This window comes from Nonomuraea cavernae, from assembly GCF_040655715.1.
Classification (GTDB): Bacteria; Actinomycetota; Actinomycetes; order Streptosporangiales; family Streptosporangiaceae; genus Nonomuraea; species Nonomuraea cavernae_A.
Window position 1 is genome coordinate 112577 of the sequence record NZ_JBFAKL010000015.1, and the last position, 57303, is coordinate 169879.

51 protein-coding genes (2 of these 51 only partly in view) are annotated in these 57303 nt (G+C 70.0%); 12 read left to right on the plus strand and 39 right to left on the minus strand.

Annotation, left to right across the window (positions count from 1 at the left end; all coding sequences use genetic code 11):
• Positions 1-463, plus strand: the 3' portion of a protein-coding gene (locus AB0I38_RS22525; protein ID WP_358471130.1) for a hypothetical protein. The gene continues 86 nt to the left of window position 1, outside the view; only the last 463 of its 549 coding nucleotides appear in the window; the start codon falls outside the window, past its left edge; its stop codon occupies positions 461-463.
• On the opposite strand, the gene AB0I38_RS22530 is transcribed toward AB0I38_RS22525, so the two are convergent.
• From AB0I38_RS22530 to AB0I38_RS22545, 4 genes are read right to left on the minus strand one after another with little or no spacing between them, the layout of a single operon-like run.
• Positions 450-1859 (minus strand): NAD-dependent malic enzyme, encoded by a 1410-nt coding sequence (locus AB0I38_RS22530; protein ID WP_358471132.1) that lies wholly within the window; start codon positions 1857-1859, stop codon positions 450-452. The genes AB0I38_RS22525 and AB0I38_RS22530 overlap by 14 nt on opposite strands.
• 57 nt (positions 1860-1916) lie before the next feature.
• Positions 1917-2546, minus strand: coding sequence for an AAA family ATPase (locus AB0I38_RS22535; RefSeq protein WP_358471134.1), 630 nt, complete (start codon positions 2544-2546; stop codon positions 1917-1919).
• A 9-nt stretch (positions 2547-2555) separates the two neighbouring features.
• The gene (locus AB0I38_RS22540) at positions 2556-3494 is read right to left on the minus strand and encodes a tetratricopeptide repeat protein (RefSeq protein ID WP_358471136.1); all 939 of its coding nucleotides are present in this window, start codon (positions 3492-3494) and stop codon (positions 2556-2558) included.
• A complete protein-coding gene (locus tag AB0I38_RS22545) occupies positions 3478-4020 on the minus strand; it encodes a MarR family winged helix-turn-helix transcriptional regulator (protein ID WP_358471137.1) in 543 nt (180 codons plus the stop codon). The genes AB0I38_RS22540 and AB0I38_RS22545 overlap by 17 nt, the downstream gene beginning before the upstream one ends.
• A 242-nt stretch (positions 4021-4262) precedes the next feature.
• Between AB0I38_RS22545 and AB0I38_RS22550 the strand changes: the two genes are divergently transcribed.
• Both AB0I38_RS22550 and AB0I38_RS22555 read left to right on the plus strand, forming a co-directional pair.
• Positions 4263-5603, plus strand: a complete 1341-nt coding sequence (locus AB0I38_RS22550) for a hypothetical protein (protein WP_358471139.1) — start codon at positions 4263-4265, stop codon at positions 5601-5603.
• A 28-nt stretch (positions 5604-5631) separates the two neighbouring features.
• On the plus strand, positions 5632-6303 hold the full coding sequence (locus tag AB0I38_RS22555) for a DUF4230 domain-containing protein (protein ID WP_358471141.1): 672 nt from the start codon (positions 5632-5634) through the stop codon (positions 6301-6303).
• 127 nt (positions 6304-6430) lie between these two features.
• Here the strand turns inward: AB0I38_RS22555 and AB0I38_RS22560 are convergent, their stop codons facing one another.
• Positions 6431-7618, minus strand: a complete 1188-nt coding sequence (locus AB0I38_RS22560; protein WP_358471143.1) for an acetyl-CoA C-acetyltransferase — start codon at positions 7616-7618, stop codon at positions 6431-6433.
• A gap of 81 nt (positions 7619-7699) precedes the next feature.
• Between AB0I38_RS22560 and mce the strand changes: the two genes are divergently transcribed.
• From mce to AB0I38_RS22575, 3 genes are all read left to right on the plus strand, one after another.
• A complete protein-coding gene (mce, locus tag AB0I38_RS22565; protein WP_189126131.1) occupies positions 7700-8131 on the plus strand; it encodes a methylmalonyl-CoA epimerase in 432 nt (143 codons plus the stop codon).
• Positions 8132-8314: 183 nt separating this feature from the next.
• The gene (locus tag AB0I38_RS22570; RefSeq protein WP_358471145.1) at positions 8315-9601 is read left to right on the plus strand and encodes a DivIVA domain-containing protein; all 1287 of its coding nucleotides are present in this window, start codon (positions 8315-8317) and stop codon (positions 9599-9601) included.
• 207 nt (positions 9602-9808) lie between these two features.
• Positions 9809-11011, plus strand: coding sequence for an AI-2E family transporter (locus AB0I38_RS22575; RefSeq protein ID WP_358471147.1), 1203 nt, complete (start codon positions 9809-9811; stop codon positions 11009-11011).
• Here AB0I38_RS22575 and AB0I38_RS22580 read toward each other — a convergent pair.
• The 7 genes from AB0I38_RS22580 to AB0I38_RS22610 form a co-directional block, all read right to left on the minus strand.
• On the minus strand, positions 10971-11765 hold the full coding sequence (locus AB0I38_RS22580) for an alpha/beta fold hydrolase (RefSeq protein WP_358471149.1): 795 nt from the start codon (positions 11763-11765) through the stop codon (positions 10971-10973). The genes AB0I38_RS22575 and AB0I38_RS22580 overlap by 41 nt on opposite strands.
• Before the next feature lie 103 nt (positions 11766-11868).
• Positions 11869-12633, minus strand: coding sequence for an SDR family NAD(P)-dependent oxidoreductase (locus tag AB0I38_RS22585; RefSeq protein ID WP_358471151.1), 765 nt, complete (start codon positions 12631-12633; stop codon positions 11869-11871).
• Between the two features lie 242 nt (positions 12634-12875).
• Positions 12876-19124 carry an RHS repeat domain-containing protein gene (locus AB0I38_RS22590; RefSeq protein WP_358471153.1) on the minus strand — a complete coding sequence of 2083 codons (6249 nt, stop codon included), beginning with the start codon at positions 19122-19124 and terminating at the stop codon, positions 12876-12878.
• 34 nt (positions 19125-19158) lie between these two features.
• Positions 19159-22449 carry a LamG-like jellyroll fold domain-containing protein gene (locus AB0I38_RS22595; protein WP_358471155.1) on the minus strand — a complete coding sequence of 1097 codons (3291 nt, stop codon included), beginning with the start codon at positions 22447-22449 and terminating at the stop codon, positions 19159-19161.
• Between the two features lie 208 nt (positions 22450-22657).
• Positions 22658-23362 carry an alpha/beta hydrolase gene (locus AB0I38_RS22600; RefSeq protein ID WP_358471157.1) on the minus strand — a complete coding sequence of 235 codons (705 nt, stop codon included), beginning with the start codon at positions 23360-23362 and terminating at the stop codon, positions 22658-22660.
• 17 nt (positions 23363-23379) lie between these two features.
• On the minus strand, positions 23380-23670 hold the full coding sequence (locus AB0I38_RS22605) for an ATP/GTP-binding protein (RefSeq protein ID WP_358471159.1): 291 nt from the start codon (positions 23668-23670) through the stop codon (positions 23380-23382).
• Positions 23667-25103, minus strand: a complete 1437-nt coding sequence (locus tag AB0I38_RS22610) for a 3-hydroxyacyl-CoA dehydrogenase (RefSeq protein WP_358471161.1) — start codon at positions 25101-25103, stop codon at positions 23667-23669. The genes AB0I38_RS22605 and AB0I38_RS22610 overlap by 4 nt, the downstream gene beginning before the upstream one ends.
• 48 nt (positions 25104-25151) lie before the next feature.
• On the opposite strand from AB0I38_RS22610, the gene nucS reads away from it, so the two are divergent.
• The 4 genes from nucS to AB0I38_RS22630 all read left to right on the plus strand — a co-directional run bounded on the left by nucS (position 25152) and on the right by AB0I38_RS22630 (position 29414).
• Positions 25152-25814 carry an endonuclease NucS gene (gene nucS, locus AB0I38_RS22615; protein WP_358471163.1) on the plus strand — a complete coding sequence of 221 codons (663 nt, stop codon included), beginning with the start codon at positions 25152-25154 and terminating at the stop codon, positions 25812-25814.
• 97 nt (positions 25815-25911) lie between these two features.
• On the plus strand, positions 25912-27222 hold the full coding sequence (locus AB0I38_RS22620) for a carotenoid oxygenase family protein (protein ID WP_358471165.1): 1311 nt from the start codon (positions 25912-25914) through the stop codon (positions 27220-27222).
• 32 nt (positions 27223-27254) lie between these two features.
• Entirely contained in the window at positions 27255-28727 is a 1473-nt protein-coding gene (locus tag AB0I38_RS22625; protein WP_358471167.1) for an aldehyde dehydrogenase family protein, read from the plus strand.
• Positions 28728-28871: 144 nt separating this feature from the next.
• Positions 28872-29414 carry a TetR/AcrR family transcriptional regulator gene (locus tag AB0I38_RS22630; RefSeq protein ID WP_358471169.1) on the plus strand — a complete coding sequence of 181 codons (543 nt, stop codon included), beginning with the start codon at positions 28872-28874 and terminating at the stop codon, positions 29412-29414.
• A gap of 240 nt (positions 29415-29654) precedes the next feature.
• On the opposite strand, the gene AB0I38_RS22635 is transcribed toward AB0I38_RS22630, so the two are convergent.
• From AB0I38_RS22635 to AB0I38_RS22650, 4 genes are all read right to left on the minus strand, one after another.
• Positions 29655-29972 carry an STAS domain-containing protein gene (locus AB0I38_RS22635; protein WP_358471171.1) on the minus strand — a complete coding sequence of 106 codons (318 nt, stop codon included), beginning with the start codon at positions 29970-29972 and terminating at the stop codon, positions 29655-29657.
• Positions 29973-30065: 93 nt separating this feature from the next.
• Positions 30066-31232 carry a sensor histidine kinase gene (locus AB0I38_RS22640; RefSeq protein WP_358471172.1) on the minus strand — a complete coding sequence of 389 codons (1167 nt, stop codon included), beginning with the start codon at positions 31230-31232 and terminating at the stop codon, positions 30066-30068.
• 15 nt (positions 31233-31247) lie between these two features.
• On the minus strand, positions 31248-32357 hold the full coding sequence (locus tag AB0I38_RS22645; RefSeq protein WP_358471174.1) for an ABC transporter permease: 1110 nt from the start codon (positions 32355-32357) through the stop codon (positions 31248-31250).
• The gene (locus AB0I38_RS22650; RefSeq protein WP_358471176.1) at positions 32354-33250 is read right to left on the minus strand and encodes an ABC transporter ATP-binding protein; all 897 of its coding nucleotides are present in this window, start codon (positions 33248-33250) and stop codon (positions 32354-32356) included. The genes AB0I38_RS22645 and AB0I38_RS22650 overlap by 4 nt, the downstream gene beginning before the upstream one ends.
• Positions 33251-33377: 127 nt before the next feature.
• On the opposite strand from AB0I38_RS22650, the gene AB0I38_RS22655 reads away from it, so the two are divergent.
• Positions 33378-33968 (plus strand): cob(I)yrinic acid a,c-diamide adenosyltransferase, encoded by a 591-nt coding sequence (locus tag AB0I38_RS22655; protein ID WP_358471178.1) that lies wholly within the window; start codon positions 33378-33380, stop codon positions 33966-33968.
• A 148-nt stretch (positions 33969-34116) separates the two neighbouring features.
• Here the strand turns inward: AB0I38_RS22655 and AB0I38_RS22660 are convergent, their stop codons facing one another.
• The 22 genes from AB0I38_RS22660 to thrC all read right to left on the minus strand — a co-directional run bounded on the left by AB0I38_RS22660 (position 34117) and on the right by thrC (position 55332).
• Positions 34117-34473 (minus strand): DUF2550 domain-containing protein, encoded by a 357-nt coding sequence (locus AB0I38_RS22660; RefSeq protein ID WP_358471180.1) that lies wholly within the window; start codon positions 34471-34473, stop codon positions 34117-34119.
• A gap of 49 nt (positions 34474-34522) precedes the next feature.
• Positions 34523-34924, minus strand: coding sequence for a F0F1 ATP synthase subunit epsilon (locus AB0I38_RS22665; protein WP_189126113.1), 402 nt, complete (start codon positions 34922-34924; stop codon positions 34523-34525).
• 92 nt (positions 34925-35016) lie between these two features.
• Entirely contained in the window at positions 35017-36465 is a 1449-nt protein-coding gene (gene atpD, locus AB0I38_RS22670) for a F0F1 ATP synthase subunit beta (RefSeq protein ID WP_358471182.1), read from the minus strand.
• Between the two features lies 1 nt (position 36466).
• Positions 36467-37369: a F0F1 ATP synthase subunit gamma gene (locus tag AB0I38_RS22675; protein ID WP_358471184.1), complete on the minus strand. Its 903-nt coding sequence runs from the start codon at positions 37367-37369 to the stop codon at positions 36467-36469.
• A gap of 3 nt (positions 37370-37372) precedes the next feature.
• Positions 37373-39022 (minus strand): F0F1 ATP synthase subunit alpha, encoded by a 1650-nt coding sequence (gene atpA / locus AB0I38_RS22680; RefSeq protein ID WP_358471186.1) that lies wholly within the window; start codon positions 39020-39022, stop codon positions 37373-37375.
• 23 nt (positions 39023-39045) lie between these two features.
• Positions 39046-39855: a F0F1 ATP synthase subunit delta gene (locus AB0I38_RS22685; RefSeq protein ID WP_358471188.1), complete on the minus strand. Its 810-nt coding sequence runs from the start codon at positions 39853-39855 to the stop codon at positions 39046-39048.
• Complete coding sequence (locus AB0I38_RS22690) at positions 39855-40406, minus strand: F0F1 ATP synthase subunit B (RefSeq protein WP_358471190.1); 552 nt, start codon at positions 40404-40406, stop codon at positions 39855-39857. The genes AB0I38_RS22685 and AB0I38_RS22690 overlap by 1 nt, the downstream gene beginning before the upstream one ends.
• Positions 40407-40441: 35 nt before the next feature.
• On the minus strand, positions 40442-40672 hold the full coding sequence (atpE, locus tag AB0I38_RS22695) for an ATP synthase F0 subunit C (RefSeq protein WP_132595523.1): 231 nt from the start codon (positions 40670-40672) through the stop codon (positions 40442-40444).
• Positions 40673-40744: 72 nt separating this feature from the next.
• Positions 40745-41536, minus strand: coding sequence for a F0F1 ATP synthase subunit A (gene atpB, locus AB0I38_RS22700; protein ID WP_358471191.1), 792 nt, complete (start codon positions 41534-41536; stop codon positions 40745-40747).
• Between the two features lie 67 nt (positions 41537-41603).
• A complete protein-coding gene (locus AB0I38_RS22705; RefSeq protein WP_189126105.1) occupies positions 41604-41819 on the minus strand; it encodes an AtpZ/AtpI family protein in 216 nt (71 codons plus the stop codon).
• 68 nt (positions 41820-41887) lie between these two features.
• Positions 41888-42307 (minus strand): hypothetical protein, encoded by a 420-nt coding sequence (locus tag AB0I38_RS22710; RefSeq protein ID WP_358471193.1) that lies wholly within the window; start codon positions 42305-42307, stop codon positions 41888-41890.
• Positions 42308-42436: 129 nt separating this feature from the next.
• Positions 42437-43717, minus strand: coding sequence for a glycosyltransferase family 4 protein (locus AB0I38_RS22715; protein WP_358471195.1), 1281 nt, complete (start codon positions 43715-43717; stop codon positions 42437-42439).
• 57 nt (positions 43718-43774) lie between these two features.
• Positions 43775-45040 (minus strand): serine hydroxymethyltransferase, encoded by a 1266-nt coding sequence (glyA, locus tag AB0I38_RS22720; protein ID WP_358471197.1) that lies wholly within the window; start codon positions 45038-45040, stop codon positions 43775-43777.
• 107 nt (positions 45041-45147) lie between these two features.
• On the minus strand, positions 45148-45525 hold the full coding sequence (locus AB0I38_RS22725; protein ID WP_358471199.1) for a hypothetical protein: 378 nt from the start codon (positions 45523-45525) through the stop codon (positions 45148-45150).
• Complete coding sequence (locus tag AB0I38_RS22730; protein WP_358471201.1) at positions 45525-47375, minus strand: hypothetical protein; 1851 nt, start codon at positions 47373-47375, stop codon at positions 45525-45527. Before AB0I38_RS22730 ends, AB0I38_RS22725 begins: the two co-directional genes overlap by 1 nt.
• A gap of 266 nt (positions 47376-47641) precedes the next feature.
• Positions 47642-48289 carry an L-threonylcarbamoyladenylate synthase gene (locus tag AB0I38_RS22735; RefSeq protein WP_358471203.1) on the minus strand — a complete coding sequence of 216 codons (648 nt, stop codon included), beginning with the start codon at positions 48287-48289 and terminating at the stop codon, positions 47642-47644.
• 10 nt (positions 48290-48299) lie between these two features.
• Positions 48300-49154, minus strand: coding sequence for a peptide chain release factor N(5)-glutamine methyltransferase (gene prmC, locus AB0I38_RS22740; RefSeq protein WP_358471204.1), 855 nt, complete (start codon positions 49152-49154; stop codon positions 48300-48302).
• Positions 49151-50203 (minus strand): peptide chain release factor 1, encoded by a 1053-nt coding sequence (gene prfA, locus AB0I38_RS22745; RefSeq protein ID WP_358471206.1) that lies wholly within the window; start codon positions 50201-50203, stop codon positions 49151-49153. The genes prmC and prfA overlap by 4 nt, the downstream gene beginning before the upstream one ends.
• A gap of 91 nt (positions 50204-50294) precedes the next feature.
• The gene (rpmE, locus tag AB0I38_RS22750) at positions 50295-50513 is read right to left on the minus strand and encodes a 50S ribosomal protein L31 (protein WP_358471208.1); all 219 of its coding nucleotides are present in this window, start codon (positions 50511-50513) and stop codon (positions 50295-50297) included.
• Between the two features lie 195 nt (positions 50514-50708).
• A complete protein-coding gene (gene rho / locus AB0I38_RS22755) occupies positions 50709-52796 on the minus strand; it encodes a transcription termination factor Rho (RefSeq protein ID WP_358471210.1) in 2088 nt (695 codons plus the stop codon).
• Between the two features lie 453 nt (positions 52797-53249).
• Entirely contained in the window at positions 53250-54158 is a 909-nt protein-coding gene (gene thrB / locus AB0I38_RS22760; RefSeq protein WP_358471212.1) for a homoserine kinase, read from the minus strand.
• Between the two features lie 115 nt (positions 54159-54273).
• Complete coding sequence (gene thrC, locus AB0I38_RS22765; RefSeq protein ID WP_358471214.1) at positions 54274-55332, minus strand: threonine synthase; 1059 nt, start codon at positions 55330-55332, stop codon at positions 54274-54276.
• A gap of 168 nt (positions 55333-55500) precedes the next feature.
• Here thrC and AB0I38_RS22770 point away from each other — a divergent pair, with 168 nt between their 5' ends.
• Positions 55501-56988 carry a glycosyltransferase gene (locus AB0I38_RS22770; RefSeq protein ID WP_358471216.1) on the plus strand — a complete coding sequence of 496 codons (1488 nt, stop codon included), beginning with the start codon at positions 55501-55503 and terminating at the stop codon, positions 56986-56988.
• A gap of 4 nt (positions 56989-56992) precedes the next feature.
• On the opposite strand, the gene AB0I38_RS22775 is transcribed toward AB0I38_RS22770, so the two are convergent.
• Positions 56993-57303, minus strand: the final stretch of a protein-coding gene (locus AB0I38_RS22775) for a glycosyltransferase (protein ID WP_358471218.1). Its footprint extends 1318 nt past the window's final position; the window shows 311 of its 1629 coding nt (coding positions 1319-1629); the start codon falls outside the window, past its right edge — the gene reads right to left on this strand; its stop codon occupies positions 56993-56995.

Sequence of the window (57303 nt, forward strand, 5' to 3'; positions counted from 1 at the left end):
AGGAGCGTGGCCGGACCTGGACGACCCGATCACGATGTCGGTCGACCGGATCAGCTGCCGCAGCGGGCAGGTCTCGGTCTCGCTGCGCAACCGCACCCGGCACCCGACCAGGTTCGACCTGCGGGCCGGCTCGTCCACGGTGATCAGCGGGACCGTCGACGGCCACGACACCGTCCGGCAGGACATCACCGTCGAGCAAGGCGACAGTGTGCGGATCAGGGCGTACTCGGTGGGCGGCTCACGCACCCTGATCGACTCGGCCCGCGCGGAGAACGACTGCCCGCAGGGATGGCGCCAGCGGTCACTGCCCCTCACCGGCCCGCCGCTCGCGCTCATCGCCAAGCTCGCGACCGCGGTCGCCCTGCTGCTCACCGGCGGGATCCTGTGGTGGTACGGCTCCGTCTGGCCCGGCTCCAGCCCGCCGGGCCCGGCGGATCATCCGGCTGGGGTCACGCCTCGGTGAAGCCCCGGGCGCGGCCACCGGCCGACTCGCGGACGGCCGCGGCGACCGCGGTGGCCACGTCGGGGTGGAAGACGCTCGGGATGATGTAGTTGGGGCCGAGCTCCTCGGCCGTCACGACGGCGGCCAGGGCTCCGGCGGCGGCCAGCAGCATCTCCGAGGTGACCTCCGTGGCCTGCGCGTCGAGGAGGCCGCGGAAGACGCCGGGGAACGCCAGCACGTTGTTGATCTGGTTGGGGTAGTCGGAGCGCCCCGTGGCCACCACGGCGGCGTGCTCGCGGGCGTCGTCGGGAGACACCTCGGGCTCCGGATTGGCCAGCGCGAACACCACCGCGTCGGGGGCCATCATGGCGATGTCGTCGCCCGTCAGGATGCCCGGCGCCGAGACGCCCACGAACACGTCGGCGTCCTTGACCGCGCCCCGCAGATCACCTGCGTAGCCCTCGGAGTTGGTGTGCTCGGCGATCCACCGCAGCGAGTCGTCGAGGTCGTCGCGGCCCTTGTGGACGGCGCCGAGATAGTCGCAGACGATCACGTCGCGCGCGCCGGCCGCGAGCAGCAGCCGCAACACCGCCGTGCCCGCCGCGCCCGCTCCCGCCATGGTGATGCGGACGTCGGCCAGCGGCTTGTCGACCACCCGCAGCGCGTTGGTGAGCGCGGCGACCACGCAGATGGCGGTGCCGTGCTGGTCGTCGTGGAAGACCGGGATGTCGAGCAGCTCGCGCAGCCGCCGTTCCACCTCGAAGCAGCGGGGCGCGGAGATGTCCTCCAGGTTGATGCCGCCGAAGCCGGGCGCGATGAGCTGGACCGTGCGGACGATCTCGTCGACGTCCTGCGAGTCGAGGCAGATGGGCCAGGCGTCGATGCCCGCGAAGCGTTTGAACAGCGCCGCCTTGCCCTCCATGACCGGCAGCGCCGCCTCGGGCCCGATGTTGCCGAGGCCAAGCACCGCCGAGCCGTCGGTGACGACGGCGACCGTGTTGCGCTTGATGGTCAGCCGCCGGGCGTCCTCCTTGTTGCGGGCGATCGCCATCGACACCCGCGCCACGCCGGGCGTGTAGGCCATCGAGAGCTCGTCGCGGTTGCGCAGCGGCACCTTCGACACCATCTCGATCTTGCCGCCGAGGTGCATGAGGAAGGTGCGGTCGGAGACCTTGTGGATGACGACGCCGTCGACGCCCTCCAGCTGGTCGACGATCGCCTGGGCGTGGTCGGTGTCCCGGGCCGCGCAGGTGACGTCGATGCGCAGCCGCTCGTGGCCCGCGTTGGTGACGTCGAGGGCGGTGACCACGCCGCCTGCCGACTCTACGGCGTGGGTGAGCTGGCTGACGGCCTTGCCGCCCGCCGACACCTCCAGCCGCACGGTGATGGAGTACGACACACTCGGGACGGTCGCCACGTCAATCGCTCCTTCGGGCCTGACCAAGAAGTCCTCCTATCGTAGGGGGAAATCCGGTCAGCTCAGCGCCGCCGCCGCCGTCGTGATGAGCTCGACGCACGTGGGGACGGGAATGCTGGTGCTGTCGATGACCAGGTGATAGAGACACGGATCGGCCGGATCGGCCCGGTAGAAGTGGCGCACATAGGCCGCGCGGGCGCGGTCGTTGTCCTCGATGAGGCGGCGGGCCTCACGCTCGCCGAGATCTCCCAAGGTCGCCGTCTGCAGCACCCGGCGTCTCAGCGGCGCGTCGAGTCGCACGTGCAGCGCGCCGGGATGGCCGGCCAGCACCATGGCCCCGGCCCGGCCCAGGAAGACCCCGCCCCGCACGCGGGCGGTCTCCCGGAGGATGCGCTCGGTGCGGTGGACGAAGTCCTCGGGCGCGTGCGGCAACGCGCCCGGGACGTACATGTCGATGCCGCCGAAGGTGACCGTCGGCAGCCGCACCGCACCCGACAACAGCCTGCCGAGGCCGTGCTCGGCCCGGTCGTCGTGGGCCAGCGCCTCCTCAAGCGAGCAGCCGAGCTCCTCGGCCACGGCGCTCGGGATGGCACGGTCGACGAAGGGCACACCGAGCCGCTCGGCGACCGCGGGGCCGATGAGGCTGCCCGCCGTGCCGTAGGTCGCGGAGATCGTGACGACCCGCATGCTCCCAGGTTAGAACAACGCGCTCGACAAAGCTCTACGTGCTCTGGCCAGAGACGGGTCTTCGGCGGGAAGCGCGTCGAACAGGCCGAGCAGGTGCCGCCTGGCCTTGTCACGCTCGTCACCCGAGGTGCGCTTGACCACGGCGACGATCCGGTCGAACGCCTCGTCGACGGCTCCGGACAGCATCTCGAGGTCGGCCGCGAGCAGCTGCGCGTCGATGTCGGCCGGGTCGGCGAGGCGCCTCTGCACGTCGTCGGGGTCGGCATCGGCGGTGCGCTTGATCAGGCCGACGCCCGCGAGACCCATCTTGGCGTCCTCGTCGCCCGGCGCCCGGGCCAGCAGCCGCTCGTAGGCGGCCTGGGCGGCGTCGAGGTCGCCCTGGTCGATCGCCTGCTCGGCGGCCACCAGGTCGGGGTCGGCCGGAGGCGCCTCGGGAGCCTCCTCCTCTCCGGCCTGGGGAGCCGGCCTGGCGTCGGGGTTGGCCTGGTAGAACTGCTCGACCGCGGCCATCAGCTCGTCGAGCCAGCGGCGCACCTCCTGCTCGGGCAGCACCTGCTGGAAGCCGGTGACGGCCTGCCCCTGGAAGATCGCCAGCACGGTCGGCACCGCCTGCACGCGCAGGGCCTGCGCGATCTGCGGGCTGGCGTCGACGTTGACCTTCGCGAGGACGGCCCTGCCGCCGGTCTCACCGAGCACCTTCTCGAGCACGGGGCTGAGCTGGGCGCTGCCCGGCGCCCGCGGCGACCACAGGTCGAGCACGACGGGCACGGTCATCGACCGGTCGATGACATCGGTCGTGAAGGTCTCCTCGGTCACGTCGACGATCGAGGCCGAGGAGGCCGCCTGCGGCCCTCCGCTCTCGCGCCGGGCCTGCGCCTCCAGTGCCTGCTTACGGGCGCCCAGATCGATCGCTCCGTAGAGCGATCCGGGCCTAGAGAAGTCCGCCATGCTCCTCATCTTGCCGCATCGCGAAGTCGCCCGCCGCCACCCGTAGGGTGCGCAACTGGTCGAACATCCGCCGCAGCTCGTCCTCGTCGTACATGGTGAGCCCGAAATCGGCGGCCATCAGATCGGCAGTCGCCTGCCGCACGGCGTCGCGACCGGCGTCGGTGATCTCGGCGAGCACGCCGCGTCCGTCGCGCGGATTGGGCAACCGGCGCACCAGACCCGAGCGTTCGAGCCGGTCGACCGTGTTGGTGACGCTCGTCGGATGCACCATGAGCCGCTCCCCGATCTTCGACAGTGGGAGCGCCCCGGTTCTGCTGAAGGTCAACAACACGAGAGCCTCGTACCTGGCGAAGGTCAAGTCGTACGGCTTCAGGAGCGAGTCAAGTTGCGACAGCAGGATCTGATGCGCTCTCATGATCGAGGTGACGGCGGCCATCGCGGAAGCGGGTCCGAAGCGGGCACGCCAGGTCTGAGCAGCGCGGTCGATGGGATCGAACGGCAGGTTGAGAGGCTTCGGCGTCGACACAGCGCTACCGTAGCGCGCTGCTCGTCCGGTTTGGACTGGTTACTCTGCGCGATCAGATTCGCCGCTTGACCAAGAATGCGGACGTGAAACATCACGCTCAGTTATGGTTCTCGCATCGAAAGGTGACGCGGAAGCCAAGTTCACCGGCGGTGGGGACCTGCCCGGACTGACCGTTTCCGCTTTACCAACGGGGCACGGGGGGTGCTTGATGAACGTCAACGGGGTAACGCGTGCCTGAACACGTGAGTGTTTCTCGCGAGGAGCTGAAACAGAGCGCGGCCGTCACGGTCGCCGTGCTCCTGGCTCTCGGCCTGCTCGCAGCGTGGAGTGTCCTGATACCGGGCGTCGACGCCTGGGAGAACATCGTGGCCGCGGTGATCGGATCGCTCCGGCTGACCGGGCCCGTGGCGGCGGCCTTCGCCGCGTGGGTGGCCCTGCGCAAGCGCAGGGCGTTGGGCGACCGCTGCCTGACGGCGTGGCGCGCGCTCAAGGCGCCGCTGGCCATCGTGCTGGTGGTGCTCGGCTCGTTCGCCGCGACGGTGCTGGTGCTGGCCGTCAAGACCGTGCTCACCGACCAGTCGGGCCGGCTCAGCCTGTCGGGGCTGGGCGTCGGCATGGCGGGGCTGGCGCTCTACTCGGTGATCGGGTGGGTCGCCGGCTGGCTGGCGCCCCGGGCCGTCACGCCGCCGCTCGCGGGGCTCGGCTGCTACGCACTGTTCACCTGGTTCGCCGACGGCCGTGGCTGGGCCGACCGGCTGGCTCCGGGCACGGGCGAGCCGTACGACCTGTTCCAGGGGCTGAGCGGCGCCGCGTTCCTCAACCAGACGATCTGGCTGCTCGGCGTCACGGCGGCGCTGCTGCTCGGCTGGACGGCGCTGGTGACCAAGCAGCCGCTGGTGCTGGCGTGCGCGCTACTGGCCGTGCTGGCGGCGGGCACCGGGGTGGCGCGGCTGCTGGGCGAGCCCAAGCCGGCGGCCGCGCAGGAGATCGCCTACAGCTGCCAGGACTGGCCGATCACGGTCTGCCTGCACCCTGGGATGCGCAGCGGCCTCACCGAGCTGGGCGCCACCTTCACCAAGATCGCCTCCCGGCTGGCGGGCACCCCCGCCGCGTTCACCCGGGTGGAGCAGCGGCCCCTGGAGGAGAGCCTCAAGCCGTCCACCGGCCTGGCGCCGATCCACGTGCGCGATCTGTCGGCCGGCTTCGCCGACCAGGCGTCCTATGAGTACGTCGAGTCGCTGGCCACCCGCTGCCCCGGCGCCCCGGCCGACGGCTACCGCGAGATCGTGATGGCCTGGCTGCGCGGCGAGCCGCTGCCAGGCGGTCCGCTGGCCGAGCACCAGTACGCCGCCGCCTGGTTCTCCGGGCTGAGCGAGCACCAGAGGCGCGAGTGGCTGCGCATGTTCTACAGCGACTTCCAGTCGTGCAAGCTGTCGAGCACCCACTTCGGCGGCGGCCCCGCCCAGATGGCCACGCCCCCGTCGGCGGTCGGCTCCTCACCGGTCTACCCGGTCTATCCGGCTCCCAGCGGCGATCCCTCGCCGACCTGGGGCCCACAGATGTCACCAAATGGCTGGCAATGATGATCGATACTCGGGTAGTCAACACCGCATGAAGACATCCCAGACGGAGCCGGCGGCGGAGACTCCCCGGCGGCGCCGCGCGTGGCGATATCTGGCCGGGTTCCTCGTCGTGGCGATCCTGCTGGTGGTCGGCGGACGACTGGCCTGGAGCTGGCTCGACCCCTTCGGCGAGGAGTCGGTCGACCGGAGCCAGCCGGTCCTCCTGCAGTCGATCAAGGACCTGAGCCGGTTCGAGGCGGCCACCGGCAACTTCCAGGTCGTGGTGGACCTGGAGAAGGACGCCACCTTCCTGCCCGACGCGGTCAAGGGCACCCGCACCCTCTTCGTGGGGGCGGGCGGCGTGGACGCCTATGTCGACTTCTCGACGCTGGCGGCCGGCGCCGTGACGGTCAACGCCGAGCGCACCGAGGCCACCATCCGGCTTCCCCGCGCGCAGCTCGAGAAGCCCAACCTGGACAACCGGCGCTCCTACGTCTTCGCGCAGCAGCGCGGGCTGCTGGACCGGGTGGAGGGCTTCCTGTCGTCCTCACCCGGTGACCAGCGGGAGCTGTACGTGCTGGCGGAGAAGAAGATCGCCGAGGCGGCCACCGCCAGCGACCTGCGGGCGAGGGCCGACGCCAACACCAAGGCCATGCTCGAAGGGCTGCTCAAGTCGCTCGGGTTCGACAAGGTGACGGTGAAGTTCACCGACGAGCCCTGACGCCCCGAGGTTCCCGCGAGGTCCCCGAGGTCTCTGAGGTCTCTGAGGTCCACGAGACCCTTGTGATCCCGCCAGGGACCCGGGGTTCCGAGGTCCCGAGAGGTCCCGAGAGGTCCCGGGTGTCCGCTCAGGCAGCCGGGACGGAGATGATCAGGGCGTCTCCCTGGCCGCCGCCGCCGCACAGGGCGGCCGCGCCCAGGCCGCCGCCACGGCGCCTGAGCTCGTGGGCCAGCGTGAGGACGATGCGCGCGCCCGAGGCGCCGATCGGGTGGCCGAGCGCGATGCCGCCGCCGTTGACGTTCACCTTGTCGAGCGGCAGGCCGAGCTCCTTGGCCGACTGGACCACCACGCTGGCGAAAGCCTCGTTGATCTCGACCAGGTCGAGGTCAACGGCCGCCAGTCCCTGCTTGCCCAGGGCGTGCTTGATGGCGTTGGCCGGCTGCGACTGCAGCGAGGCGTCGGGGCCGGCGACGTTGCCGTGCCTGCCGATCTCCGCCAGCCAGGGCAGGCCCAGCTCCTCGGCCTTGGCCTTGGACATGACGACGACCGCGCAGGCGCCGTCGGAGATCTGCGAGGCGGACCCGGCCGTGATCGTGCCGTCGGCCGCGAACGCGGGCCGCAGCCTGGCGAGGGTCTCCACGGTGGTGTCGCCCCGCACGCCCTCGTCCTCCTTGACGACCAGCGGCTCGCCGCGCCGCTGCGGGATCTCCACCGGCACGATCTCGTCCTCGAAGGCGCCGTTCTTGATGGCCGCCGCGGCCAGTTGGTGGGAGCGGGCCGACACGGCGTCCTGTTCCTCGCGGCCGATGCCCAGGCGGGCGTTGTAGCGCTCGGTCGACTCGCCCATGGCGCACTGGTCGAAGGCGCAGAACAGGCCGTCGTGGGCCATCGAGTCGACCACCTCGCTGCCGCCGTACTTGACGCCCTTGCGCAGACCGGGCAGCAGGTGCGGCGCGTTGGTCATCGACTCCATGCCGCCGGCCACCACGATGTCGAACTCGCCCGCGCGGATGAGCTGGTCGGCCAGGGCGATGGCGTCGAGGCCGGACAGGCACACCTTGTTGACGGTGATCGAGGGGACCGTCATCGGGATGCCGGCCTTGACCGCCGCCTGGCGCGAGGGGATCTGGCCCGCGCCCGCCTGCAGCACCTGGCCCATGATCACGTACTCCACGGCCTCGGGCGCGACCCCGGCACGGTCCAAGGCCGCCTTGATGGCGATGCCACCCAGGTCGACGGCCTGCAGCCCGGACAGCGCGCCGAGCAGTTTGCCGATCGGGGTGCGTGCCCCTGCGACGATGACGGAACCAGACATGGCGGCCTCCTGTGCCCACGAGGGATTCTTTGACACCATACCTACGTGGAAAAGGACGTTAGCAGTGGAGGTAGGCCACATATGTTCATGCGTATCGACCACATCGGAATCGCTTGCCACGATCTTGAGGAGAAGATCGAGCTGTTCTCTGGAACGTTCGATCTGACCGTGGTGGCCCGCGAGGTGAACGAGGAGCAGGGCGTCAAGGAGGCCATGCTGCACATCGCCGACGGCGAGGGCGGCGGCTCCTACATCCAGTTGCTCGAACCCCTGTCGGAGGACTCCCCCGTGGGCAAGTTCCTCGCCAAGCGGGGCGAGGGGGTGCACCACGTGGCCTTCGGGGTGCCCGACGTCGCCGCGGCGATGGATCAGATCGGGGCAAAGGGCGTAAGGCTACTCGACGAGCGCCCGCGGCACGGGTCGATGGGGTCGGAGATCGCGTTTCTGCACCCCAAGGACGTGGGAGGAATGCTTACGGAGCTGGTCCAGGCGGCCCGGCCCGCACAAACCTAAAAATCGTTCATATGTAACTAGTCACGCAGAAAGTTGGACGGGGCCTCGGAGTCGGCATCGGCGGAGTACGCTGGCTTTCCACCGGACAAGGGGCCTGCCGCGAGGCACAGGCTCCTGGCTCGGATGCCCCGAACCCCCCGTCCGGCCCGTGTAGCCGTCTCGACAACCCAGGATCGAGCCTCCATGCAGTCCGACATCGACGCCCAACTCAACAACTTCTTCGAGGACGCCCCCGCACGCGAGTTCGACGTGGTGCTCCGTGGTTACGACCGCCACCAGGTCCATGACCATTTGAAGCAGCTCGACGGCGAGCTACGAACGGCCCGCGAGCAGGTCACGGGCCTGCAGCGCGACCTGTCCGACTCGCAGCGGCAGCTCCAGGAGCAGGAGCGCCCCACCTACTCCGGTCTGGGCGCCCGCATCGAGCAGCTGCTACGGCTCGCCGAGGAGCAAGCCACCGAGCTCGTCCAGGCAGCCAGGTCCGAGGCCAACGAGATCAAGGCCGCGGCCAAGGTCGAGGCGGCGGACCTGCGGGCGGCGGCGGAGGCCGAGGCGGCCGACAAGCGGGCGCAGGCCACTCGCGAGAGCGACGAGATGCGCACCAGCGCCGAGCGTGACGCCGAGGAGATCCGCTCGACCGCGCGCCGCGAGGCCGACGAGCTGACCAACACCACCGAGCGCGAGGTGGCCAAGCTCCGTGCCACCGCCGACCACGAGGTGGCCGAGAAGCGGGCCGACGCCGAGCGCGAGATCGCCAAGCTGCGCACGACGACCGAGCGCGAGGTCGCCCAGCTGCGGGCCTCGACCAAGCGCGAGCGCGACGAGGTGCTGACCACCGCCAAGCGCCAGGCCGACGAGATGCGGGCGCAGGCGCAGCGGGTGCTGGAGGAGTCCGAGGCCAAGCGGGCGCAGGACGAGGCCGAGTTCGAGATCCAGCTGGCGTCCCGGCGCGAGGAGGCGGAGCGCCAGGAGGCCGATCGCCACTCCAGCGCGCAGGCCGCGACCCAGAAGCTGGTCGCCGAGGCCGAGCAGCGCGCCGCGACCGCCGAGTCGCGGGCCACGAAGGCCACCCAGCAGGCCGACCAGACCCGCCGCGAGGCCGATCTGCACGCCAAGCAGCTGGTCGCCAACGCACGCAAGAACTCCGAGCAGATCGTGGCCGAGGCCAAGTCGAGCGCGGAGACCATAGTGACCGAGGCGAAGAACGACGCGGAGCGCACCCGCTCCTCGATGCAGCGCCAGGTCGACGAGCTCACCCGCCAGCGCGACAGCATCACCAGTCACCTCGCGCAGCTGCGTCAGCTGCTCGGTGGCGCCGCACTGCCGGGCATGGAGCCCGAGCCGGCCGTGGCCGCGGCCCCGCCGAAGCCGGCGATCGCCGCACCCGCCAACGACAGGCCGATCACGCCGGCGCCCGCGCCCAAGCCGGAGACCAAGGCCGAGGACGACGCGGAGTGGTGGCAGGAGTAGTCCGGAAGCCACTACACGGGGGCTGACAGACGGCTGAAGAGAGCCTGGTGACCTTGATGGTCGCTAGGCTCTCTTTCTGTTGCGGCGGCTCACGGCGTTTTCGTCGCGGTGTCAGCCCCGACCGCGTAGCGGTCCTTGCTCCGGCTACGTCGCGGCTCCCCCTGAGTACGTCGCGGTTTCACCCCCCCGAGTCATCAGGAGTCCCCCGTGTCCGCAGAAGTCGACCCTGCGCCCGCTCAGGACCAGAGCCCTGCGCCGGACCAGCCTCCGTCGCAGGACGCCGCCGCTCAGAGGGACACCACCGGTGCCGCTCCTCCGGGCGACACCACCGCTTCCGCTCCTCCGGGAGGCGGTGCCGGCGCCGCGCCGTACGGGCTGCCGGGCAAGCCGCTGGTGCGGGGCCCGTTCCTGTTCGGCCTGGTCGGCGGGCTGGGGGTGCTGACCGCGATCGCGCTCGCGCAGATGGTCGTCGCCTCGCTGCACGTGATCATCCTGGTCGTGGTGGCGATGTTCCTGGCCGTCGGGCTGAACCCCGCGGTGGAGACGCTGCAGCGGCGCCGGCTGGGCAGGCGCGGCGCGATCTCGATCGTGTTCGCCGGGGTCATCGTGGCGTTCGTGCTGTTCGGGCTGGCCGTGGTGCCGCCGGTGAGCCAGCAGCTGGCTGAGTTCGTGGCCGCGGTGCCGGGCTATGTCACCGAGCTGAGCAACCATCCGACGCTCCGCCAGCTGGACGCCGAGTATCAGATCCTGCCGAAGGTGGCCGCGTTCGTCACCGGCACGCTCGGGCCGGCGCTGGCCTCGGGCGTCGTGGGGGCCGGGCTGGTGGTGCTCGACGGCGCGTTCACCACGGTGACGCTGCTGGTGCTCATGCTGTACTTCCTCGGCTCGCTGCACACGATCAAGGACTATCTGCTCAGGCTGGTCCCGGCCTCGCGGCGCGAGCGTACCGGCGCGATCGCCGAGGAGGTGCTCGACGGCATCGGCGGTTACGTCGCCGGCAACGTGCTCATCTCGGTCATCGCGGGCGTCCTGGCCTGGATCTTCCTGTCGATCATCGACGTGAAGTACGCGCTGGCGCTGGCCCTGGTGGTCGCCCTGACGGACCTGATCCCGCTGGTGGGCGCGACCATCGGGGCCGTGCTGGTCACAGGCGTGGCGCTGCTGCAGTCGTGGCAGGCGGGTGTGGCCTGCGCGATCTTCTTCCTGATCTACCAGCAGATCGAGAACTACCTGATCTACCCGCGGGTGATGAAGCGCTCGGTGGACGTGACACCGGCGGTGACGGTCATCGCCGCGCTCTTCGGCGGGGCTCTGCTCGGCATCGTGGGCGCTCTGGTCGCCATCCCGGTGGCGGCCGCCATCGCGCTGGTCATCCGGGAGATCGTGCTTCCTCGCCAAGCCCGGTGCTGAGAAACTCCGCGACCGCCGCGTTGAACGCCTCGGGCTGCTCGACCGCGCTCAGATGACCGGCCTTCGGGATGATCTCCAGCCTGCCGTCGGACGCGGCCCGCGCCATCGCCTCGGCGTCGGCCGGGGTCGCGAGCTCGTCCTCCTCGCCCACGACGACCAGCAGCGGCACCCCCAGCGCGGCCAGCGTGTCGAAGGAGTCGGGCCGGCCCGCCATGGCCCGCTGCGCCCAGGCCACCGCGCCCGGCGGCGCCGACTGCACGAGGCCCTTGACCCGTCCGAACACCATCGCCCGCCGCTCCTTGGTGGTCGGCCCGATGAGCGCCGGCAGCACCTCGGCGAGCAGCACGTCGCTGCCGTCGGACAGAACGGCCCGCGCGATGCGCTCGCGGTTGTCACGGGCGGGCTCTGGATCGGGCCCGGCCTTGGTGTCGGCCAGGATCACGCCCAGCAGGCGGTCGGGGTGGCGACGGCAGAACGCCATCGTGACGTAGCCGCCCATCGACAGGCCGCCGACCACGGCCCTGTCGATGCCCTCGTCGTCGAGCAGCCTGGCGACATCGTCCGCCATCAGGTCGACGGACGGCTCGTCATCACCCAGCCGCGACCCTCCGAAACCGCGCAGGTCAGGGGTGATCACCCGGCACGATCTGGCCAGCCCCTCCCGTTGCGCCAGCCACATGGCCGAGGAGAGCGGAAACGCGTGGAGCAGTACGACCGGGAGTCCGGTCCCGGCTGATCTCGTGTAAAGCTGCACCACCACACGGTAGCCCTGATCCTCGCGACAATCACTCCACGACGTATGCCGATATACCCCCATAGCGGCGACCAGTTTTCCGGGAAACGCCTCCCGCCCGAGGTCATTGGGCGGTGGCCGTCATCCCGCCGTCGACGAAGAGCACCTGCCCGGTCATGTACGCCGACGCGGGCGCGGCCAGGAACACGGCAGGATGAGCCATCTCCTCCGCCGTGCCCCACCGGTGCATCGGCACCCCCACGATGGTCGACGCGCCGGCCGTCTCGTCGTCCCAGAGGTTGCGGTTCAGGTCGGTGGCCGTCCATCCGGGGCACAGCGCGTTGACCCGAACGCCGGACCGCGCCCACTCCACGGCCAGCGACTTGGTCAGCGCGACCACGCCCGCCTTGGCAGCCGCGTAGGGGGCCAGCAGCGGCGCGCCCAGCGCCGCCGCCGAAGCGACGTTGATCACGGACCCGGAGCCCCTTTCGAGCAGGTGCGGGGCGACCGCGTGGCACACGGCCATGGCGGAGTCGAGGTTGAGCCGCATCAGCTTGTCCCACCCCGACAGGCGCAGATCCTTGAACTCGACCAGGAAGTTGGACCCTCCGGCGTTGTTGACCACGATGTCGAGCCACCCCAGCGCGTCGATCGCCCCGTGCACGGCGCCGGCGGCCTCGTCGCGGTCGGTGAGGTCGGCCGGGATCACCACGGCCTCCCGGCCATGGGTCTCGACCTCCTTGGCCACCTCGGCCAGTTTCGCGGCCGAGCGCGACACGAGCGCCACGTCGGCTCCCGCCTCGGCGTAGGCGAGCGCGATGGCCCGCCCGATCCCCCTCGACGCCCCGGTCACCAAGGCCTTCTTCCCGCTGAGATCGAACGCGCCCACGGTGCCTCCTCCGGCTAGAACCGAACAAGATTCTATGGACTCGCGCGCCGGCGGCGCCATGCCCCGAGCACGACGAACGGCGCGGGGCACACGGCCCCGCGCCGGTCCGCCCGGGCCCGTCAGACGACGGGCCGGTCGGAGGTGGAACGGTCAGAGACTTGAGCGGTCAGAGACTTGAGCGGTCAGAGATCGAATGGTCAGAGATCGAATGGTCAGAGATCGAGCGGTCAGAGATCGAGCGGTCAGAAGAAGAGCCCGAAGAGGTCGTCCATCCCGCTCTGGTCGATCCAGCGGGTGACGCGGACCCCCACTTCGGCGATGGAGCCCGTTCTCGTCTGGGCCGGCTCCTGCTCCCACGGCTTGTAGTCCTGCCTCTGCAGTTGGTGGGAGCCGTTGGGGTTGGTCGGTGGCCTCCCGTCGGGGTACAACTTGCCGTCGCGGTAGACGGTGACGGATCTGGTCTGCTGGGTCTGGCCGTTGATGTTGTAGACCTGCCCCTGCCTGACAGGTGCGCGACCGGCCCTGGCCGGCGTCTCCCGCTGGGCCGCCCGATGGCTGGTCGGCCGGTGGGCCGGCCGTTGCCGGGCGACTCTTTCCGGAGCCCTGCTCGCGCGTCTGTTGCGGGACCTCTCGGCGGCCTTCCGCTGGCGCTTGCTGGCCTTCTGGATCTGGCGACGCGTCTTGGCCGCCCTGCGCTTGGCCGCCTCGGCGGCGGCCTTCCTGCGCTTCGCCTCTGCCGCCTCCTTCGCGGCCTTCGCCTTCTTCCGCCTGGCCAGTTCGGCCGCCTTCTTCTTCGCCTTCTCCTTGGCCTTCTTCTTGGCAGCCGCGGCGGCCCTGCGCTTGGCCAGGTCAGCGGCCTTCTTCCTGGCCAGCGCGAGGGCCCGCTTCCTGGCCAGCGCGATGGCGGCGCGCCTGGCCGCGGCCAGCGCGAGCCTCCTGGCGATCACCTGGGCCGCGACCCTGACCCCGATCGCGACGACGAACCAGACGAGCTGGCCGTCGGCGTCGCTCATCGTGACCGGGCTGTTGTTGGCGTAGGCGTAGCCGTTGAGCTGCTGCGGATCGTCCTCGTCGATCACGGGGTCGACGGACAGGAACCGCCCGTTCTTCGCGTCGTACTCGCGGGCGCCGAGGTGGACGAGCCCGGTCGACGGGTCCTGCCCGCCTCCGACGAAGCCGCGCTGGCCGGGCCACCACGGAGGTGGCGCGCCCCGATCCTCGCCGAACGGCGTCGTCCGGCGTACGACCGACTCTCCGTTGCCGGCGTTGACCGCGGCCTGCGCGGTGCCCTGGTGGTCGTTGGCCAGGAAGTACACCTGGTTGTCCGGCGTGCGCACCGCCACCGGCTGGCCACCGATGGTGTAGTAGCGGGTGGCCTCGACGACGTTCTTGGCGAGGTCGAGGCGCAGTTCCATGTCGTCGATGTAGAGGGTGGCGTCCGTCGGCGTCTTGCGGAGCAGCCGGTCGCCGTCGGCGTCGTACAGGAAGGAGGTGACCTTGCCCGCCTCGGTCACCGACTGGAGGTTGCCCTCGGCGTCCCAGACCAGGGTCTGGTCGGTGGCGCCGACCTTGCGCCGGATGGTGTTGCCGGTCTCGTCGTAGGCGAAGGTGTCGGTGCCCGCCGACAGCACGGCGTGCGGCTGCTTGGCGCCGGCCGCGGGATAGGTGTAGGAGCGGACGGACTCCGCGCTCCCGCCGAACGCGTGCTTGGTCTCCTTCGTCCGGTTACCGGTGGAGTCGTAGGCGTAGCTCGTCGCGTACGGCGCGACGCCGCCGATCTTGTCCGACCGCGGCGTGCCGCTCGCGCAGTCGTCGGTGGCCGTCCACGCCGAGGTCAGGCGGCGCAGGTGGTCATAGATGAAGCACTGGGTGTCCCTGGACTGCCCGCCGGCCAGGTCCCTGATCTTGCTGATGTTGCCGGCCGGGTCGTAGGTGTAGTTGAGATCCAGGTCGCTCGACGCGGCGCCGTCGCGGTCCAGCCGGCTCCGGGTCAGCCTGCGGGTGGTCTCGTCGTGGGTGTAGGTGAGCCAGGCCTTCTTGCCGCCGGTGCTCAGCTCGTGCTGGAGCGTCTCGCCCATCTTGGAGTAGCGGGTGGCCGTGACGTACGACGACAGGCCCGTCACCTTGGTCGGCTGGCTGAGCCCGTCGTAGGAGTAGACGACCGACTCCGCCTCCAGCCCGCCCGCCGCCGGGAAGCTGATGGACTGGACCTGGTCGTCGAGGGTGTAGCGGGTGTTGAGCACGTACGAGCCGGCCAGCTTGCCCTCGCGCGCCGGCACGGTGACGGTCTGCCGCAGGGTGCGGTACTCGACGTCGATCGCGTTGATCTCGGCCGTGTACGCCTGGCCGTCCACGTAGCGGATGCTGGCGTTCAGGTGTCCCTTGGCCAGCGCGTCGTACTTCCACTCCGCCAGCAGCGGGCCGGTCGTGGAGCCCTCGCGCAGCTCCCGCTTGCGGCCCAGCGCGTCGTAGACGTAGGCCAGGGTCTTGCCCCGGGCGTCGGTGGTGGTGGCGATCTCGTCGGCGTCGTTGTAGGTGAAGGTCGTGACGCCCTTGTCCGGGTCCTCGGTCCTGATCTCCCGGCCGCGCATGTCGTAGTGGTAGCGCCACACGTTGCCCGCGTGGTCGGTCACGCTGGCCAGCCGGCCCGCCGCGTCGTAGGCGTACTTGGTCGCCTCGTACGCGCCGGTCGGCGTGGCTCCCTTGTACTGGCGCAGCTCGACCAGCCGGTCCTCGGCGTCGCCGATGCTGGTGGTGGCCGTGCCTCCGGGCGGGGGTGTCACGTCGATCCGGTCGCCCTTGTGGGTGGCCGAGGCGCGCCATTTCTCCACGCCCTTGGCCAGCAGCACCTGGGCGCTCAGCTCGCCGGTCCCGTCGTAGACCGAGGCGAACTGGCTCGGGACGTCGGTGTCTCTCACCCCGAGCAGGTCGGTGCCCGGCACGCCGGTGCTGAAGTAGCCGCTGTTGGCCTTGGCCACCTCGCCGAAGGAGTTGTAGAAGGTGTCGGTGATCGTGCGCCCGTCGCGCAGCGCCGGATCCTGCGTCTGGTCGTCGCGCGGTGCGGGCTCCTGCGTCTGGCGGGAGCGCAGCAGGCCGTCGTACAGCTCGTGGCTGGTGGTGTAGGCGCCGTCCGCCCCCAGGGTCTTGGTGGTGACGACGCTGGGACCGTCGTCGCGGGTCAGGTACGAGTACTCCGTGCTGGGCGACTGACCGGCCGCCTTGCTGCGATCGCTCTGCCACACCTTGACCAGGCGGCCGAGCGCGTCGTGCTCCATGTCGGTGCGCCGGTTGCCGGCGTCGATCTCGGCCACGGGCTCGCCCCAGGCCGGCTCGACGAACGTGCGCTCCTCGTGGCCGAGGGGGTTGGTCTCCTTGACCTCGGTCACCGGGGCGCCGGACGCCGGCGTGTAGGTGGTGGTGACCTTCGTGCCGACCGAGTCGGTCTCGCTGGTCATCCGCCCGTACGCGTCGTACGTGCGGACGGCGTCGTTGACGGTCGCGCCGTCTCCGGAGACGACCTCCTGGACGGTGGTGACGTCGCCCTTGACCGGCGCCTGCCCGTAGGCCCGGCCGTCGTAGTGCACCCGCTCGTCGGAGAGCACGTCATCGGCGGCCAGCGTGGCCACGCCGGTGCCGCATCCGGTGGCGACCTTGTGGATCCTGCTGGTGTAGTCGAGCAGCCAGTTCGCCGCGTCACGGGCGTAGCTGTAGCGCGTGCACTGGTCGTCGGCGGTGGTCGCCAGGTCGCCCTTGTCGTCGACCTGGGTGAGCAGGCCGTACTGGTCGAAGGCCCGATCCTCCCCGGTGCGCCGCCACGCGCCGCCGGTCAGCGCGGTGCGGGTGACCATGGACTTGGCCTGGACGATGTGCGCGGCCTTGGTGACGCCGCCCTGGGTGGACTCGGCGGTCTTGAGCGACCACGGCTCCTCGGTCGTCGCGGTCACGATCGCGCCGCCGTCGCCGTCGTAGAGGATCTCCTCCCGTTCGAAGCCGCTCAGCTGGTCGTGGTCGTCGAGCTTGCGGCCTTCGCTGTCCTCGACCTGCGCGCTGCGCTTGGTGCCGTCGGCCAGGCGGTCGCCGTTCATGCCCCGGAAGTACCTGAACTCCGTGAGCTGTCGCCTGCCGTCCTGCCCGTCGCCCTCGCGGACCCGGACCCGGCCGAAGCCGCGCCAGTCCGCCCAGGTGCGGTGCTCGGGCTTGACCAGGATGTTGTCCGCGTAGTGCCAGGCTGCGCCGTCGAGATACTCGTAGTCGGTGACCACCGTCGGCGACCCGGCTACCCGGTCGATCTCCAGCGTCTGGGCCACCACGTACTTGTGGAACCAGTCCGTGACCTCGGGCTCGTCCGCCGGCGCCCACCGCTGCGGGAAGCAGCGCCGCGTGTTGCGGTCGGCGGCCGGCACGGCGCCCGGCTGGCACTCGGCGGGAGCGTAGTTGACCCGGAGCTGCCCGCCGCTCTCGTTGTTCACCGCCTGGACCCGCCACTTGATCAGCGGCGCGCGGCCCTCGTCCGAGTCGACCCGGTTGGGCAGCTGAACCCCGGCGAACGTGATGGCGGGCAGCGAGATGGTGCCGCCCACGTGGCCGGTCTGCTGGATGGACGCCAGCCACAGCGAGGGGCTGAGACCGTCACCCGTCGCGGGGAACGAGTGCGTCAGCGTCCACGAGTCCACCGCGTAGTGCTGGCCGGAGGCGTTGAGCACCTGGGTGGTGACCTTGGCCAGCCGCTTGCGGGTGAAGAACGTCGGCGACAGCCGGTCGGTGCACTTGTCCCCGGAGTTGCAGATCTGGTCGAAGGGGACGTCCGGCCAGTGGCTCGCGGTTTCCTTCTTGAGCTGGTCGGCCGCGCAGGTGACGGCGCCGCTCGGGACGCACCGCTCGGCCGTGTCGAACAGGACACGGGCGGCGGGTGACCTGGTGAACAGCTCACCCTGCAGGTAGCCGTAGTCGATCCGGGTCAGGTAGCCGCCGCGGACGTACACGGTGCCCTGCGCGGGCTTCATGTCGCGGCCGTAGTAGTTGGACTCGGTCGCGTACCAGTAGCTGGTGGCGTTGCCGTGGGGGTCGACCGCGAGGTCGAGGTTCCACCGGTAGGCCTGCTGGCACCAGGCGGCGGTCCGGTCGCTCTTGTAGCAGGGCTCGCCGCTGTTGTTGCCGAACACCGGCACCGTCCAGACCGACTTGGTCTCCGGCTTGCCGGTGGCCCAGCCGGGCAGGCGGTTGAGCCCGAAGGTGTACTGGATGCCCTGCTCGTCGGTGACCCGCCAGTACTCGCCGTCGTTGTCGCCGTTGACGGCTCCCTTGAGGTACTCGACCCGGGTGCCGTCGTCACGCTTGGGCCGCCACTGCTTGGTCGTGGCGTCCTTGACCAGTTCGACGGCCGAGTTGCCGAGGGCCAGGGTCGCGTTCTCCTGGTCCCAGCACAGGTCGCCGGTCTTCTTGCCGTCGAGCATGCACGACTTGTAGCGACGCTCGATGTAGCCGCCGGGGCTCAGCTCGAAGCCCTCTCCGGCCCAGGACGACTGGTTGTTGGTGGACGCGGTACGGCCGTCCACACTCTGGGCGGAGTAGGCGAGCGACATCTCCGGCTCGTCGTCACCCAGCGCGGGCGGCGAGCGCAGGCCGTACGACCAGCTGAAGTCGCCCGACTGGGTGCCGACGCTCCAGTCGGCCGAAGGGCTGAGCGAGGTGGCCGCGTGGTCTCCGGACGGCCCCGAGGGTGCGGCGGCCAGCGCGTACAGCGCGGGCAGCTCGACGTCGGCGGTCAGCGTGCCCGCCTTCGCGTCGTTCTCACCGGGCACCGGCACGGGCAGCGGGCAGGAGGTCCCGGGGGCCGCCGTGGCGGCGTTCAGGGCGCACTCGTCGAGCCGCACCAGCCGGAGTCTCGCGCCGTAGTCGCCGCCGAAGGCGTGCCGGAAGCCGGAGTAGTCGATCTCCACTCGGGTCCTGCCGCTGGTGGCCGCGATCCCCTGGCCGGGGGTCAGCCGCAGGGCGAGGCCGAGCCGGCCCGTCGGCGCGGCGTCGAGCAGCTCGACGCGGACCCGCTCGGGCGCGGAAGTCGCGGCCGGCGCCTTCGCCGACTCCTCGGCCGATGCCTCAGCCGACCCCTCCGCCGGCTTCTCCGCCGAAGCCTTCGGCGCGGCGACGCGGACCGGGAAGCCGGCCGCCAGGGTACGGGCGCCGTCGGCCGTCGAGAGCTCGACCGTCTGCGGCTTCGGCCAGCCGACGCCCGGTGGAGCCTTCCACGCCTGTTCCCGGGCCGGATCCGCCTCCCGGGGCAGCACCGGGACCGGCTTGCCGCGGACCGGCGTCTCCTTCCGCACGGCGGGAGCGGCGGCCGGCGCGGCGCTCGCGGGCACAGTGGGTGCCAGCGGGAGTACGACGACGACCGCCAGGAGCGTGGCCAGCCGCCGGGGCCACGGCGACTGGCGCAGCGGCTGCTCCTGAAAACGATTCCAGTGGGATTCCGGCAGGTCTAACTCGGTCGGCACATCCATGCGAACCTCACCCGATCAGTGGAAGGGGTTACTGGGCTGCTAACTGGGAGATCTGACCGGCGCTGAGCACGCCGTCGTACACGCGGACGTCGTCAACGGTCCCCGGCCAGTGACCGGTGAAGGCACCCGCGCTCTTGAACCGGCCCACCTGCAACGGGCCGGCCGCGTTCCACACACTCACGTGGCCGGTGACGGCGGACAGCCGGCCGTTGACGTACACGCGCAGCTCGCCCGCCAGCGAGTCGTAGACCCCGGCGACATGGGTCCACTCCAGCGGCGCGGGGACCGCGTCGGACCGTGCGCGCACCAGCGCGGCGGTGTCGGTGTCGGCGGCGGCCATGCCGAGAACCCAGCGCCTCTGCTCCTTGTCGTAGCCGAGCCGGAGACCGCTGGCCCGGGCGCCCGCCTGGGAGACGGCGGCGGCGTCGCCGGTGGGCAGGTAGTCGAGCTGTGTCCACACGGCCACGGTGAACCCGGCGGCGGTGTTGACCGCCGGTGCGGCGGTCTGCGCGTGGCCGCCCACGCCGTCGAGGGCCAGCGCGCCGTCCAGCCAGCCGTCGGTCCAGGTGGCGCCGCCGCCCACCGTCGCCGCCGACGCCCGGCCGGAGGAGTCGGCGGCGGTGACGCCGGTGTCCTCGTCCAGCTTCCAGTGCCCGACCAGCGTCGCGGCGCTGTTCACCAGGTCCGCGACCTCGTCGCCGAACATCGCCCGGCCGTAGGCGCGGACCTCGTCCACGTCACCGGGCCAGAGTTCGGCGCCCGCTCCCGCGGCCAGGCCCCGGCCGATGGTCAGGGGACCGGTCGCCTCCCAGGGCCGGCTGAACGGGACCGACGACTCCAGGCGGCCGTTGACGTACAGCGACAACTCCCCCGCGGCCGTGTCGTGGACCCCGGTGAGGTGGGTCCACTCGCCGAGCCTCGGCGCGGCCCGCGACAGCGCGCGCACGCTCGCCGCCCCGTCCACGTCCGCGACGGTACGGCTCAGCGCCCAGCGGTCGTCGGCCTTGGAGTACTGCAGGGCCAGGCCACCGGTCCGCCCGCCGTCCTGGCCGACGGCGGTCGCGGTGGCGCCCGTGCCGGTCAGCCGCACCCAGGCGGCGACCGTGAAGTTGCGCTGGGTGGACACGACCGGGCCGGAGGTTTGCGCGTGGCCGCCGTCGAGCCGCAGGCCCAGGCCGGTCCTGCCGGTCGTCCACGTGGCCGGGCCGGACAGGACGGCGCCGTGCGCCCCCGTGCGGTCGGCGGCCACGAGACCCTGCCCCTCGTCCAGCGTCCAGTGCCCGGCGGGACCCGCGCCGGCGTTGACGTTGAACAGGTAGGTGTTGATCGGGCCCAGCTGCCCCGCGTGGTCCTTGCTGCGTACCGACAGCACGTTGGGGCCGTCGTGGCGCGGAGTGAGCCGGATCGTCGCCGACCCGTCCGGCCCGGCCGCGACCTCGGTCTTCGGCGCGACGTCCAGCCCGTAGAGATATCCGGTGACGTCGGTGACGCCGTTGGGGGTGAAGGTGAAGGTGCCGGCCAGGCCCAGGCCGTCGTTCCAGACGCCCTCGGCGTACTCCGGCGAGGTCACGCCCGGCTCGCTGCCAGGGGCGGAGGCGTCCACGGTCGCCTCGCACCAGGGGCTCCACGCGCTGTCGGCCTTGCCGTCCTCGGCGCGGACCCGCCAGCGGATCAGCGCACCGTCGGCGAAGGCGCCCGCCGGGACGACCGCGTAGAAGGCGCTGCCCGTCCCCTGCGCCGCCGTGAGGCGCTCTCCCACCTTCGTGCCGGCGGCGTCCCACCACTCGAACCGGCCCATGACCGAGTTGTCGGCGTCACGGAGCTTGGCCCACAGCTTCGGCACGGTACTGCTGATCACCGGCCGCCCGTCGCCCGTGACGCAGCCGCCTCCCGGGTCGGACCAGGCGTCGGCGGCGACGGGCGCGTCGGGCGGCGAGTTGTACTCGATCACCAGGCTGGGATTGTTCTTGAACTTCTTCCAGCCGTAGTTGTCCGACTCGTTCGAGGCCCGCAGCCCGATGGTGATGTTGGGCCAGCCCTTCGCCGCGGCGTCGGCCGCCTGGGAGGTGACGTCGAACTCCACCCCGCCGGCCGGGCAGGCGCTGCCCCAGCCCTTGGCCGCGCTCACCGTCGAGAGCTTCTTGACCCAGGTCGGCTGCTTGTTCCAGGTGGTGCTCTTGCTGATCGTGTTGGTCGACCAGGCCTCGACCGGCTTCTTGGTGCACGAGTAGGACCACGTCTCGTACGTCCGCAGCGTCGCCTTGATGATCTGCTTGCCGTGGATGGCCGATCCGGTGTTCATCTGGAAGAAGGACCGGTTGGTCTGCCCGGAGACGTGTCCGGCTCGGGCGACGTCGTTGGCGTTGAGGAAGTTGGAGGTGGGGTTGTTGCTCCACACTGACGTCCACGCGCCACGGGCCGCCGAGAAGAACGGGTCCAGGTAGACGGGATAGCGGGTCTTCGGATCCTCCATCATGCCCCGGTGCGGCCTGAGCACCATCCGCCTGCCGTCGAGTTCGACGTCCATCACCTCGTGCCGGGCGTCCGAGGGCGGCCCCGTCTCGGTGACCGACGTGCGCGCGGTGGCGGTCGTGCCCGAGGAGTCCCACATCATCGGCGGCGACGCGGTGAAGATCGTGCCACCGTTCGCGTCGACGGCCTCGAGGTTGCCGCCGTCGGTGGACTTCATGTTCAGCCCGCTGGTCGAGAGCGGGAAGCTCACCTCGGCCAGGGCCTCGCCGCGGGCCGCCTCCCGTGACTTGACCACCAGGACGTGGGAGAACCCGTCGACGTCGGCGCGCACCCGCAGGTCCACTCCCGGAAACACCTCGGGGTAGGTCGCGGTGTCGCCGTTCAGTGACGGTTTCGGCAGCCCGCCCCGCCAGCCGAGCTCCAGCGCCTTGCCGCCGCGTGCCATCCGGGCCAGCGGCGCGCTCCCGCCGCCTGAGAAGGTCAGGTCGACCGCCGTCGCGACAGGCGCGACCGAGCCGTCGGGCAGCAGCCGGAGCGTCGGGTCAACGGCCACCCAGCGGCCCGCCTGGCGCACCCGCACGGGCCGGGCGTGCTGCTCCAGCACCATGGTGCCGTCCGGGCCGGCGAAGACCTGGCGCGTCTCGCCGCGCATCGCCTCGATCTCGACCCGCTGCCCGGTCCTGCGGGCCCGGGTGAGGGCGGACTCCTCGGGGGACGGGCTGTCGCCCCGCCGACCGGCGGTGTCGTGTGGTCCCGTGTCTGCGGCGGCGGCGCCCGGACGATCGCCGGGCGCCGCCGCTAACGCGCACGCCAGCACCACGGCCATCAGTCCGCGAACGACCCGCATGCGCCACACACCCCTGCCGAGCTCGGGATGCCGTACGGGTCAGCGACCGCTCCGGCGTCTCCACGATCTTCACTTGACACTCGGATTGTGACTGCGGCAAAGCCATCCGTCCATATCCGAATGGCAGATTTCATCAGGAATGGGGTCAGTCTGGAAGAAATTGCCGGCGGTCCGCGTACCGGTCAGGAGAAGATTTCCACCCGCCGGCTCAGACCTCGGTCGGCAGTGGGTACGCGGCCGGGTTGACCCGCTTGACGATCTCGTTCAGGACCACGCGCACGGACGGCTCCCCCACCCACAGATGCTTGGCCCCGTCGACCCCGATGACCTCCGCCTGCGGCACCCGCGCGAACCGCTGCCGGGCCTCCTCGGGCCGCAGGTAGTCGTCGAACTCCGGCACCAGCGCGACCAGCGGCCGGCCGAAGCGGGCCCAGGCGTCGAGGTCGTCGTCGGTGGCGCGATGCAACGGCGGCGACAGCAGGATGGCCCCCTGCACCACCGGGTCGTGCGCCCACTTCAGGGCCAGCTCGGTGCCGAAGGACCAGCCCACCACCCAGATGTGCGGCAGATCGTGGAACTCGGCGTACTCCAGGGCGGCCGCCACGTCGAAGCGCTCGCCCTCCCCCTTGTCGAACGCGCCCTGCGACGTGCCCCGGTCGGACGACGTGCCCCGGGTGTTGAAGCGGAGCACCGCCAGGTCCGCGAGCGCGGGCAGCCGGTTGGCGGCCTTCTTGTAGACGTGGCTGTCCATGAAGCCGCCGTGGGTGGGCAGCGGATGCAGGGTGACCAGGGTGGCCACCGGCGGCCGGTCGAGGGGACGAGCCAGCTCGCCGACCAGGGTCAGGCCGTCGCCGGTGTGCAGCTCGATCGGCTCGCGCCGGGAGGGCAGCTCCGTCGCCGCGCGAATCTCCACGGGGGTCCTTTCGGTCGTCAGTAACGGCTGCGGCCGGGGCCGCGGTCAAGTCTCTTGCGCCAGCAGGCCCCGTGCCAGTGGCGTCGCTCCTCGTCGCCGCCGGGCCAGTCGGGCCAGCAGACCAGATGCGGCTGGCCGGCCGTGATCTCCTGGTCACAACCGGGACACCGGTAGCTCTTGCCCGAGGCCGAGCCCGTAAGCATGCGCACCTTCCAGTCGCCGTCCGGCCATTGCTCGACCTGGTCGGTGCTCCGGGAGAAGGCGACAGGGCGGGAGGGCTCCCTGCGACGGGCGCGACGAGGGCTCATGGCCGAGGCAAGGCCGTCATGCCGGCCGTGACCAGGTGGTCGAGCAACGGGGCCGGAGCGTAGGCGGGCTCGCGGTGTTCGGCGTAGAGCGCGCGCAGCCCGTCGCGGACCCGGGCCAGGCCCAGCGACTCGAGCATCTCGAACGGCCCGGCCGGGTAGCCGCAGCCGAGGCGCATGGCGGCGTCGATGTCCGCGATCGAGGCATAGCCCGAGTCGTACATCCGGACCGCGTCGTTCAGGTAGGGGTAGAGCAGCGCGTCGACGACGAATCCGGCCCGGTCCTTGCACGGCACCGGGGTGCGGCCGATGGCCGTCATCAGGCCGGCGGCGGCGCGGGCGGCCTCGGGCGAGGTGAGCACCGTAGCGGCCAGCTCGGCCACCCGGTCGCCGACGAGGTGAACGCCCACCAGCGAGGAGGGGCGGCGCAGGCGTACGGCGTGCTCGACCACCGGCCGGTCGGAGAACCGGAGCAGCACGTCGGGATCGTCCGACCCGGCGAACCCCGCCTTGGTCAGCGCCTCGGCGATCGAGGAGGGGTCGTCGCCGGCGACGCCGAAGGTGACACCGGCGACCTGCTCCGGCTCGCGCGGCGCGGTCTCGTCGCCGTGGAAGCCGCGGCCGGTCTTGCGGCCGAGCAACCCGGCGGTGACCAGCTCGCGCAGCACCGGCGCCGGCGCGTGGCGGCGGTCGCGGGTCTCGTCGAACAGCACACCCATGATCTCGTAGGCGGTGTCCAGCCCGATCAGGTCGAGCAGCGCGAACGGCCCCATGGGCAGGCCCACGCCGAGTCTCATGGCCGCGTCGATCTCGTCGCGCCCGGCCAGGCCCAGGTCGAGCAGCACCGCGGCCTGGTTGAGGTAGGGCAGGAGCAGCCGGTTGACCACGAACCCGGCCCGGTCGCCCACCGTCACCGGCGTCTTGCCGAGCCGTACGGACAGCTCGGTGATGCCGGCGACCACCGAGGGCTCGGTCACCACGGTGCCCACGACCTCGACCAGCCTCATCACGGGCGCCGGGTTGAAGAAGTGCAGGCCGATCACCCGGCCGGGCCGCCCCGTCGCGGCGGCGACGGCGGTGACCGACAGCGAGGAGGTGTTGGTGGCCAGCACGGTCTCCGGCTTGCAGATGCGGTCGAGGTCCTCCAGCAGCGACACCTTGTAGTCGAGGATCTCGGGGATCGCCTCCACCACGAGGTCGGCGTCGCGCAGGTCGTCGCGCGAGGTGGTGAGCGTGATGCGGCCGAGGATCTCGTCGCGCTCGCCGCCGGTCAGCTTGCCCCGGTCGACCGCGCGGCCGGTGGAGCGTTCGAGGTGGCCGCGCCCCCTGGCCAGCGCCTCAGGATCGGCCTCCACGCCGATCACCCGCAAGCCCGCCCGCGCGAAGACCTCCGCGATGCCGGCGCCCATCGTGCCGAGCCCGACCACTCCCACCATTTCAAACACCATGTGTCCAGTTTTCCAGAGCCGGTAGGGTGGACCGTCATGCGGTTGGTCATTGCGCGATGCAGCGTGGATTACATCGGACGGCTCACGGCACATCTGCCGATGGCGCCAAGGCTGGTCCTCATCAAGGCCGACGGCAGCGTGTCGATCCACGCCGACGACCGCGCCTTCAAACCGCTCAACTGGATGAACCCTCCATGCAAGCTCAAGGAGGACGGCGAGACCTGGACGGTCACCCACGGAAAGACGGGCGAGAAGCTCGTGCTGACCATGGACGAGATCCTGCACGACTCCAGCCACGAGCTGGGGGTCGACCCCGGCCTGATCAAGGACGGCGTCGAGGCCCACCTGCAGGAGCTGCTGGCCGAGCACATCACCACGCTCGGTCCCGGCTACTCCCTGATCCGCCGCGAGTTCATGACGGCGATCGGCCCGGTCGACATCCTGTGCCGCGACGCGGGCGGCGCTACCGTGGCGGTCGAGATCAAGCGGCGCGGTGAGATCGATGGGGTCGAGCAGCTCACCCGCTATCTGGAGCTGCTCAACCGCGATCCGCTGCTCTCCCCGGTGCGCGGGGTGTTCGCCGCCCAGGAGATCAAGCCCCAGGCCCGGGTGCTCGCCGCCGACCGCGGCATCGACTGCGTCACCCTCGACTACGCCGCGCTGCGCGGCATCGAGCCGGAGAACCCCACCCTCTTCTGACCTTCCAGTCCGTACGGCCAGCCCTGCCCGATATTCCAACATTGACAGGTCTTGCGTAGAAGTTCTACGTTCGACCTATCAAGATTGGAGTGTTGCCATGAGCACCCCCTACTACCTGAGCGACAACCTGGCTCCCGTCCCCGACGAGACCGACGCCCACGACCTGCCCGTCACCGGCGCCCTCCCGCCCGAGCTGGCCGGCCGCTACTTCCGCAACGGTCCCAACCCGAGGCCGGGCGAGGACCCGGGCCACTGGTTCGCCGGGCACGGCATGATCCACGGGGTCCGGCTCAACGAGGGCCGCGCCGAGTGGTACCGCAACCGCTGGATCCGCACCAAGAAGTTCACCGACAACGCCCCGTTCCTCGGCGACCAGGGTCTCGACCTGGCGGCCGTCACGGCCAACACCCACGTCATCAGGCATGGCGAGCGCATCCTCGCCATGGTCGAGAACGGCCTGCCGTACGAGGTGACGCCGGAGCTCGCCACGGTGGGCCCGTGCGACTTCGGCGGGCGGCTGACCACGGCCATGACCGCGCACCCCAAGCAGGATCCGGTCACCGGTGAGCTGCACTTCTTCGGCTACGGCTTCTTCCCGCCCTTCGTCACCTACCATCGCGTGTCCGCCGACGGCGAGCTGGTGGAGAGCCGGGAGATCGAGGTCGCCGAGTCGACGATGATGCACGACTTCGCGGTCACCGAGCACTACCTGATCTGGCTGGACCTGCCCGTGGTCTTCGACCTCCAGCGCGGCGCGATGCCCTACGGCTGGCGCGAGTCCTACGGCGCGCGCATCGGCGTGACGCCCAAGGCGGGCGGGCCGACGCGCTGGTTCGAGATCGACCCGTGCTACGTCTTCCACGTCGGCAACGCATGGGAGGACGCGGAGGGGCGGATCGTGCTGAACGCCGCCCGCTACGCCGGCGACGTCTTCAGCTCGCTGTGGGATCGCATCAGCGGCACGCCGGACCCCGCCGGGCAGGCGGCCACCATGTTCGGCAGCGTGCTGCACCGCTGGACGCTCGACCCGGCGACGGGCAAGGTCGTGGACGAGTCGCTGGACGACCAGCCGGTCGAGTTCCCCACGTTCAACGACGGCCTGCTGGGCCGCACCAGCCGCTACCTCTACATGGTGGGCGACCAGGCGGTGGTCAAGTACGACCAGCGTTCCGGCGCTCGCCGCGTGCACCCGACCGGCGGCCACACGGGCGAGGCGGTCTTCGCGCCGGCGCCCGGGGCCGAGGGCGAGGACGACGGCTGGCTCCTGTCCGTGGTCACCGCCGGCGACGCCTCCAAGCTGCTGGTGCTCGACGCGAGCGACCTGTCGGAGGTGGCCTCGGTGCTGCTGCCGCGCCGCGTCCCGGCCGGCTTCCACGGATCGTGGTTCGAGGACCCGACCGCCCACTAGTAAGCGTCGGCTTACAGGTCTATCGTGACGCCATGACGACGCTGACCTTCGACTCACTCAATCCGGCGACCGGCGAGATCGTCGGCAGCCACCCGAAGCAGACGGCCGACGCGGTGCACGAGGCGGTCGGCCGGGCCGAGCACGCCGCCACCTGGTGGTCGGGGCTGTCCCCGGCCGAGCGCAGGCGGCGGCTGCTCGACTACAAGGCGATCATCGCCCAGCACATCAGGGAGCTGGCCGCCCTGGTGCACAAGGAGACGGGCAAGCCGGTGGGCGACGCCACGCTCGAGATCGTGCTGGCGATCACGCACCTCGACTGGGCTGCCCGCAACGCGCAGAAGGTCCTGGGCCGGCGCAAGGTGTCGACCGGCATGATCGGGCTCAACCTGTCGGCCACGCTCGAATACCTCCCGCTGGGCGTCGTCGGTGTGATCGGGCCGTGGAACTATCCCGTCTTCACGCCGATGGGCTCGATCGCCTACGCGCTCGCCGCGGGCAACGCGGTCGTGTTCAAGCCGTCCGAGCTCACGCCCGGGGTCGGCGTACGGCTGGCGGAGCTGTTCGACGAGGCGGTGCCGGAGCAGCCGGTGTTCCAGACGGTGACCGGGCTCGGTGAGACGGGCGCGGCCCTCGCCGCCGATCCCCGCGTCAAGAAGGTGGCGTTCACCGGGTCTACCGCGACGGCCAAGCGGGTGATGGCGGCCTGCGCGGAGAACCTCACCCCGATCGTGGCCGAGTGCGGCGGCAAGGACGCGTTCATCGTCGACGCCGACGCCGATCTGCGGGCCGCCGCCGACGCCTGCCTGTGGGGCGCGTTGTCCAACGCCGGGCAGACCTGTGTGGGCGTGGAGCGGGTCTACGTGGTCGACGCGGTCTACGACGGCTTCATGCGCGAGCTGTCGGACCGGGCCGCCACGATCAAGGCCGGCGACCAGTACGGGCCCATCACCATGCCGGGGCAACTGGACATCATCAAGCGGCACATCGACGACGCCACCAAGTCCGGAAAAATCGTGACTGGTGGCCCCGACTCGGTCCGGCCACCGTACGTCGACCCGGTGATCGTCGAGGACGTGCCCGAGGACTCCCCCGCAGTGCGCGAGGAGACGTTCGGCCCGACCATCACCGTGCGCCGCACCCGCGACGCCCAGGAGGCGCTGGAGCTGGCCAACGCCTCGGCCTACGGGCTGGCGGGCACCATCTTCTCCCGCAACACGCGCCGGGCGATGGAACTGGCCCGGATGATGCGATCGGGGATGACGGCCGTCAACTCGGTCATCTCGTTCGCCGGAGTGCCCTCACTGCCGTTCGGCGGCGTCGGCGACTCGGGCTTCGGGCGCATTCACGGAGCGGACGGTCTCAGGGAGTTCGCCAGGCCCAAGGCCATCTCCCGTCAGCGCTTCGCGATGCCGGGAATGAATCTCACTTCGTTCGCCCGGGGGGCCGACGAGATTGAGCGACTGATCAGCCTTATCACCTTCTTGCATGGACGACGCAAGAGATAAACTGTACGCCCTTTCCCAAAACGGATCATCCGTCCATAATTGTGTGCTCTGGGGGCCACGATCATGTTGGACGGGTGGAATGTGAACCGGTCTTACCGGGGAATGTCGGCTGAGCAAAGGCTGGCGGACAGACGGGAGCGGCTGATGACAGCCGCCTACACGCTATACGCGAAGCCAGGTTTCGCGGCTACGACGATCGAAAGGTTGTGCTCCGAGGCGCGGATCTCCAACCGCGCCTTCTACGAATGTTTCGGCGGCCGGGAGGAACTCCTTCAGGCACTGCACGAGCGGTGCGTCGAGGAAAGTCTCTCCGTGGTGGCCAAGGCATTGGAGGAGGCGCCCGGCACCCTGGCCGGGCGCGTCGAAGCGGGCATCCGAGCCTATATCGGATTCACGACGGCCGACTGGCGTCGCGCCCGCATCATGCACCTGGAGGTGCGCAGGTCCGGTGACGTCCTGGCGCACTCCAGACAGCGTGCGATCAAGTCCTTCGCCCAACTCGTGCAGGACGCCTCAGCCGATTTCCCATCCGCAGGCACGGTGAACCCACGGCTGGTAGCTCTCGGGGCAATTGGGGCACTTCAGGAGTTGCTCATCGAATGGATACTGTCGGACGATCCGCCGGAGATCGAGGATCTGGTCGGCGTGGCCGTGCACATCTTCGGGCGGTCGCTCGGGCAATCGTGAGACGGCGATCACTCATGGTGATTTTTGAGGGAATGACATGACGAAAATCCGCCCGCTATCCACATATCGGGCGGATTTTTCAGCACAACCGCTGTAACGGCTGCCGTTCCCGCGCAATCGGATCGCGTTCGGGAAAGGAGATTGACCACCCGCGGACACGCGAGAGCGGGCAACGGCTGATCGCTGCCCGCTCCGATATGGCGCGGTCTCCGGCGGGCTCTGGAGCCCGCCGGCATCCCGTCAGGCCACCGCGGCCGCGGACGCCTCGACGTGCAGGATCCGATTCAGCCGGGTCACCGCGAGCACCCGCATGATCCGCGGTGGCACCCCCCGAAGTACGAGACGGCGTTGCACGCTGAGCGCGCGCCGATGCGTGCCTACGAGAACCCCCAGCCCGGTGGCATCGATCATCTCCAGCTCGGAGACGTCGAGGATCAGGTCGCCCGCGCCGCGGTCGACCGCGTCGTGCAGGTGGGACCGCACGCCGGCCGACGTGCCGGCGTCGAGCCGAGCACCGATCCGCACCACCTGGGCCTTCGGATTGCCCCGGACCCGCATGCCACCTCCTCAGTCACCCCGCGTCCAGATTCACGCGGCGTAGCCATACCCTGTCACAGGGTGCTGGCAAGGGTCGTCTCCGACACTTTCCCCCTACCCACGAATCGGGAGCGACACGACCGCGCTCAACGTGAACTCCCCGTCGCCCGTCGGCCGGGCGGTCAGTTCCCCGCCTACGGCGGCGAGGCGCTCGCCCATGCCGCTCAACCCGCTGCCCAGCTCGTCGACCTGGTACCGGACCACTCCGTCGTTGCGCACCCGGAGCTCCGCCCGCTCAGCGGTGAAACTCAGCGTGATGTCACAGAAGGTGGCCGAGCTGTGCTTCAGCACGTTCGTCACCGCCTCGCGCACGGCATAGGCGAACACCGGGGCCACACCGTCGGGCAGCTCGCGATAGGGCAGGTGGAGCTCGCAGCGGACACCCGCCGCCTCCAGCACGCTCTTCACGCTGTCCAGCTCGGCGGGCAGATCGAGCTCGCGGTAGCCACGCACCGCCTGTCTCAGCTCGCGCAGCGCCTTCCTGGTCAGCGTGTGGACCTCGGCCATCTCGGTCCTGGCAGGGCTCTCGTCGGCGCCGGACAGGCGCACGGCCAGCCCGGACTTGACCGCGATGAGGGACAGCTGATGACCCACGAGATCGTGCAGATCCCGGGCGAAGCGCAGTCGTTCCTCGGTCACGGCCAGCCGGGCGTGGGCCTCCTTGCCCTCGTGCGCCTGCCTGGCCAGCTCATAGATCCAGATCCACAGCCGGTTGGACGCCGGGAAGCTCACGGCCATCACCGCGTAGGCGATGACGGCGACGATGTTCGCGCCCACGTCACCGGCCTCCAGAGTCGTCAGGCTCCGGTCGGCCGCGGCATTCGCCACGCCCACCAGGACCGCCACGGCGAACGTCGCCGCCGACAGCGCGACAGCCCGTCGGCCGCTGATCCCCACCGTCGCGACCGAGAGCCAGACCATCAGCGTGAAGCCCCAGCCGAACGGATTGCCCCCGCCCACGACCGTCGCGAACAGGGCCAGCGCCCCGGCCACCATGATCTGCCTGGAGGCGTACCGGGAGTCGAGCAACGCGTCCACGATGCGCAGGTAGAGCCGGGAGAAGCAGACAGTGGCGACCAGGGCGGGCGCGACGCGCAGCCACTGCGCCGTGCCCATGGCGACCTCGGTGAGGAGAGCCAGAGCGAGGCAGAGCCACATCATCCCCAGCAACGAGAGCAGCACCCACTTGCTGAGCAGGCGCGCCCGCTTGATCGCGTCCATCCAGAGCGCTTCCGTCTACTTGCCGCGCAGGACGTCGCCGAGCCTGACCCTGGCGCCGGTGCGCAGCACGGCCCGCTCGTACACCTTCGCGGCGACCGAGAGCACCGCCAGCACGGCCAGCACCATGAGCGCCATCGACAGGCCGACCTGCCAGATCGGCACCTCGGCGGCGGCCATCCGCACCGGCATCACCATCGAGGAGAACGGCGGGACCATCGCCATGACGCTGGCCAGCGTGCTGGTCGGCTCGGTGGTGGCGTAGAAGGCGACGAAGTAGGCCGCCATGATCAGCATCGTCAGCGGGGACATCACGTTGCCGACCTCCTCCTGACGCGAGACCAGCGAGCCCAGCGCGGCCGCCATCGTCGCGAAGAAGGCGTAGCCCAGCACGAACCAGATCAGCACCCCCGCCACGATGCCCGGCATCCCGGGTGGGAAGTCCATCGCGACCCCCGAGACCATCGCGGCGGCGACGCCCACCCCGAGGATCGCCACCAGGTTGATCATCCCGAGCGCGCCCAGGCCGAGGATCTTGCCGCCGAGCAGCTGCCACGGCCGGATCGAGGTGAGCAGGATCTCCACGATCCGGCTGCCCTTCTCCTCCACCACGCCCATGGCCACCGTCATCGTCTGGCCGATGACGAGCATGAAGAGCACGAGGACCAGCACCACGGCGATCCCGGTGCGCGCCGCCTGGTAGCGGGTGTCGGCGCCCACCGACTCCATCTGCAGCGGCGGGATGTTCACGCCCGCGGCGCCCAGCTTCACCTCCCTGTTCGTGCTCTGCAGCAGGATGCCCAGCTCCGAGTCGATCTCGCCGTCGCTGATCACCTTGACGCCGTCGACGAGCACCGCGTCCACGTCGCCGTCCAGCACCGCCCGCTTCGCGGCCGCCTCGTCGGGGAACGCCCGCCACTCGATCTCCGCGTCCGGCAGGGCCGCCTGGAGCGGCAGTTGCTGGGAGTTGACGGTCCCCAGCGTGTAGGAGTCGGGGCCGCCGAAGACCTTCGGCGCGAACGCGGCGGCGCCCACCAGCGCCGCCGTGATGAGCAGGCTGATGATGAACGCCTTGGTCCGGATATGTGTGGCGATCTCCCGTCGCGCCACCAGCAACAACCCGTTCATGCCACGGCCTCCTTGAAGATCTGGGTGAGGGACGGCCGCTCCATGCCGAAGTGCTCGACGTGGCCGGCCTTCGCGGCCCGGCGCAGGATCTCCTGGCCGTCGCCGTCCTGTGCGCGCAGCACGTGCCGGTCGCCGTTGACGGTCACCTCTCCCGGCAGGCCGTCGGCCCAGCCGGGCTGGGGATCGCGCACCACCACGCGAAGCGTGCCGCCCTCGGTGGCCCGCAGTTCCTCGACCGTTCCGGTGGCCACCATCCGGCCGGCGGAGACGATGCCGACCGAGTCGCACAGCCGCTCCACCAGGTCCAGCTGGTGGCTGGAGAAGATCACCGGCACGCCGCCCCTGCACCGCTCCTGCAGCGCCGTGGCCAAGGTGTCGACCGCCAGCGGGTCCAGCCCGGAGAACGGCTCGTCCAGGACGAGCACCTCCGGGTCGTGCACCAGCGCCACCGCGAGCTGCACCCGCTGCTGGTTGCCCAGGGACAGCGACTCGACCGCGTCTCCCTTGCGCTCGCCCAGCCCGAGGCGCTCGATCAGATCAGCGGTGGCCTTGCCCGCCGCCGCCGGGCTCAGCCCGTGCAACCGGCCGAAGTACTCGATCTGCTCGGCCACCCGCATCTTCTGGTAGAGCCCGCGCTCCTCCGGCATGTAGCCGAACCCGCGTCGGTCGGCGTACGACAGCGGCTTGCCCTGCCAGCTCACCGAGCCGGAGTCGGCCTGCAGGACACCCATCACAATGCGCATCGTCGTGGTCTTGCCCGCGCCGTTCGCTCCCACGAAGCCGAACATCTCGCCCGGCCGCACCGCGAACCCGATCCCGTCCAGCGCCACCTTGCCCTCCGGCGCCTCCGGCCCGCCCGCGAAGCGCTTACGCAGCTCGCTGATCTCCAACATCAGGTCATCTCCTTCGTCATGGATACATCGTGGCTTGTACGGCATTCGTCCAGGTAGTCGTTGAAATCATGAGCCAGAGGTGCATCCCGCGTCCGCTCCGGATGACATTTGTCATTACGCTGGGCCCATGACGCGCTCAGACAAGGACAAGCCTGTCGTTCTTTCCCGGATCTACACCCGCACCGGCGATGACGGCACTACCGCGCTGAGTGACATGAGCCGCACCTCCAAGACCGACCCGCGGCTGGCCGCCTATGCCGACGTCGAGGAGGCCAACGCCCACCTCGGCATCGCCCTGTCTCACGGCACGCTGCCCGCCGACCTCGCCGCCGTGCTCGTACGCGTCCAGAACGAGCTGTTCGACCTGGGCGCCGACCTGGCGACGCCGGTGGTGGCGGAGCCGGAGTTCCCGCCCTTGCGCGTGGAGCCGTCCTACGTCGAGTGGCTCGAAGCCCAGTGCGACCGCTTCAACGAGCCGCTCAAGCCGCTGCGCAGCTTCATCCTGCCCGGCGGCGACCCCGCGACGGCCGCGCTGCACCTGGCCAGGGTCACGGTCCGCCGCGCCGAACGTACGACCTGGGCGGCCCTGCAGGCCCACGACGACATGAACCCGCTGACGGCCACCTATCTCAACCGCCTGTCAGACCTGCTCTTCATCCTCTGCCGGGTGGCGCACGCCGGCGACGAGATCCTCTGGAAGCCCGGCGGCACCCGCTGAACGGCACTCTTGGAAACCGGACGGCACCGCTGAACGGTCTTCTGGAAGCCCGGCGGCACCCGCTGAACGGCACTCTTGGAAACCGGACGGCACCGCTGAACGGTCTTCTGGAAGCCCGGCGGCACCCACTGGGCGACCGCCGAGGGGCTCAGGCGACGTCAAGGTAGGCGCTCGGCGGAGCGGACTCAAGCCAGGCGAGGAAGCCCGTCAGGGCGTCGGCGCTCATGGCGAGGGAGATGTCACGCGTCGTGCCGCCGCAGTCGATCGCGTAGAGGCCGTTGTCCAGCACGCGCCGGCCCGAAACGACGAGGCCGCGCCTCGCGATCGCGTGGCGCGGCCTCAGTCGCAGACCCATGAGGGGAATCCAATGAAGCTCCCCGTCGGCATAGCGGGCTACCCCGCTTCGCCAGCCGTTGCCGGCCTGTTGCAGGCGACACGGCACACTGCCCCGCGAACGGGCCAGCGTCAGACCCCGAAGGGCCACCAGGGCGGCGGCCAGCAGCACACAGATCAGAACCGTCGCTACCAAAGCCGCCCCCTAGGCTCGATGAAAATCAGACCTCTTCGCCCGCCGCGCGCAACCGGGCCTTGGCCCGCTTGGCCTCGATCGCCGCGTCGGCGTCCTCCTGGTTGGCCTCGATCGAAGCCTGAGCCCGGTCGAGAGCGTCACGGGCAGCGGCGACGTCGACCTCGGAACCGAGCTCGGCCACCTCGGCGAGCACGGACACCTCGTCGTCGGCCACGGAGATGAACCCCCCGTGCACGGCCGCGACCAGGTCGCCCTCGCCTTCCCGCTTCACGCGCAGCACGCCGCCCTCGACAAGGACGCCGAGCACGGGTGCGTGTTGCGGCATAATACCGATCTCGCCGTCCACGGTCTTGGCAATCACCATGTCGGCCTCGCCCGACCAGATCTCACGCTCGGGTGAGACAACCCCTACGCGTAGCTTCGCCACTTGTGTAGGTTCCTTTCCGATCAGGTGGTGGCGCGACCATGGCCGCACCACCACCGTAGCTCCGGGCTCGCGACGCCCTCTGGCTGGGCGATCTAGCGACGCTCGAGTTCCTTGGCCTTGGCGATGGCCTGGTCGATGCCACCGACCATGAAGAACGCCTGCTCGGGCAGGTGGTCGTACTCGCCCGCGCAGAGGCCCTTGAAGGAGGCGATCGTCTCGTCCAGCGGCACGTTCTCGCCGGGCTGACCGGTGAACGCCTCGGCGGCGTACATCGGGTGGGACAGGAACCGCTCGATCCGGCGCGCGCGCTGGACGGTGACCTTGTCCTCTTCGGAGAGCTCGTCGATGCCGAGAATCGCGATGATGTCCTGGAGCTCGCGGTACTTCTGCAGGATCCGCTTGGTCTCCTGGGCCACCCGGTAGTGCTCCTCGCCGACGATCTGCGGGTCGAGGATCCGGGAGGTGGAGTCGAGCGGGTCCACCGCGGGGTAGATGCCCTTCTCCGAGACCGGCCGCGAGAGCACGGTCTGCGCGTCGAGGTGCGCGAACGCGTTGTGCGGCGCCGGGTCGGTGATGTCGTCGGCGGGCACGTAGATCGCCTGCATCGAGGTGATCGAGTGACCACGCGTCGAGGTGATGCGCTCCTGGAGCACACCCATCTCGTCGGCCAGCGTGGGCTGGTAACCCACGGCGGACGGCATCCGGCCGAGGAGCGTGGACACCTCGGAGCCGGCCTGGGTGAAGCGGAAGATGTTGTCGATGAAGAGCAGCACGTCCTGCTTCTGCACGTCGCGGAAGTACTCCGCCATCGTCAGGGCGGACAGGGCGACCCGCAGACGGGTGCCCGGCGGCTCGTCCATCTGACCGAAGACGAGCGCCGTGTCCTTGAGGACGTCGGCCTCCTCCATCTCCAGCCAGAGGTCGTTGCCCTCACGGGTGCGCTCGCCGACGCCGGCGAACACCGAGGTGCCACCGAAGTTGCGGGCGACTCGACGGATCATCTCCTGGATGAGGACGGTCTTGCCCACACCCGCGCCGCCGAACAGGCCGATCTTGCCGCCCAGTACGTACGGCGTGAGCAGGTCGATGACCTTGATGCCCGTGACGAGCATCTCGGTGCGCGACTCGAGCTGGTCGAAGGCCGGCGACGGCCGGTGGATGCCCCACTTCTCCTCGATCTTGAGGGAAGCGGTGGGAACGTCGAGCGACTCGCCCAGCGTGTTCCACACGTGGCCCTTGACCACGTCACCGACGGGCACCGAGATCGGCGCGCCGGAGTCGGTGACGGCCGCACCGCGGACCAGTCCGTCGGTCGGCTGCATGGAGATGGCCCGGACGAGGTTGTCGCCCAGGTGCTGGGCGACCTCGAGGGTCAGCACCTTGTTGTCCTCGCCGAGCGTCACATCGACGTTCAGCGCGTTGTAGATCTCGGGCATCGCCTCGACGGGGAACTCCACGTCGACGACGGCCCCTGTGACGCGAGCCACGCGGCCGACACCGGCCGCCTGGGTCTCAACAGTCTCAACAGCCTCTGCAGTCATTTCACTCTTTCCCCGCTGCGGCGTCAGCGAGGGCGCTGGCCCCACCGACGATCTCGCTGATTTCCTGGGTGATCTCGGCCTGGCGAGCCTGGTTCATCTGCATGGTGAACACGCGGATCAGCTCGTTGGCGTTGTCCGTGGCGGACTTCATCGCGCGACGGCGGGCGGCCTCCTCGGAAGCCGCCGACTCGAGCAGTGCCGTGAAGATGCGGGACTCCACGTAACGCGGCAGCAGCGACTCCAGCACGTCCGCCGCGGTCGGCTCGAACTCGAAGTACGGCGGGATCGCGTCGCTCTCGGACGCCTCGGTCTCCTCGACCTCCAGCGGCAGGATGCGCTTGACCACGACGTTCTGCGTGAGCATCGAGACGAACTCGGTCGAGACGATGTGGATCTCGTCGATCCCGTTGTCGTCCTTGAACGACTCGATCAGCGTCTCGGCGATCTGCTTGGCGTCGCGGTAGGAGGGCGCCCGGGAGAACCCGACCCACTGCCCGCCCATCTCCCGGTTGCGGAAGGAGTGCCAGGTGACACCCTTGCGCCCGGTGACGAACGGCACCACGGAAAGGCCGCGGCTCTCCAGCAGCCCGCGCAGGGCCTCGGCCTCACGCAGCACGTTGGCGTTGAAGCCGCCGCAGAAGCCGCTGTCGCTGGTGACGACGAGTACGCCCGCCTTGCTCGGGTTCTCCTTCGCCACGGTCAGCGGATGGTCGACGCTGGCCGCGTTGCTGACGACGCCGGTGACGGCGCGAGTGATCTCACGCTCGTACGGCAGCGCCGCCTGCATCCGCATCTGCGCCTTCACGATCCGCGAGGAGGCGATGAGCTCCTGGGCGCGCGTGATCTTGGCCGTCGACTTGACCGACTTGATCCGCCGCCGCAGCAGCCTTAGCTGGGCACCCATGGCCTACTTCTTCTCCGCCGAGCGGACGACCCTGCGGATCTTCTCCTGGCCGACCTCTTCGGCTTCGAGCGGCGCGACCGGCTCGTCCTTGACCAGCAGCTCGCCGGAGGAGGTGGTGAAGCCCTTCTTGAACTCCGTGACGGCGTCCTTGAGGGTGGTCACCGTGTCGTCCGACAGATCGTTGGTCTCGCGGATGCTGTCGAAGACGCCCTTGTGGCTCGCCTGCAGGTAGTCGAGGAACTCCGTCTCGAAGCGGCGGACGTCCTCCACCGGCACCTCGTCGAGCTCGCCGGTGGTGCCGGCCCAGACCGACACGACCTCACGCTCGACCGAGAACGGGGAGTACTGGGCCTGCTTGAGCAGCTCGGTCAGACGCTGACCGCGCTCCAGCTGGGCCTTGGACGCCGCGTCCAGGTCGGAGGCGAAGGCCGCGAAGGCCTCCAGGTCGCGATACTGCGACAGCGACAGGCGCAGCGTGCCCGCGACCTTCCGCATCGCCTTGATCTGCGCCGAGCCACCGACTCGGGAGACCGAGATACCGACGTTGATGGCAGGGCGGATACCGGCGTTGAAGTAGTCGGTCTCCAGGAAGCACTGACCGTCGGTGATGGAGATGACGTTGGTCGGGATGAACGCCGAGACGTCGTTGCCCTTGGTCTCGATGATCGGCAGACCGGTCATCGAGCCGGCACCCATGTCGTCGGAGAGCTTGGCGCAGCGCTCCAGCAGACGGGAGTGGAGGTAGAACACGTCACCCGGGAAGGCCTCACGGCCCGGCGGGCGGCGCAGCAGCAGCGACACGGCGCGGTAGGCGTCGGCCTGCTTGGTCAGGTCGTCGAAGACGATGAGGACGTGCTTGCCCTGGTACATCCAGTGCTGGCCGATGGCCGAACCGGTGTAGGGGGCGATGTACTTGTAACCAGCCGAGTCGGAGGCCGGGGCGGCCACGATCGTGGTGTATTCGAGCGCGCCCGCCTCTTCCAGGCGAGCCCGCACCTGCGCGATCGTCGAGCCCTTCTGGCCGACCGCGACGTAGACGCAGCGCACCTGCTTCTCCGGGTCACCGGAGACCCAGTTGTCGCGCTGGTTGAGGATGGTGTCCACGGCGATCGCGGTCTTGCCGGTGCCACGGTCACCGATGATCAGCTGGCGCTGGCCGCGGCCGATCGGCGTCATGGCGTCGATCGCCTTGATGCCGGTCTGCAGCGGCTGCTTCACCGGCTGGCGCTGGACGACCGAGGGGGCCTGGAGCTCAAGGGCGCGCAGGCCCTCGGACTCGATGGCGCCCTTGCCGTCGAGCGGCTTGCCCAGGGGGTCGACCACACGGCCGAGGAAGGCGTCGCCGACGGGCACGGACAGGACCTCGCCCGTCCGCCGGACCGTCTGGCCCTCCTCGATGTGGCTGAAGTCACCCAGGATGACGACACCGATCTCGCGGGTGTCGAGGTTCAGTGCCAGGCCGCGCGTGCCGTCCTCGAACTCGAGCAGTTCGTTCGCCATCGCCGAGGGAAGGCCGGAGACATGGGCGATGCCGTCGCCACAGTCGACGACGGTCCCGATCTCCTCGCGCGCGGCGCCTTCCGGTTCGTACGCCTGGACGAAGCGCTCAAGCGCGTCCCGGATCTCGTCCGGCCGGATCGTAAGCTCCGCCATCTCTACTCTGTCTCCCTATTCGCCTAGCCGGCCAACCGGCGGCGGACTTCTTCGATTCGTCCCACAATGGTGGTGTCGATGATCTCGTCGCCGATGCGGACCGAGAAGCCACCGAGCACTCGCGGATCCACCTCGACGTTCAGGTGCACGTCACGACCGTAGGAGGACCGCAGCCACGCCGCCAGGCGTAGCTTCTGCTCCTGGGTCAGGTCGACGGCGCTGCGCACCACCGCGACAAGGCGCTGGCGCTGCTGCGCCACCAACTGGCCGACCTCCTGCAGTCCTGTCTCCAGGCTACGTCCTCTGGGGTGCACTGCCAGCTGCGTGATGAGACGCAGGCTGGTCGGCGCGACCTTGCCACCGAGCAGGTCGCGCAGCAGCTGCCGCTTGCCCTCTTCGGGGGCCGCCGCGTCGGTGAGCGCGCGACGGAGGTCGGGGTTGGCGGCGACGACGCGGCCGAAGCGGAAGATCTCGTCCTCGACCTCGTCGAGCGTGCCCTGGCCTTCGGCCTCGGCGGCCGCGGCCACGACTCCGAGCCGCTCCAGCACGTCGGCCAGGTCACCGGCGCGCGACCACCTGGCCGCGACGGCGGCCTCGGTGGTGGCGACGGCGGCCTCGCCGACCTTGCCGTCGAGCAGCGCGCGCACGGTCCGCGCCTTCTGCTCACCGGCCCTGGCCGGGTCGGACAGCGCGCGACGCAGGCCGTGCTCACGGTCGAGCAGATCCGCGATCGCGAACAGCTCGTCGGAGAGCGTGCCGAGGTCGGCACTGCCGGCGACCGCGTTGAAGCGCTCCTCGACCTCTGCCAGCGAGCTTCTGCTCAGGCCTCTCATTAACGCACCGCCTGCGCGCCGGAGCCTTCGAGCTCGTCGAGGAACCGGTCGACGGTGCGACGCTGCCTGACCTCGTCCTCGAGGGACTCACCGACGATGCGGCCGGCCAGGTCGGTCGACAGGCGGCCGATCTCCGTGCGGAGCTGGGCGAACGCCTGCTGACGGTCGGCCTCGATCTGGGCGTGCGCGGCCTCGATGAGGCGCCGGGCCTCTGCCTGCGCCTCCTCGCGGAGCTCCGCCTTGATCTGCGCGGCCTGCTCGCGAGCCGACTCACGAAGACGCGAGGCCTCGTGCCGCGCCTCGGCGAGCTGGTCTCGGTACTGCTGCTGCAGGGCCTGCGCCTCGGCCTGGGCCTCTTCCGCCCTCTTGATGCCGCCCTCGATGGCGTCGGTCCGCTCGGCCAGCGTCTTCTGGATACGCGGGACGAGCATCCTGCCGACGACGAGGACGACGACGAAGAACGCGAAAATACCGACGACGAGCTCGTAGACGTGCGGGATGAGAGGGTTGGCGCCCTCCTCCGCCGCGAGGAGCGTAGCTGCCATAGTCATGGATGCAGCCTTTCGTCAGGGGATTCTTCTGGTCGTCAGATGGCCTGGAAGATGAACGGCGCGACCAGACCGATCAGGGCGAGGGCCTCGGTGAGGACGAAGCCGAGGAGCATGTTCTGCCGGATCAGGCCGTACGCCTCCGGCTGGCGCGCGATGGCCTGCACGCCCTGACCGAAGATGATGCCGACGCCGATGCCGGGGCCGATGGCGGCGAGACCGTAACCGATGGCGGTGACGTTGCCGGAGACCTCAGCGAGAACGCTCATTGCTGTTTTCCTTTACTGGACGGCCGGTGAAGCGGAGTCTCCACCGGTCTGGACTATTCCGGTCTGTGGTTATCAGTGCTCGGGATGCAGCGAGCCGCCGATGTACATCGCGGCCAGCATCGCGAACAGGAATGCCTGCAGGAACTGGATGAACATCTCGAACCCAGTCAGGATGATCGTCATGACGACGCCGATGACGCCGACACCGGCGCCCATCGGGGTCAGCTTCTCGAAGAGGAACCAGAAGCCCACCATGCTGAAGAACGCGAGGAGCATGTGACCCGCGAACATGTTGGCGAACAGTCGCACGGCGTGGGTGAACGGCGCGATGATCATGTTCGACAGGAACTCGATCGGGGCCAGCAGCAGGTAGATCGGCTTAGGCAGCCCCGGGGGGAACATCATGTTCTTGAAATAGCCGCCCGCACCCTGGTGCTTGACGCCCAGGTAGACCTTGAGCACGTAGATCGAGAGGGCGAGCACGGCCGGGAAGGCGATGTGCGAGGCCACCGGGAACTGCGCGAGCGGGATGACGCCCATGACGTTCCAGATCAGCACCAGGAAGAAAACGCTCAGCAGCAGGCCCATCCACCGGTCGGCGTCCTTGCCCAGGAAGGGCCGGGCGACCTGGTCGCGGACGAACATGTAGCCGTATTCGGCGACGTTCTGCACGCCCCTGGGGACGATCTTCGGATTGGCGAAGGCCGCCCAGCAGAAACCGATCACGAGGACCGAGCTGAGGAGTGCGAGCAGAACCGGCTTGGTGAACCAGTCGACCCCGGCAATGATGGGGGGCAAGTTGAACAGCTCGTCGGGCATCGGCGCCCCGAACTGATCGTCGGCGAGGACCGTCAGCGCAGTCACGCGGCGTTCCCTTCAACGTCGTAGTGGATCACAAGGGTTTCCTCAGCGAAGCGATCGCTACGTGGGGCTAGCGACCGTACTTCCGGTAGACCAGATAGACGGATAGCACGACCCCCAGGACGACGCCTATGGGGAAGAACGCGGACGTGTCGAGCCAACGGTCCAGCAACCAGCCGCCACCGCCATAGATCGCCATCCCGGCGAGCAGGGAGCTGGGGATCGACCAAGCGGCGTTGGCGAAGTCCTGACCGTCGTCTTCCGGTCGGCGTTCCTGTTCGCTCATCGCGGGCCTGACGATAGCAGGAGCGAGGAGGACTAGTCATATCGGACCCCAGCCTTTTACCAGCGACATCAGTCGCCCTTTCCGGGGACCTTGGCTTCGGGGTCGACGTACAGCATCTTCGTTTTGATGAAAGCGCGGACCTCGAAGGCAGTCCAGACGATGGTGCAGACCACGACGGACCAGGCGAAAGCCTTCGTGTTCCACGCCGTGGTGTCACCGAAAGTGGCCAACATCACCATGATGACGATGACTTTGACGAGATAACTGCCCATGGCGGCGATGGCCATGATCTGCGGGGACACCCGTGCGGCGTAGCTGATGGCCACCACGCTGATGCTGAAGAAGACTCCGACGAGCAGCGTGCCCAGAGTCGCGCCGAGCGCTCCCTTGCCTCCGGCGAGCACGAGGGCCACGACCACGGCGACCACTCCCGCCGCGAAGGTGGGGATCGCGGCGCTCTTGAGGACGCGCACGTCGTTGGCCTGCATCGATGCTCCAGAAACGATTGTCAAGCGAGCGTTTGCTACTCCCAGAGTGTATGCAATGGGAGCCCCTGCTCGTGAAAGATATCACAAGCTCACAGAAGACCGCTTTTACCTGCCGTTTCTAGTTCACGATCATGAACTACCCGGGAAGGCGGGAATGACCGGTTTGCCCTCGGCGCTGGCGCGTTCCTGACGAGGATCGTCCGCCCGGCGAACCGGCCGCGTGACGTCGGTCGTCGGCAGGACGGGCGGCATCGGCCCGGTGGGCGGGCCGTCGTCGTCGGTCGGCTCCTTGCCGCGGGTGTGCGCCCCGCCGCGACCGCGCCAGCGCGGGGCGGCCATCAGCACCAGCACGCCGATCGCGAGCAGGATGACCACGGGGAACAGCAGGACCGGCACTCCCCGCCAGGACATCGCGACGATGCCGAACGAGAACAGGAGTGCCCAGGCGTACATGATGAGGACCGAACGCCGGTGCGAGTGCCCGATGTCCATCAGCCGGTGGTGCAGGTGGCCGCGGTCGGGCGCGAACGGCGACATGCCGTAGGACGTGCGCCGCACCACGGCGGTGATGAGGTCGACCAGCGGTAGCACCAGCACGGCCGCAGGCAGCAGCAGCGGGAGCAGGACCGCGAACTTGTTCATGTCCTCGATGACCGCCGGGTCGAGCGGCGTGACGGTGACGATCGAGGAGGCGAGGACCAGGCCGATCAGCATCGCGCCCGTGTCGCCCATGAAGATCTTGGCGGGATGGAAGTTGTGCGGCAGGAAGCCCAGGCAGGTGCCGATGAGGACGGCCGCGATGCCCGCCGTGGTGGTGATGTTGTTGCCGCTGATGCTCTGCGACAGCAGGATCGAGTAGGCCCAGGTCGACATGGCCGCGATGCACACGATCCCGGCCGCCAGCCCGTCGAGCCCGTCGACGAAGTTGACGGCGTTGATGGTGACGACCACGACCAGGATGGTGATGATGGTGCTGAGCGTGTAGTCGAGGCTGGTGGAGCCGCCCCAGTCCTTGGGCAGCGGAAGGTAGACCAGCCTAAGGTCGTAGTAGACCAGCACCCCGGCCGCCGCGACCTGACCGGCCAGCTTGATGAAGGGGTCCATGCCCCACCAGTCGTCCAGGAACCCCGTCAGGGTGATGATGCCGCCGGCGATGAGCAGCGCCGTCACCGGGTCGCCGCCTTCGCTGAGCGCCTTGCCGGTATGGGTCAGCTCGCTCGCCACCAGCAGACCCGCCACCAGCCCGCCGAACATCGCCAGCCCGCCCAGCCGAGGCGTGGGCGTGGTGTGCACGTCGCGCTCGCGGATCTCCGGAGCGGCCCCGATGCGGATCGCGAAGCGGCGCACGAGCGGGACGAGGAGATACGTCACCGCCGCCGCTACGAGCGCCATGAACAGGTATTCGCGCACGGACCTAGTTTCCCGGATGCTCCGGCCAACTGTGACCGGAAAACGACACAGACCAGCTTAATATTCGCTGAGATATGGCTGATGGATGGACAGAAGCGCCGACACCCTCTCCCTGACGTCGGCCGCTGAGCCGGGCCGGAGCACCGCCTGCGCCACCAACGTCCCCACCTCCTTGAGCTCCTGGGGCCCCATCCCCTGTGTTGAGACGCACGGGGTGCCCACCCGGATCCCCGAAGTGACGGCCGGAGGCTCCGGATCATACGGGATCGCGTTGCGGTTCAGTGTGATTCCCGCCGCGGCGCAGCGTCTTTCGGCCTCGACTCCGGACACGCCCAGCTCGCGCAGGTCGATCAGCGCCAGGTGGGTGTCGGTGCCGCCGCTGACCGGCCGCATGTCCTCCGCCGCCACCGCGTCGCACAGCGCCTGCGCGTTGGCGACCACCCGCCGGGCGTACTCGGCGAACTCGGGCCGCATCGCCTCACCGAACGCCACCGCCTTCGCCGCGATGACGTGCATCAGCGGGCCGCCCTGGATGAACGGGAACACCGCCCGGTCGATCCGCGCGGCCAGCTCCGCCGTGCACAGGATGCCCCCGCCGCGCGGTCCGCGCAGCGCCTTGTGCGTGGTGAACGTCACGACGTCCGCGTACGGCACCGCGGACGGGATCGCCCCACCGGCCATCAGCCCGATCGGGTGCGCCATGTCAGCCAGCAGCCAGGCGCCCACCTCGTCGGCGATGCCGCGGAAGGCGGAGAAGTCGATCAGCCGCGGGTAGGCGGTCGCGCCGCAGACGATCAGTTTCGGCTGGTGACGCACCGCCAGGTCCCGGACCTCGTCGTAGTCGATGAGTTCGGTGTCGCGACGGACGCCGTACGACACCACGTCGAACCATCTTCCCGAGAAGTTCACCCTGGAGCCGTGGGTGAGGTGGCCGCCGTGCGGCAGCGCCATCGCCAGCATCGTGTCGCCCGGCCGCAGCAACGCCGCGTACGCCGCCAGGTTGGCGGAGGCTCCGGAGTGCGGCTGCACGTTGGCGTGGTCGGCGCCGAACAGCCGCCGGGCCCGGTCGATCGCCAGCCGCTCGGCCCGGTCGACGACCTCGCAGCCGCCGTAGTAGCGCCTGCCCGGGTAGCCCTCGGCGTACTTGTTGGTGAGGGTGGAGCCGAGCGCCGCGAGAACGGCGGGCGAGGTGAAGTTCTCGCTCGCGATCAGCTGCAGCCCATCGCGTTCGCGCTCGAGCTCGTCGAGCAGCACCTGGGCCAGTTCGGGGTCCTCCCGCTGGAGCAGGCCGAAGTCCGGGCCGTAATAGGGTTGTCCACCCATTTCTCCACTGTACGACCGAGTGTCCGGTTTTCCCACAGGCCCATGAGGACGCATCGTTCGCCCGGCGTCACATCCCCGTACACCTCGGCACTCTCGGCGCGCCTCGGTCAGGAGAAGGCGTGAGGCGCGCCCGCGGCGCTGGGGATCCAGCGAGGAGTGTCGGCGGCCTCGTCGCTGATCGAGGTCAGCACCGCCTGACGGTAGAGGGCGAGCCTCTTACGCCACTCGCCGATGTCCTCGACGTAGCGGCTCCCCACCGGGGCATCCCACGTCTGCGGGCTCCTGGCCAGCCGGTACGCCTTGTCGAGGGCCGTCGTGAGGCCCTCCAGCAGCGGCAGGGCGGTCTGCCAGGCGTTGACCAGGCGTTGGTACTCGGGATTGAACTCCCAGGCCCTGGGCTGCACGCTGAGCGGATCGTTGCCGGCCGTGACCGGAGGTCTCTCCCCCGGTCGCATCGGCTGGGGCGCGGGCGGGTCCACGTACATCACTCGCTCCTCTCGCGCGGGCCCGGATCGACCGCGCCGGGCGGACCGTCCGGCTCGACGTGCCTGGGCGCCCATTCGCCCCTGCCGTACTCGCCGGCCGGGACCTCGACCCCGGGCATGTCCAGCGGCTCCACGTCCCTGGCGTGGGTCATCAACGTCCTCAACCCGTCGAGGTCGAGCGGCGCCGCCTCGGCGGACACCACGTCGCTCCCGTCGTTCGCCCACCTCGTGGCATCGCTCTCCACCCCGGCTCCCCGCCCATCCCCGTCGCTCTGTCCTGCCGCCTCGCCCCCGGCGACCGGCGCGTCCCCGGTTCCGGCCGGCGGAGTCGGGTCGATCACCACCGGCTCCCCTTGTCCAGTCCCTCCCTCACCATCGCTGCCGCGCTCCGGCACACCATCACCATCCGCATCGGACCCACGATCGGGCTGAACACCGACCTCCCGATCCGCCCGCGCATCCGCACCACGATCCGGCACACCATCACCATCCGCATCAGAACCCCGATCCGGCGGAACACCCGCATCCCGATCCGGCTTTGCGTCGGCGGGAGAATCGCGGCCGGGCGTGGGGTCGGCCGGTGAGCAGTTGTCGCCACCTGAGGTGTCGGTCGCGGGAGCGGAGTCACCCGGATTGGGTATTGCGGTGGAGCCGCCGGACGTGTCGGTGACTGGAGTGGCGCCGCCGGACGTGTCGGTGACTGCGGTGGCGCCACCTGAGGTGTCGGTGACTGGAGGAGCCGGTGAGGCGTCCGCCGGGGTCGCGGGCGCGATCGTGCCGGCTGGGCCGTCCGGCCGGATTTCCCTGGCCGCCCACTCGCCCTTGCCGTACTCCCCTGACGGGACCTCCACGCCGGGCAGGTCGAGCGGCTGAATGTCGCGGGCGTGGTCGACGACCGTTCTCAGCCCGTCCATGTCCAGAGGGCCGGCCTCGGCCGAGACCACGTCGCTGCCGTCGTTGGCCCACTTGCTGACGTCCGAGGTGCCGGTGCCGTTGCTGGCATCGGGCGACTGGCCGTCGCCGCCCGGGGACGGCATGTCGATCGGCTGGACGTTGTCGATGTTCTCCAGAAGCTCGCGCAGTTGCTCGGCCGTGGGCGGATCGATCGGGACCTGGAGCACCTTGACCCCATCGACCTCGATGACCTGCGGTTTGTGCGGGTCGGAGTCGTCCGGATGATCCTTGGCCGGAGTGTCCACCCGCTGTCCGTCGGACTCAGCGCCACGGTCCCGCCTGCTGTCCCGATCGTCATCCTTCGGCTCGTCACCAACCGCCGCATCATCCCCGGTCTTCGGAACATCGTCAGACGGCTTGGTCTGGTCGCCCGTCCTCGCGTCCTCAGACGGCTTGGTCTGGTCACCGGTTTTCGCGTCGTCACACGCCTTCGAACCGTCCTCAGACGGCTTCCCATCCCGGGACTTGGCATCGTCCCCGGTCTTCGGCACATCATCCGACCGCTTGGCCTGATCCCCCGTCTTCGCATCCTCAGACGGCTTATCCGACTTCGCATCATCACCAGACTTCGGCACATCATCCGACCGCTTAGCCTGATCGCCCGTCTTCGCATCCTCAGACGGCTTATCCGACTTCGCATCATCACCAGACTTCGGCACATCATCCGACCGCTTAGCCTGATCGCCCGTCTTGGCATCGTCCCTGGTCTTCGGAGTGTCCTCTGCCGGTTTGGCGGGGTCGGTGCGGGGGTTGTCGTCGTGGGAACGGCCGTCTCGTTGTTCCTTGGGCTCGTCGGCGGGCTTGCCGTCGGCCCCGACCGTGGGGGCGGAGTCGCCCCGGGGCCGGTCGGCCTTCTTCTCCAGCAGCCCCAGCCGGTCGTTGACGTCCTTGACCATGGTGTCGGCGGCCTCGGCGACCTGGACGGGGCGGTGTGTGGTCTGGGTGGCCAGGCCCGCCCGGGTCATGACCTGCGCGACCCGGGCCTCGGTGGTGCGCAGCTGGGTGGCCGCCTGCTTCACCTCGGCCAGCAGTTCGCGGACCAGTTGGGGATCCATGCCGTCGAACTTGCCCATGGGCTACTCCCGGACGTCGTGGCCGCTCCGGAAATCACCGTAGGCATCCGGCGGGCACCAGCGCAGCCGGGATAAGCAGACGGTATATGTCAGTCGTCTGTCGCGACGTAGCCGATGATGCCGCGCAGCTTCTCGACGGGGATCGTCCCGCGCCGCAACAGCCGTGGCACGGCCGAGGTCAGGTCGAGGATCGTGGACGGGGTGTTGTCGGTGGTCTTGCCGCCGTCGAGGTAGACGGCGACCGCGTCGCCCAGCTGCTCCTTGGCCTCGTCGGCGGTGACGGCCGCGGGCGCGCCGGAGCGGTTGGCGCTGGAGACGGCCATCGGCCCGGTCTCCTTGAGCAGGTCGAGGGCGACCGGGTGGAGCGGCATGCGGATGGCCACGGTGCCCTTGGTGTCACCCAGATCCCAGGAGAGCGCCCGGTTGGCCTTCCACACCAGCGTGAGCGGGCCGGGCCAGAAGGCGTCGATGAGGTCCTGGCCGTAGGGGCCCAGGTCCTCGACGAGGGCGCCGGCGGCGCGCACGGTGCCGACGAGGACGGGCGGCGGCATGTCACGGCCGCGCCCCTTGGTGTCGAGTAGCGCGGTGACCGCCGCAGGAGTGAAGGCGTCGGCGCCGATGCCGTAGACGGTGTCGGTCGGCAGCACGACCAGCTCGCCGCGGCGCACCGCGGCGGCGGCCTCGGTCAGGCCCTCGGCGCGCTGCTCGAGGTCGGTGCAGTCATAGCGTTTGCCCACGCCGTGCATCCTAGTCCTGGCCGAGCCGTGCGGTGACGAAGCGGTCCCTGCGGGTCAGATCCTGGCGCAGGCGTACGTCGCGCCAGCCGTTGTCCTCGGGGAACGTGAGATAGACCGACCGGCCCTGCTCGTCAGCGTGCTCGACGGCGACCCAGCCGCCGGGGCGCAGCAGGCGCCGGGCGGTGCGCTCGACCGCGCGTACCTCGCCGAGCCCGTCGTCGCCGGTGCCGTAGAGCGCCCGGGACGGGTCGTAGTCGCGCACCTCGGGATCGCGCGGGATCGCGCCGGGCGGGATGTAGGGAGGGTTGGAGATGACCAGGTCGACCTTGCCGTTGAGCTCGGGCAACGCCTCGGCCAGGTCTTCGGGGTGCAGGTGGACACGGCCCTGGCCGTGCTCCGAGATGTTGCGCTTGGCCCAGCCGTAGGCGTCGGGGTCGACCTCGACGGCGTGCACCTCGGCGAGGGCGACCTCCTGGGCGATCGAGAGCGCGATCGCTCCGGAGCCGGTGCCGAGGTCGACGACGAGCGGGGCGGCGACGTCCATCACGCGCAGCGTCTCGATGGCCCAGCCCGCCATGACCTCGGTCTCGGGGCGTGGCACGAACACTCCCGGCCCCACCTTCAGCTCAAGGTAGCGGAAGTAGGCGTGGCCGGTGATGTGCTGCAGCGGCTCGCGGGCCGCGCGCCTGGCGACGCCCTCCCAGAACAGCGCGTCGAAGTCGGCGTCCTTGACCGTGTGGAGCTCGCCCCTGCGCACGCCGTGGACGAAGGCCGCGATCTCCTCGGCGTCGGTGCGCGGCGACGGCACACCTGCCTCGGCGAGCCGAGCGGTGGCGAGGGCGATCTCGTCCAGCAGAAATGTCATGAGTGTTGTGCGAGCTTCTCCGCCATCTCGGCGTCGATGAGTGCCTGGGTGACGGCGTTGAGCTCACCGTCGAGGACTTGGTCGAGGTTATACGCCTTGAAGCCGACCCGGTGGTCGGAGATGCGGTTTTCGGGGAAGTTGTACGTGCGGACCCGCTCGGAACGGTCGACGGTGCGGACCTGCGACTTGCGCTCGGCCTGCGCGGCGGCGTCGGCCTGCTCCTGGGCGATGGCCAGCAGCCGGGCCCGCAGGATGCGCAGCGCCGACTCCTTGTTCTGCAACTGGCTCTTCTCGTTCTGGCAGGAGACCACGGTGCCCGTCGGCAGGTGGGTGATGCGGACCGCCGAGTCGGTGGTGTTGACGCTCTGCCCGCCGGGGCCGCTGGAACGGTAGACGTCGATGCGCAGGTCGTTGGGGTCGACCTGGACGTCGACCTCCTCGGCCTCCGGATAGACGAGCACGCCGGCGGCGCTGGTGTGGATGCGGCCCTGCGACTCGGTGACGGGCACCCGCTGCACGCGGTGGACGCCGCCCTCGAACTTGAGCCTGGACCACACGCCCTCGTCGCCCTTGGCCTTGATCGCGACCGTGACGTCCTTGAAGCCGCCGAGGTCGGAGGGCTGGCTGTCGATGATCTCGGCCTTCCAGCCGAGCCGCTCGGCGTAGCGGAGATACATGCGCAGCAGGTCGCCCGAGAACAGCGCGGACTCCTCGCCGCCCTCGCCTGCCTTGATCTCCATGATGATGTCCTTGTCATCATTGGGATCACGCGGGATCAGCAGGTGCTTGAGGCGCTCTTCCAGCTTCGGGACGCGCTCCTCCAGCTCGGCCGCCTCGGCCGCGAACCCCTCGTCCTCGCCGCTCAGCTCCTTGGCGGCGCTCAGGTCGTCGCGGACGGACTCGAGCTCGCGGTAGGTGTGAATGATCGGGGTGAGCTGGGAGTAGCGCCTGCCGAGGGTGCGTGCCTTGTTCTGGTCGGCGTGCACGGCGGGGTCGGCAAGCTGCAGCTCGAGCCCGGAGTACTCCTTGAGCAACTCGTCGAGGTTCACCGTGGATCCTTCTGTCTGGGTACGGGCGGGCCGTTCACCAACAACGCCGACCCGGCGCACCGTGGGTGCGTCCGGGCCGGCGTCGATGAAGCTACTTGTCCGCGGACTTCTTGCCGAAGCGCTTCTCGAAGCGGGCCACCCGGCCGCCGGTGTCGAGGATCTTCTGCTTGCCCGTGTAGAACGGGTGGCAGGCCGAGCAGACGTCGGCGTGGATGTTGCCGTTCTTGGCAGTGCTGCGGGTGGTGAACGTATTGCCACAGGTGCAGGTGACCTGGGTCACGTTGTAGTCAGGGTGAATGTCGCGCTTCATCGCTGTCCTTTCGGGGTGCGGTCGCCGGGTCGCCATGTGACGCGCTCACGCGTGGGCGGGAACCGGAACCGCTACGGGTCAGCTACCAGTGTGCCAGACACTGAAACCATCCCAGGCCACGATGCATTCCCTCGCGGGTTGACGTCATGCGAAAGGGGCGGCCGGTGACCCGGGCCGCCCCTTCCAGGTGGTGCGTCAGTCGCGGTCGTTGCTCACTATGGTCTTCTGGACCTGCAGGAGGAACTCGGCGTTGGACTTGGTCTCCTTCATCTTCTCCAGAAGAAGCTCCAGAGCCTGTTGCATGTCCAGCGCGTGGAGGACCCTGCGGAGCTTCCAGACGATCTGAAGCTCGTCCTTGGGCATCAGGATCTCTTCCTTACGGGTGCCGGACGCGTCGACGTCCACCGCGGGGAAGATGCGCTTGTCGGCCAGGGAGCGGTTGAGCTTGAGCTCCATGTTGCCGGTGCCCTTGAACTCCTCGAAGATGACCTCGTCCATCTTGGACCCGGTCTCGACCAGGGCCGTGGCGAGGATCGTCAGCGAGCCGCCGTTCTCGATGTTGCGGGCGGCGCCGAAGAAGCGCTTGGGCGGGTAGAGGGCCGTGGAGTCGACACCACCCGACAGGATGCGACCGGACGCCGGGGCCGCCAGGTTGTAGGCGCGGCCGAGGCGGGTGATCGAGTCGAGCAGGACGACCACGTCGTGGCCCAGCTCCACCAGGCGCTTGGCCCGCTCGATGGCGAGCTCGGCGACCGTGGTGTGGTCCTCGGCGGGACGGTCGAAGGTCGAGTGGATGACCTCGCCCTTGACCGACCGCTGCATGTCGGTGACCTCTTCGGGCCGCTCGTCCACGAGCACGACCATCAGGTGGCACTCGGGGTTGTTGCGGGTGATCGCGTTGGCGATCGACTGCAGCACCATCGTCTTACCGGCCTTGGGCGGCGAGACGATGAGACCGCGCTGGCCCTTGCCGATCGGCGAGACGAGGTCGATGATCCGCGTGGTGAGGACGTTGTGCTCGGTCTCCAGGCGCAGGCGCTCCTGCGGGTAGAGCGGCGTGAGCTTGTTGAAGTCGGGCCGGTTGCGGGCCTGCTCCGGGTCCATGCCGTTGACGGTGTCGAGGCGGACCAGGGCGTTGAACTTCTCGCGGCGCTCGCCGTCGCGAGGCTGGCGGACGGCGCCGGTGATGACGTCGCCCTTGCGCAGGCCATTGCGGCGGATCTGGGCGAGCGAGACGTAGACGTCGTTGCTGCCCGGCAGGTAGCCGCTCGTCCTGACGAACGCGTAGTTGTCGAGAATGTCGAGGATGCCGGCGATCGGGATGAGAACGTCGTCGTCGCCGATCACGGGCTCGGTGCTGTCGAAGCGGTCGCGGCCACGGCCACGGTTGCGCTCCCTGAAGCGGCCCCGGCGGCCACGGCCGCCGCCGTCGTCGTCGCCCCGCTGGTCAGTACGCTGGTCGCCCCGCTGGTCGGAGCGGCTGCCGGTGTCGACCCGCTGGTCGGAGCGTCCGCCCTCGCCACGGGAGCCGTCACGGCCACCGTCGCGGCCACTGTCACGACCGGCGTCACGACCGCCGTCACGACCGCCGTCGCGGCCACTGTCACGACCGGCGTCACGACCGCTGTCGCGGCCACCATCACGACCGGCGTCACGACCGCTGTCGCGGCCACCATCACGACCGGCGTCACGACCGCTTTCACGGCCGCCTTCACCGCGGTCGTTGCCGGAACGGTCGCCGCGGTCGCGGCGCTCGCCACGGCTGCGGCGCTCACGCCGGCTCTCGCCACGGTCGCCGCGCGGGTCACCGTGACCGGTGTCGGCGGGCTGAGAGGTCTGCTCGACGACCGGCTCGGCCGGTGCGACCGCGGGCTCGGGCGCCGTGACGACCGGCTCGGCGGCCTGCGGAGCGGGCTCCTCGACGGTCTTGGCGCGGGAGCGTTCCCTGCGGGCACGGGCCGGACGCTCGGTCACGGGCGCCGCCTCGGCGGTGACCGCGGCCACTGCCGGCGCCTCGGCCACGGGAGCAGGTGCGCTGTCTCCGGGACTGACGCCCTGCTTCTCCTGGATGGCCGCGATGAGCTGGCTCTTCCGCATCCGTCCGGTGCCGCTGATGCCCAGCTCGGCGGCCATCTTCTGCAGCTCGGGCAGCACCTTGGCGGAGAGGCCGGTGCCGGAGCGACGCGCACGGGGCTTGGCCGCGGCGCGGGTGGGGGTGTCGCCGGACGCCGGCTGCGCAGGCGAGCCTGGTGCGTCGGAGAGGAGTTCGGTGGTGTCGCTCAACTAAAAGGTCCTTCCCAGGGGTCGGGCCCCGGTTTTGTTCTGCCGGGCGTCCCGGAGGTGCTTGCGATCCGGCGCAGACCGGGTCGGGGTGCACTTTGCGATCTTCGGCCGTCGCTGGGGACGGCCGCCACTCTTGGGGAGGGGCTCGTCCAGGCCGTCACAGGACGGTGACGCGTGGAAGACACCCCCCAGATTGCCGTCGCCAGCCAGATGTCGAGGTGATTCGAACGCGCAAGCCCCCGTCGTCGCCGCCTCACTTTGGGCCAACCGGGTGTGGGCCAACCGGAGGTAACGGATTCCGGGGAGACAGCCGCGCCGCCCACGCCTCACGGCGTGAAGCACAATGCAGCAATGCATGGCTGACAAGCACGCACCCACCAAGGGGGCATCTGGTGCGGCTATCAGCCTAACATCACCAGCGCACACGACTATTCCCTGAAGGTCTAAGTGTCATCAGCGTGTCTCGGGGAACTGAACGTTCGCACCAACTGGGTCGACGTCCATTAGCTGGATGTGCCAGTCATTACCCACTTCTGGCGCGATCAAATCCTGCGAATCCGGTGTCGAAAACGCAAGAACCGTGGGACCCGCCCCCGAGACGACCGCGGGCACGCCCACTGCACGGAGACGTTCTACCAGATCCGCACTCCGCGGCATCGCAGGCGCGCGGTATTTCTGATGGAGCCGATCTTCCGTCGCGGCCAGCAGTAGCTCGCGATCCGGTGACTGGAGCAACGCCGCGATCAGCAGCGCGGTCCGGCCGGCGTTGAAGGAGGCGTCCTTGTGGGGCACGTCCTTCGGAAGAAGCCCCCGAGCGGTCTCGGTGGCCAGTCGAGTCGCCGGAACGATCACGACGGGCCGGATGCGCGCATCGGGGATTAGTTTCACCATACGCGGTGCGCCGGAGTGCTCGGTCCAGGCGATGGTCAGCCCTCCGGCCAGGCACGGAGCCACGTTGTCGGGGTGGCCCTCCATCTCGGTGGCGAGCGCGAGCAGCTCGTCGTCGGACAGTTCGCCCTCGCCGGCCAGCGCGCGCGCGGCGAGCAGGCCCGCGCAGATCGCCGCGGACGACGAGCCGAGCCCCCTGGCGTGGGGGATCCGGTTGCGGCAGTGCAGGCGGATCCCGGCGGGCTGCGCCATGCCCATCCGGTCGAACGCCTTGCGCATGGCCTTGACGACCAGATGGCCCTCTCCGAGCTCGACCTCGCCGGCGCCCTCGCCTTCGACGGTCACCTGGACGCCCGGCTCACCGGTGAGCGTCGCCTCGACTTCGTCGTGCAGGCCCAGCGCCAGGCCCAGGGAGTCGAACCCGGGCCCCAGATTGGCCGACGTCGCCGGCACGTGGATCACCACGGTGCTCATCGGTCAGACTTACCTCTCGGTCCGCGACCCCGCGCGCGGCCGAGCCACGCCGGGATCGTACAGATGAACGTCCGGATGACTGTCCGGACGACTGTCGCCGCGCAGGTGTGCGGCGCTAGGCGAGGTTGAGCGCGCCTGCCGCGGCCTGGACGTCGATGGGGATCGTGACCGGGGCCGGAGCGCCCGCGATGGCCCAGTCGGGGTCCTTGAGACCGTTGCCGGTGACCGTGCAGACGATGCGCCGGCCGGGCTCGATCAGGCCCCGCGCGTGCGCCTGCAGCAGGCCGGCCACGCTGGCCGCCGAGGCGAGCTCGACGAACACGCCCTCCTCCTGGGCCAGCAGCTTGTACGCGGCGGCGATCTGGCGGTCGGTCACCGACTGGATGTCGCCGCCCGACTCGTCGCGCGCGGCGATGGCGAGCTGCCAGGAGGCCGGATTGCCGATGCGGATGGCGGTGGCGATCGTGTGGGGATGGGCGACCGGGGCGCCGTTGACGATGGGCGCGGACCCGCTGGCCTGGAATCCGAACATCCGGGGGGCCTTCGACGACACCCCGTCGGTGAGATATTCGCGGTAGCCCATCCAGTAGGCCGAGATGTTGCCCGCGTTGCCCACGGGAATGCAGTGGATGTCGGGCGCGTCGCCCAGCGTGTCGACGATCTCGAAGGCGGCGGTCTTCTGGCCCTGGAGCCGGAACGGGTTGACCGAGTTGACCAGCGCGATCGGGTAGCTGGAGGACAGCTTGCGGGTCATCTCCAGGCAGTCGTCGAACGACCCCTCGACCTGCAGCAGCGTGGCTCCGTGAACGAGCGCCTGGGCCAGCTTGCCCATCGCGATCTTGCCGCGCGGCACCAGGACGGCGCAGGTGAGCCCGGCGCGCACCGCGTAGGCCGCGGCCGAGGCCGAGGTGTTGCCGGTGGAGGCGCAGATGACCGCCTTGGCGCCCTCTTCCACGGCCTTGCTGATGGCCATGGTCATGCCGCGGTCCTTGAAACTGCCCGTCGGGTTGGCGCCCTCGACCTTGAGGTAGACGTCACATCCGGTGAGGGCCGAGACGCGGTGCGCGGGCACCAGCGGTGTGCCGCCCTCCAGCAGCGTGACGACGGGCGTCTTCGTGGTGACCGGAAGACGCTCACGGTACTCCTCGATGAGGCCACGCCATGACCTGCTCATGATGACTCCCTACCTGCGTTGTCCGGCACAAAGTGTACGGGGTGCCTGGGAGGGGACGAGCGGCCGGAGGGCCCCGGACGGCCGGGACGGCGTGGCCGGGGCCGGACATGCCGCAATTGAGGAAATTCTCAGCAACTGTCGATAAGGTCGCGCCAGGGGGTCACCATCATGAGCGCGCGTCCCGCGATGACGCAGAACGACTTTTCTCCACTGCAGCCGCCCGAGCTCGGCGCCTGGTCGCCTGCCCTGTCGGTGAGCGTGGTGATTCCGGCGCACGGCGGGCCGCACCTGGAGCTGACGCTGGCCGCGCTGGCCGCCCAGACCTATCCGGGCCACCTGCTGGAGGTCCTGGTCGTCGACGACGGCAGCGAGCCGCCGATTCGGCTGCCGGAGATCAGGCCCGACAACACCCGCGTCGTCAGGGCCGGAAGCGGCTGGGGCATCTCCAACGCCGTCAACACCGGCGCCAATGCCGCCGACGGCGAGATCATCCAGCGGCTCGACGCCGACATGGTGGCCTGCCGGGAGCACATCGAGGCGCTCGCCCGATGGCACCATTTGACCGACTATCTGGTCACGATCGGCATGAAGAGGTTCGTCGAGGTGCCGTCGCTCACCGCGGGCGAGGTGTTCCGGGCGCGGCGGCTGGACGAGCTGTTCGACCTGGACCGGGCGGTGGCGAGCTCCACCGAGGCGACGATCGCCAAGACCGACGGGCTGCGCCGGAGCCGCAATCCCTACCACGTGTGCACGGGGCCGACGTTCGCGCTGCCCCGGGAGGTCTTCCACGCCGTGGGGGGTCTCGACCCGACGGTGGCCCGGGGCGAGGACACCGAGTTCGCCTACCGGCTGGCCATGCACGGGGTGGTGTTCGTCCCCGATCTGGAGGCGCGGGCCGTACATCTCGGGTTGCCGGCGCAGCACCTCGACCGGGAGCGGGCCGTGCGGGTCGTGGAGCCCTATCTCGCGCACCGCGTGCCGCTCCGGCGCGACCTGCGCAAGGATCGCGGGCGGCGGTGGCTGGTGCCGTACGTGGAGATCGTGCTGGACGTCACCGACACCTCCGAGGCGGTCGTGCGGCGGGCGGTGGCGGCGGCGCTCGACGGCAAGCTGCAGGACGTCGCGGTGACGCTGGTGGGGCCGTGGTCGCGGTTGCGCGAGGGACGGCGCTCGGTCCTCGGCGACCCGTGCTTCGAGCTGAGGCTGATGCGCGACCTGTTCGCCCACGACGAGCGGATCAGGCTGATCGACGAGGCCGCGCCCACGCCCGCGCCGACGCCGTTCCGCTATCGGGGGCCGGTGGATGTGCCGCTGCACCGCGCGACTCTCGAACGCATGGTGGAGACCGTGCAGAAGGACCTGACGGGCGTACTCGTCGTGGACCTGCCCGACGGCCGCACCGCCCGTCTCGAACGCACCTCCGCCCTGGGGCGCGCGCGGCTGCTCGCCGCGCCGGGCGCCGACCTCGACGATCTCGACGCCGTCATCGCCACCACCCACGGTGTACGGCACGTGTCACCGGAGCGCTACTGGCCCCCGGCGACCCCGGCCCCGGCCCCGACCTCGGCCGCCGCGGTCCCGGCGGCGGTCTCACCGGAGGAGCCGGTCGAGCGGACCCTCCTGGGCCGGCTGAAGTCGGCGCTGCGAACCGGCTGACGGCTCAGCGGCGCCCCTTGCCGAGCGCGCGTTTCACCGTGGTGGACAGGACGACGCGCAGCCCCTGCTGGGCGCGCTTGGCCGCGGCGAGCTGCCGGCGCAGGGAGCCGACCTCACGGCGGAGCTCGACGGCGCTCTTGCGCCACTTGGCCGCCTCGTCGCGCCACCTGGCGACCTGGCCGCGCAGCCGTTCGGCCTCCTTGGCGGCCTCCTTGGCCAGCCGCGCGGCCTCGTCCTGGGCCTCGGTTCTGGCGCGCAGGGCGCCACGTCGGCCGAGGACGACGGGGGGCTCCGTGGTGAACGGATAGCTCTCGG

Excerpts from the sequence above, each read along its gene's own strand:
- mce (WP_189126131.1), top strand. The coding sequence starts at position 7,700 with ATGTTCATGCGTATCGACCACATCGGAATCGCTTGCCACGATCTTGAG.
- AB0I38_RS22620 (WP_358471165.1), top strand. The coding sequence starts at position 25,912 with ATGAGCACCCCCTACTACCTGAGCGACAACCTGGCTCCCGTCCCCGAC.
- AB0I38_RS22730 (WP_358471201.1), bottom strand. The coding sequence starts at position 47,375 with ATGGTCAAGGACGTCAACGACCGGCTGGGGCTGCTGGAGAAGAAGGCC.
- AB0I38_RS22610 (WP_358471161.1), bottom strand. The coding sequence starts at position 25,103 with ATGGTGGGAGTGGTCGGGCTCGGCACGATGGGCGCCGGCATCGCGGAG.
- AB0I38_RS22540 (WP_358471136.1), bottom strand. The coding sequence starts at position 3,494 with ATGGCGGACTTCTCTAGGCCCGGATCGCTCTACGGAGCGATCGATCTG.
- AB0I38_RS22560 (WP_358471143.1), bottom strand. The coding sequence starts at position 7,618 with ATGTCTGGTTCCGTCATCGTCGCAGGGGCACGCACCCCGATCGGCAAA.
- AB0I38_RS22570 (WP_358471145.1), top strand. The coding sequence starts at position 8,315 with ATGCAGTCCGACATCGACGCCCAACTCAACAACTTCTTCGAGGACGCC.
- nucS (WP_358471163.1), top strand. The coding sequence starts at position 25,152 with ATGCGGTTGGTCATTGCGCGATGCAGCGTGGATTACATCGGACGGCTC.
- atpA (WP_358471186.1), bottom strand. The coding sequence starts at position 39,022 with ATGGCGGAGCTTACGATCCGGCCGGACGAGATCCGGGACGCGCTTGAG.
- thrC (WP_358471214.1), bottom strand. The coding sequence starts at position 55,332 with ATGAGCAGGTCATGGCGTGGCCTCATCGAGGAGTACCGTGAGCGTCTT.
- AB0I38_RS22630 (WP_358471169.1), top strand. The coding sequence starts at position 28,872 with ATGACAGCCGCCTACACGCTATACGCGAAGCCAGGTTTCGCGGCTACG.
- AB0I38_RS22595 (WP_358471155.1), bottom strand. The coding sequence starts at position 22,449 with ATGCGGGTCGTTCGCGGACTGATGGCCGTGGTGCTGGCGTGCGCGTTA.
- AB0I38_RS22635 (WP_358471171.1), bottom strand. The coding sequence starts at position 29,972 with ATGCGGGTCCGGGGCAATCCGAAGGCCCAGGTGGTGCGGATCGGTGCT.
- AB0I38_RS22770 (WP_358471216.1), top strand. The coding sequence starts at position 55,501 with ATGAGCGCGCGTCCCGCGATGACGCAGAACGACTTTTCTCCACTGCAG.
- AB0I38_RS22690 (WP_358471190.1), bottom strand. The coding sequence starts at position 40,406 with ATGACTATGGCAGCTACGCTCCTCGCGGCGGAGGAGGGCGCCAACCCT.
- AB0I38_RS22625 (WP_358471167.1), top strand. The coding sequence starts at position 27,255 with ATGACGACGCTGACCTTCGACTCACTCAATCCGGCGACCGGCGAGATC.
- AB0I38_RS22605 (WP_358471159.1), bottom strand. The coding sequence starts at position 23,670 with ATGAGCCCTCGTCGCGCCCGTCGCAGGGAGCCCTCCCGCCCTGTCGCC.
- AB0I38_RS22705 (WP_189126105.1), bottom strand. The coding sequence starts at position 41,819 with ATGAGCGAACAGGAACGCCGACCGGAAGACGACGGTCAGGACTTCGCC.
- AB0I38_RS22640 (WP_358471172.1), bottom strand. The coding sequence starts at position 31,232 with ATGGACGCGATCAAGCGGGCGCGCCTGCTCAGCAAGTGGGTGCTGCTC.
- AB0I38_RS22685 (WP_358471188.1), bottom strand. The coding sequence starts at position 39,855 with ATGAGAGGCCTGAGCAGAAGCTCGCTGGCAGAGGTCGAGGAGCGCTTC.
- atpD (WP_358471182.1), bottom strand. The coding sequence starts at position 36,465 with ATGACTGCAGAGGCTGTTGAGACTGTTGAGACCCAGGCGGCCGGTGTC.
- atpE (WP_132595523.1), bottom strand. The coding sequence starts at position 40,672 with ATGAGCGTTCTCGCTGAGGTCTCCGGCAACGTCACCGCCATCGGTTAC.
- AB0I38_RS22555 (WP_358471141.1), top strand. The coding sequence starts at position 5,632 with ATGAAGACATCCCAGACGGAGCCGGCGGCGGAGACTCCCCGGCGGCGC.
- AB0I38_RS22650 (WP_358471176.1), bottom strand. The coding sequence starts at position 33,250 with ATGTTGGAGATCAGCGAGCTGCGTAAGCGCTTCGCGGGCGGGCCGGAG.
- thrB (WP_358471212.1), bottom strand. The coding sequence starts at position 54,158 with ATGAGCACCGTGGTGATCCACGTGCCGGCGACGTCGGCCAATCTGGGG.
- glyA (WP_358471197.1), bottom strand. The coding sequence starts at position 45,040 with ATGGGTGGACAACCCTATTACGGCCCGGACTTCGGCCTGCTCCAGCGG.
- AB0I38_RS22725 (WP_358471199.1), bottom strand. The coding sequence starts at position 45,525 with ATGTACGTGGACCCGCCCGCGCCCCAGCCGATGCGACCGGGGGAGAGA.
- AB0I38_RS22675 (WP_358471184.1), bottom strand. The coding sequence starts at position 37,369 with ATGGGTGCCCAGCTAAGGCTGCTGCGGCGGCGGATCAAGTCGGTCAAG.
- AB0I38_RS22655 (WP_358471178.1), top strand. The coding sequence starts at position 33,378 with ATGACGCGCTCAGACAAGGACAAGCCTGTCGTTCTTTCCCGGATCTAC.
- AB0I38_RS22645 (WP_358471174.1), bottom strand. The coding sequence starts at position 32,357 with ATGAACGGGTTGTTGCTGGTGGCGCGACGGGAGATCGCCACACATATC.
- AB0I38_RS22710 (WP_358471193.1), bottom strand. The coding sequence starts at position 42,307 with ATGCAGGCCAACGACGTGCGCGTCCTCAAGAGCGCCGCGATCCCCACC.
- prmC (WP_358471204.1), bottom strand. The coding sequence starts at position 49,154 with ATGACATTTCTGCTGGACGAGATCGCCCTCGCCACCGCTCGGCTCGCC.
- AB0I38_RS22535 (WP_358471134.1), bottom strand. The coding sequence starts at position 2,546 with ATGCGGGTCGTCACGATCTCCGCGACCTACGGCACGGCGGGCAGCCTC.
- rpmE (WP_358471208.1), bottom strand. The coding sequence starts at position 50,513 with ATGAAGCGCGACATTCACCCTGACTACAACGTGACCCAGGTCACCTGC.